Below are 57,671 nucleotides of genomic sequence, written 5' to 3' on the forward strand. Positions count from 1 at the left end.
GTGGTGATGAGCGAGGTGCGAGATAATACGCTTAAAGTGTTGGAAAACAAGTCTTTAAAAGACGTTCTGCGAGAGCATTAAAAAAATTTTGCTCATTAGTCTATTAAAATGGTAGGGAATATATACTTTTGTATCCTCAATGTTTCAACAAAAGCGAACCACTATGTTTTTAGACTCAGTTGTAAAAGGAAGAATCGAGAAAGAAGAACAACGTGATAGCAATCTTAAAAGCATTTTAAAAACTATCAGTTGGCGAATCGTTGGCACGGTGGATACCATAATGATTTCTTATTTCATTACTGGAGAGGCTGGTCTGGCCCTTTCAATCGGTTCGGTTGAAGTGTTTAGCAAAATAGTACTCTACTATTTCCATGAACGAGTTTGGTCTTCTGTTAAACTCAAAAAGTAGCGAGATGAAAGACAAGATAGAAGAATATAATAGCCGATTTTCCGGCCTTTCAATAGGAGAGGTAATTGACTCGCTCACACAAGAATTTCCCGCTCAGGTTAAATTTTCAAGTGCCTTTGGGCAAGAAGACCAAGTCATTGCCGACATCATATTTCGTAAGCAGTTGGCGGTAGAGGTTTTTACTCTGGATACGGGCCGGTTGTTTCCTGAGACCTATGACTTAATGGAAAAAACAAGGGAGCGTTATAAGCAGGAAATAACAACCTACTTCCCAAAGTCAGAAGATGTTGAGTCACTAGTGAGTGAGAAAGGTTTTTTCAGCTTTTACGAGTCGATTGAAAATAGAAAAGAATGCTGCTACATAAGAAAGGTAGCACCCTTAAAGCGGGCATTGAGAAATACCAAAGTTTGGATTACAGGCTTGAGAGCTGCTCAGTCAGACAATCGCCAAAATTTAGAATTGTTTGAGTGGGATGAAGGCAATCAGGTGATAAAATATAACCCTATTTTAAATTGGAGTTATGAAGCCATATTGACCTATTTGGAGGAGTATCAAGTACCCTATAACACGCTACACAATAAAGGTTTTGTAAGCATTGGTTGCCAGCCATGCACTCGGGCAATAAGCCCTGAGGAGCCTGCAAGAGCTGGCCGATGGTGGTGGGAGAATTCTCAAAAAGAGTGTGGTTTACATGCAGTTACAATCAAGAAATAAATACTGATATGAATGTTTTTGACGGGCAATTTCCACGCGAGTTGGAAGATGAGTCCATTTACATAATGAGAGAAGTAGCAGCTCAGTTTGAGCGTCCTGTTTTATTGTTTTCTGGAGGAAAGGATTCTATCACCTTAGTGCGATTGGCTGAAAAGGCTTTTTACCCTGGTAAAATTCCATTTCCGCTATTGCATGTAGATACTGGTCATAATTTCCCAGAGACCATTGCTTTTCGCGATGCATTGGTAGAAGAGCTTGGGCTCGAATTGCATGTGCGCTATGTACAAGATTCCATTGATAAGAAAATAGCTGTGGAGGAGTCAGGAAAATATGCTAGCAGAAACGCACTTCAAACTGTAACATTATTGGCGGCTATTGAAGAGTTTAAGTTCGATGCGTGTATAGGAGGGGCCAGAAGAGATGAAGAAAAGGCAAGAGCCAAAGAACGCGTTTTTTCGGTACGAGATGATTTCGGTCAATGGGATGCTAAAAAGCAACGACCTGAGCTTTTCGATATGCTGAATGGAAGAATAAATGTGGGCGAAAACGTTCGAGTTTTTCCTATCTCTAATTGGACAGAGATTGATGTATGGAATTATATCAGAGAAGAAAACCTCGAAATCCCCTCCATTTATTATGCTCATCAGCGTGAGGTTTTTCAACGAGATGGTATGATTTGGCCAAATTCACCCTTTATCAATAAAGATGAAAGCGAAATAATTGAAACCCGCACAGTACGCTTTAGAACTGTTGGCGATATGACCTGTACGGCCGCAGTAGAATCTGACGCAGATCGAATTGAAAGAGTGATAGAAGAAATTTTAAGCGCCACTATTTCCGAACGAGGCGCTAGAATTGATGATAAACGTTCGGAAGCAGCCATGGAAAAGAGAAAGCAGTATGGATATTTCTAACAAACAAGTTTTACGCATAGCTACAGCAGGAAGCGTAGATGATGGCAAAAGCACATTGATTGGAAGGTTACTCTTCGATACCAAATCCATTACTTCTGATAAGCTGCAGGCCATTGAAGAAAGTAGCCGTAGAAAAGGGCTTGATTATACTGACCTTTCCTTGCTGACAGATGGTTTGGTGGCAGAAAGAGAGCAGGGAATTACCATTGATGTGGCGCATATTTATTTCGCTACCAAAACCAGAAAGTATATCATTGCTGATACTCCCGGACATATTGAATATACCCGAAACATGGTGACAGGAGCAAGTAACGCTGATGTTTCCTTGATTTTGATAGATGCAAGAAATGGTTTGGTGGAACAGACCAGAAGGCACCTTTACATTGCTCATCTTTTGCGAGTGCCTAAAGTAGTGGTCTGTGTCAATAAAATGGATTTGGTTGATTACGACCAAGCACTTTTTGAAAGTATAGTGAATGAAGTGAAAGCCTTGGTAGATAAAGCATCATTAACTGGTTTCGATATTTCGTTCCTTCCAATCAGTTCACTTTACGGTGAAAACATAATTACAGATAGTGAGCACATGTCTTGGTATTTAGGCGATTCATTGATTGAGGCACTAGAATCAGTTGAGGTAAAATCTCATCAAACAGATTTACCAACTAGATTTCCTATTCAGTATGTAATTAGACCCAAAACAAATGAACATCATGATTATAGAGGCTATGCTGGTAAAATAGCGAGTGGTACGTTAAAAGTAGGAGATAAGGTAACGGTTTTGCCATCTGGGGCAGTGTCAGAAATTAAATCTATTCAAAAGTATAAAACAGAACTGAAAGAGGCCGTAGCTGGTGAGTCAGTGAGTGTTTTATTGAAAGACGATGTTGGTGCCAGCCGTGGCGACATGTTGGTAAAAGAAGGCGACTTTAATTTTGGGAATGAAGTTGTTTCTGAGATTTGCTGGATGGATAATACCCCATTGGTTGTAGGTAAAACCTATAAGATACAACATGGAGTAAGTGAATCAAGAGTAAAGATTTTGGGGCTAAATCATAAGGTAAAGACAGACAGTTTGTTGGTGGAAACAAATATTTCTGATTTTCTATTAAATGATATTGGAGAAGTAGTTCTTAGATCTTCTAAACCGATTTTAGCGGATTCATATAAAGACAATCGTAATAATGGCGCCTTTATTTTAATTGATGAATTTACCAATAATACGGTAGGAGTAGGGTTTGTGGCTTAATTAGTTATGGTTTCTTTGATTAGATCAAAATAATACATGAGCCAGAACTGAACTAATTATTATTAGTTTTTCAGAGTAAAGGAAACTTTAGTTTTGGTGGCCCTAGGTCTTTGTCTGACTCGCAATTTTGGAGAGTTCACTGCTAAATACACGTCTAAAATTAGTAGTGAACTCTGTATGTAATTCTAAACTTAAACATAAGATAAAAGCTAGTTACTTTAGCTTTTCTTTAATATTGAGGTCTACAATATCAATAGCAATATTGTTTGCTTCTTCTAAGAGTCGGTTCAGTTCGATTTCGTTTTCGATCAGGTTAAGAATTAAATTTTTAAACTCTATACTTTTAATTCGTTCATAGTTCACCACTTTCTGTAAACCAAAATCAACATCCTTAATAAGAAAGTCATTGTAGTATTTCTCCTTCATACTTGTATGGTATTGGGCAACTTCTTTTAAGGCTACATATTTATTTTTCAGGGTGAGTAAACTGTTTTTAAGGTCAGAATTAGAAGTGGTGTAATTGGTGTTGATATAATAATTGAGGCCCTCAAACTGGAGGTTGGGTTTATATGTTTTGTTAATTGCGAAAAGGTATTTTGAAATTTCTTGATTTTCTAAGTCGTCCTCAGCATAGAGGTATCCACCTGAATAAAGAATTTGAGCCAACTGATTTTCATTTTCAATTAACTCTAGTCGCTCATCTATTAACTTATCAAATTCAGTAATATTCAGTTCCAACTCTGTACGTACCTTTTCAATAGCAGCTTTCTCAAGTTTTAAGTCTTTTGAATCTTCATAGAGTACATTTAGTTGGTAGGCTACAGTAATTCCAAAAATTACAATGAAAATTTCAATGGTATAGGTAATTACATCAGCTTTTTTGATTTTCGCAAGCCTGCGAGAAGTCCCAAATTTCATTCTGTTACGTAGTTTGACATTGAATATAAAGCAATTGACAAAGAAAGTAGTCTTAGAATACTTAAGAAATCATACTTTCTAAAATTACCCCAACATAATAAGCGAGAATAGCTGCTGAACCGCCTAAGAAAAGCGTTTCTAACACACCTCGTATTCGGCTGGTAGAAGTAACATAGCTTTTTGCGTAGCCAATGGCACCAAATGCTACAAAGGTGAGAATGGAAGAATAAAGAAATAAATCGGCATCGAGACCCCTTGTGTAGTCAATTACATACACAATGAGCGGAATAAAGCCCATTAGTAAAAATGAAATAAAAGTGACCAACCCCATCTGAAAAGGCGATTTGGTCTCTTCCATCATCTCAAGCTCCTCTTTCATCATTACATCTACCCAGCGGTCTTTATCTTCGGTGATTTTGTCAACCACTTGTTCTAAAAGTTCGCCTTCAAAGCCTTTGGCTTGATAGATTTCCCTGATTTCTTCGCGTTCTTTTTCTGGCAAGTGATCCACCTCCCAGTATTCAATGGCTTTATGTTTATCGTAATTCTGTTTTTCAGATTTGGTCGAAAGATAGCTACCAACAGACATGGCAAAGCCATCGGCAAAGAGGTTTGCAAAACCTAAAATGATTACTACAGCGCTATCTAGATTGGCACCGGCAGCACCTGCCACAACAGCAAAGGTGGTTACGCTTCCGTCAATTCCTCCATAGATGAATTCACCAATGTATTCTTGGAATTTTGAGAAGAAGGATGTTTTTCCGTGTAAATGGGCTTCGTGATGTTTCTTGCTCATGCTGCTTGAGTTATAGGTTTTAACCTGAATATTTACTCAATATAACACGATTGCTTTTTTTAAACCCTATTGTCTTTGAATCTTAGCGCCTAAAGCGTTTAATCTTTCATCAATATGTTGGTAGCCTCTGTCTATTTGTTCAACATTGTCAATTACACTGGTGCCTTCGGCAGAAAGTGCTGCAATAAGCAAAGCTTGCCCCGCACGAATATCAGGAGAAGTCATTCTAATTCCTTTGAGTTTTTGCTGGCGGTTTAAGCCAATAACAGTGGCCCTGTGCGGGTCGCAAAGAATAATTTGAGCCCCCATATCAATCAGTTTATCGACAAAGAACAAGCGGCTTTCAAACATTTTTTGGTGTACCAAAACTGTTCCTTTGGCTTGCGTAGCCATCACTAAAATAATGCTCAAAAGGTCGGGAGTTAATCCTGGCCAAATGGCATCGGCAATGGTCATGATAGAGCCATCAATAAAGGTTTCAATTTCATAATGGTCTTGCCCCGGAATAAAGATATCGTCACCTCTAAACTCCATTTGAACACCCATTTTTCTGAAAGTGTCTGGAATTAAACCAAGCTGATCAATTCGGCAATCTTTAATAGTGATTTCGGATTGTGTCATGGCAGCCATACCGATAAAACTGCCAATTTCAATCATATCAGGCAGCATCGTATGCTCTGTACCTCCAAGCGAATCAACGCCTTCGATATGCAATAGATTAGAGCCTACACCTGTGATTTTAGCCCCCATTCTATTTAGCATGGCACAAAGCTGCTGCAAGTAAGGCTCGCAGGCCGCATTGTAAATGGTGGTTTTTCCATTGGCCATTACGGCTGCCATTAAGATGTTGGCCGTACCTGTAACCGAAGCTTCCTCTAAAAGCATGTAAGCGCCTTTTAGTTGCGAAGCATCAATGTGGTACATACCCGTTTCGGCTTCGTAAAGAAAGCGTGCGCCTAATTTTTGAAAACCAATAAAGTGAGTATCGAGTCTTCTGCGACCAATTTTATCTCCTCCTGGTTTCGAAATTTTTGCCTTACCAAAACGCGCCAACAGAGGCCCTAAAATCATTACCGAACCACGGAGCGATGATGCTTTGGTTCGGAACTCTTCAGTTTCTAAATAATCGATGTTTACATTTTTTGCACAAAAGCGGTAACTCTCTCCCCCTAAGAATTGCACTTCTACACCCATGGCGCCAAGCAATTCGATTAGTTTGTTTACATCACGAATATCAGGGACTTTGTGAAGTGTAACGGGTTCTGGAGTGATTAAAACAGCACACAAAATTTGTAATGCTTCGTTTTTAGCACCCTGTGGAGTGATTTCTCCACTCAATTTGGTACCGCCTTCAATTACAAAAGATGCCATTAATTATGCACGTCTACGTTTTGTGTAATTCTTTTTTCTGTTTTGGTTAGACGAACCTGAGGATGGTCTTCTTTCTCTAACACTGGTATTGAATAAACCTTCTTCTTTGATTTTTTCAATATTTACTTTCAATTGCCCCTTCGACATTCTGTGAATGTGTTGAGCAATTACTTCGTCTTCAATATTGTCTTTGTTCCAGTTAGAAAAGAAGCTTTTCATTAAGCGGCCAATGTGAATTATCGCATTTTCACGAGATTCTTCATCTTCCATTTCCACTGCCAACTTCACCATTGTTTCTAAGTTTCTACCATAATGGCGAAACTTAATTTCATCGGTTTTGTATTCCATACGCTGAGGCTTTTTTCCAATTGATTCTTTCTCAGGCATTGGAAAAGGAGATTCAACGTCTAAATCAAAACGTGACATGATGTATAAATCATCCCATACTTTTTGATCGTATTCGGCATTTTCGCGAAGCAAATTAGGGTTAATCTGACGCATAAGGTCAGTGAGCGTTTGCGCATATTGATTGCGCTTTTCTTTGTCTTCTACGGTTTTGATATATTCAACCAGTTTCTGTACGTTTCTGCCGTACTCCTTCTGGATTACATCTTCTCTTTGGGTATTATATTCTAAACTCATGTTTTCAGTTTTCACTACGAAATTAACAATTATTCTGGAAGAAGAAGGTCTATTTAATGCTAGACATGAATCGGTTTGAGTGCCGTTTTATAAACTTGATCCTTCTTTCGGACTAATATATTTTCAACGCGTATAGCGCTGGCTTGTTATGGCTGTAAGTTAATTCTTTTTTATTCTACAATCCTAAGCTTCGCGAAGCTCAATAACAGGGTTTTTTCACCGAAGTTTTCAAATATCACCCTAGCTTTTTTATTCGAACCTTCGATATCCATTTTATGTACTTTTCCGAAACCGAATTTAGGATGCTCCACTTTCATTCCTTCTTTCAGGTTTGAAATATCACTTGGGGTGAAATTATCTGAAGGTTTATGGTAGGTTAAAGGTTTTTTAGGCGCGGTATTTCTATTTGCAATTAAGTTTCGGGCGTAGTTTGAACCCACCTGTGGTGCGTTTCTATTAGGGTTAGGGTTAAAACTTGAAGGTTTCTGTTCGCGACTTCCGTATTTGGTGTTAACCTTGATGTAACTCGGGTCTACTTCTTCAATAAATCGGCTAGGCTCGCAATTGAGCAGACGGCCATAACGATAGCGTGATAGCGCATAGGAGAAATAGAGGTTTTCTTTTGCTCGAGTAATGGCCACGTAGAATAGACGTCTTTCTTCTTCTAAATCGGCCCTGCTGCTCATCATCATTTGGGAAGGAAAAAGGTCTTCCTCCATGCCCACGATGAACACATTCTTAAACTCGAGCCCCTTGGCAGAGTGTATAGTCATTAAAGTTACTACATCGGTCTCTTGATTTTCCTTGTCATTGTCAGTTAACAAGGCGATGTCTTGCATGAAATTATTCAGCGATTTATCCTCAACTTCTGGCGTATCGACAAACTCTTTGATGGCATTCAGTAATTCCTGAACGTTTTCATAGCGGTTCAAGCCCTCTATGGTTTTGTCCTCATAAAGTTCTTTTAACAGGCCAGAATTTTTGGCAATATGACTGGCCGTTTCAAAGGCATCTTTGGTTTCAACATAAATCATAAAACTCTTGATGAGCGTTACAAAGTCGTTGATGGCATTGGCAGCTCGGCCCGGTAAAAAAGAATTTATATTGGTGAGTACTTCCCAAAGTGGAATATCATGCTCGAAAGCCGCTACTACAATCTTTTCTACAGAAGTTGGCCCAATACCTCGTTTTGGTAAATTGATGATTCTTCGGAAAGATTGTTCATCGTTAGGGTTGATGGCAAACCTTAAATAGCCCATCAAATCCTTAATTTCCTTTCTTTGATAGAAGGAAAGCCCACCATAAATGCGATAGGCAATACCTGATTTCCTCAGTGCTTCTTCAATGGAGCGTGATTGGCTATTGGTTCGGTACAGAATAGCGAAATCCGCGTTTTTGTAGTTTCTGTTAGCTTTTTGTTCGAAAATCTCTGAGGCTACAAATCGTCCTTCCTCATTGTCTGAAACCGATTTGATTAATTCAATTTGGTTACCATCGTTATTGGCCGTCCAGACGGTCTTTTTCAATTGGCTTTTATTTCTTCCAATTACTGAATTTGCCGCGTTTACAATGTTTTGAGTAGAACGGTAATTTTGTTCTAGTTTAATCACCTTCAGGTCCGGAAAATCTTTCTCGAAATTCAGAATATTTTCGATGTCAGCTCCGCGAAAGGCATAGATACTTTGTGCATCGTCTCCCACCACAGCAATATTTCTATTTACCGCTGAAAGCTTCTTTGTAATCAAATATTGAGAAACGTTTGTGTCTTGAAACTCATCTACCAGTACATATTGAAATCTATGTTGGTATTTGTTCAATACATCTAAATGATCTCGAAACAATACGTTGGTGTTAAAAAGCAGGTCGTCAAAGTCCATAGCATCTGCTTTTTTACAGCGCAAACTATAGGCTTTGTACAGTCGGCCCATTTCTGGTTTCATGGCCGAATCGTCATCGGCTTTGTAGATGGGGTTTGTGGTGTATTCCTGCCAAGAGATTAACCTGTTTTTGGCGCTTGAAATTCTACTGAGTACCGTGTTGGGCTTATAAACTTTATCGTCTAACCCGTATTCTTTAACAATATTTTTAATGAGCGATTTAGAATCGTCAGTATCGTAAATGGTGAAATTACTTGGGTAGCCTAACTTACCAGCTTCAGCCCTTAGAATTCTAGCAAACACCGAGTGAAAAGTGCCCATCCATAGATTTCTGGCATTTGAGCCTACTACGCTCTCAATCCTTTCACGCATTTCTTTTGCGGCCTTATTAGTAAAAGTGAGGGAAAGGATATTGAAAGGGTCGATGCCTTTTTCCTGCATTAGGTACGCAATTCGGTAGGTAAGCACCCTTGTTTTTCCGGAACCCGCACCAGCTATAATCATGGTAGGGCCTTCCGTGTTCACTACTCCTTCGTATTGGGGTTCATTAAGGGAAGAGAGGTAATCCATTCTGCACAGTTTTCAACCTGCAATTTAAGCTTTGATTCTAGTTTTTCGACACTAAACCGTAGAAGTATTCCTCATAATTCAGAATTGTATTTTCCATGCTGAAAGTCTGGAAGGCAGTGGTTAATCCGTTTTCTATGAACTTGTCTCTAGTTGGTTGATCGGAGAGAAGCTGCTTTATTTTAGATGATAGTTCAGTAATGTTTCCGTTTTCGAAGAGAAAACCGTTGTAATCGTTTTGAACTACATCGGCTATGCCACCAAAATTGGTGGCAATTACTGGGCATTTCATGGCCATGGCTTCAATCAACACCAAACCGAAGCCGTCCATGGTGGAAGCAAGAATGTTAATATCGAACAAACGGTATAGGTTGAGTACTTCTTTTCCAGAAACATCACCCAAGCAAATCACTTCATTCTTTAGGCCAAATTGGTCTATATAGGGTTCTAGTTGACTTTGCTCTATACCTGCAAAAACGAGTTTGATATTGGGATCATTGAGTTGAGCAACGGCTTCAATAATTTGAGGCTGCTCTTTAAAGCGAGAAACACAACCGATTACTTTTTCTCCAGCTTTGAGCTTAAGCTGCTGCCTGAATTTCTCTACGGTTTCATCATTCCATTGCGTTAATCGCTCTGCGGGAATGCCGTTATGAATTACTTTTAAATGATTTTCGGGATAACCTTTCTCCACAAAAATGGATTTTAGTCCTTCGCTAATCACCACAATTCCAGCAGTGTTTTTTACGTAAAACCATTTCTGTAACCAACCGCCAGCGCTCAATGGGTTTTGTCTTCGGGTATGAACAATTTCTACCTTAAGCTTATACCTGAGTTTGGCAAAAATGGCCGTGTAGCGGTCGTAGCTCGATTGGGCATTAATTACTTGAATGCGATGCTTTTTCACTGCATCCCGAATCTGCCGCCAGTTTTCAATGTCGAATTTTCCTTGGAAAGTCATTGGGATTCGCTGCGCTTTACTGCCTTCTAGCAAATCCCAAATGAGCATGTCTTGCCTGCAGCCCACAAAAACATCATGCCCCTTTTCAGCCAGCCCTTTCGCTAAATAGGCAATAGAGTTGGTAGAACCTGCCAAACCACCTTGGTAGGTAATAAAAAGAAGCCTGAGTTTGTGTTTCGGCATGTTTTAGATTAGTGCTTTGCGGATTAACCTTTCCAGTTGGCTGGGTCTTGTCTCCACTTTTCTAAAGAAGCCAAGTCATCTTGGTTTACATAACCAAGTTCTTTCGCCTTTTCTAGCATTACAGAATAGTTACTCAAACAGTGAAGCTTGATGCCCGCTTTTGCAAAATTTTCGTCAGCTAAAGGGAAACCATAAGTGAAAATGGCCACCATTCCAAGTACTTCATAGCCAGCAGCTTTTAGTGCTTCGGCAGCTTTTAAAGAACTTCCTCCGGTAGAAACAAGGTCTTCTACAATCACCACTTTTTGGCCTGGTGCCACTTTACCTTCAATAAGATTTTCCATGCCATGTCCTTTTGGGGAAGAACGAACATAGATGAAGGGAAGGTCCAGTTCGTCTGCAAGTAAAGCGCCTTGAGGAATACCAGCAGTAGCTACACCTGCAATAGATTGTGCTTCTGGGTAGAGTGATTTACATGCTTCGGCCAGTGCCTTTTTAATATAAGTTCTTGTGGCTGGAAAAGAAAGCGACATGCGGTTATCGCAGTAAATTGGAGATTTCCATCCTGAGCTCCAGGTAAACGGTTGAGACTTATTAAGTTGAATTGCTTTTATTTCTAATAAGTCGGAAGCAACTCTTAGTGCTGTATCTTTAGGGGTGCCTGATTTTTCCATGGCACGAATTTAAGGGATTTTTTTTCTGAAATTTATAAACCCAACAGAGGTATTGTTCTTAAAAAATATTTCATATTAGCAAAAAATAGTGCTCACAATAGATGAGAATATACATCAAAGATAAGCCCCTTCGAATCAAACGTCCGGAGGAAGTTAAGGATCATTCTAAGTTCGACCTTGTAATCAATGTGGATGATATTATTCTGAATGAGAAAGCATTCAGGGGTAATATGTTGATTACGAATGCTTCACAGGGAATGATCAAATCATTACTTTTTATTTTGCACCATAGCAAATTAAAGGGGTTTAAGTCTGTAACCCTTATTACTGCAGAATATGAGGAGACTGTTAGTTTGATCAAAGGAAAGTTTAAGATCATTAAAGCGGCAGGTGGGGTAGTAGAGAAGGAAAATAAAGTGCTGATGATTCACCGTCTTGGCATGTGGGATTTTCCAAAAGGTAAAATTGAAGGGAAGGAAAGCGTTCAAGAAGGTGCGAAGAGAGAAGTAGAGGAAGAGTGTAACGTTAAGGTGCAAGTGAAGGAGCAGATTTGTGTTACTTGGCATACTTACGTTCGTGGCGGAAAAGATATTCTAAAGAAAACCAGTTGGTTTTTGATGGATAACCTTGACGACTCTAAAATGAAACCTCAAGCAGATGAGGATATTGATGAAGTGAAATGGATGAACTCTAACGAGGTAAACGTGGCACTTTACCATACCTATCGTTCAATCCAACACGTTTATAAAAAGTATAAGAAAAAGAGAAAGAAGAAAGCCGTTTAAAGCTCGTAAGGCAGGAATTCTTGAACATCGCCTCCATAACGATGAACCTCTCTGATAATAGTAGAACTGACTGATGATAGCTCGGGTGAAGTAATTAAAAATACCGTTTCGAGTTCTTTGTTCAAATGCCTATTTACCTGAGAAATACTGTTTTCGTACTCAAAGTCTGTTGTATTTCGTAACCCTCTGATCAAGTATTTAGCCCCCATTTTATTTGCGAGGGTGGCTGTAAGCTCATTATACACAACTACTTTTACCCTTGGAACATTGACAAACGTGGTTTCAATTTTTTTCACCATAAAATCAATGTCGAAATATCGATTTTGCTTGGCTGTATTATAGCCAATCGCAATAACCACTTCGTCAAAAAGCCCTAACGACCTCATTACAATATCATGATGTCCTTTTGTGAAAGGATCGAATGAACCTGGGAAAATAGCGATGCGCTTCATAGCAGCGGGTATTGGTTATGAATTGGTGTCTGAGAAGCTTCCGAATATTTCTATGTGTTCGTAAAGCTCAATTTCATCAAACTGATGACTCATTTTAAATTGAGTAGATCTTTTACCCAAGCTAAGGTTTTTAAAGTATTTTTTCAGCAGCGGTTCTAAGCTTTTTATTCTGTCTTTAACACCCCAAAGCATTATTGGAGTACCTTGGCCTTCTTGACTAAATTGCTGAATTGACATCAAAATTAACTTAGGCAGCTGCTTTAGGTCACCAATTTTGAATTGGTTATAAATCATCAACTTTTGGCCATTAAAACCAGCTAGCATTAAGCTGTCCGAATTACAATTGAGGTATAAGGCTGGTTTAGCAACCTTAAGCAAATGCTTATCTACACTCTTTAAAAAGGTAGAACCTTCATGAAAAACATGGATACTAGCCTTTTTGTATTTAGAGAAGAACCAGTCTTGAATGGCTGCAGGGTAACCAAAAACATATGTAGCGGCCAATGACTTGTGTTGCTGTATAGCGTAATTGTCTAAATCAGGGTTACTGTCAGTATTAAGCCTTATATAGTTATATGCCGAATCTTCATCGAATAGGAAGCTAGGCACCATGCAGAACTGATTATTCCTGATATGAATATGTATAGTAGGCCAAAAACCAGCGGGTACTAACTCATGCTGATCGTGTAGCTTCTCGAGAAAATCAATCGGGGAAGATGAGATAAGGTGATTTTCGAAAAGCAGAAGCTTTTGCTTTTGCTCGTCAAATACTGTGATTTGACAGTCGTGCTCACCAATAAAAAACGAAAGACGACATTGATCAATATGATCAATGTCCATGCTTTCGTCTTTGATTTTTATGAGTTGTTGGTTTTTAACAGTACTCACTATAATGATTTACTACCAGTTACCTGAAGTGGTAATTTCTGTTCTAGAACCGAAACGTAAAGGTCTTCTGTTTTTGATTTCGTTATCCTCTGTTCTGGTTCTGTCGAAAGGATAAGTGTCAACTACCTCAATGTAATCTACATTAACACCAGAACGAACCGAATCTTTGGCATAAAGCGAAAAGAATTTGTCCGGTGCATGTGGTAACCTTGGTAGGTTCATTGGGTTGAAATTTGGTATTTTAAACAATGAATCTCTCACTGTTCTAAAACCTAGCGTGTCATAAGTAAAGGTTGAAATTTCTTCTCCGTAGGCTTGAGGAGTAATAGTTTCAGTTCTTTGGATCAACCAAATTTTACCACTGTCTACATAAGAAATTAGTTTTTCCCATGTATCGGCATAATCACCATAAGTGCTTTGGTAAGCAATCTGGGCATCACGAATGAGTTCAAGTTTGGCTTTCACCGAATTTTCTACTCTTTCAATGTCTTTTGCTCTCTCAATAGTTGAGTTAATACTGTCATAAAGGAAGTAGCCAAATGTGAGGGCTCCAATGAATATGACTACAGTAAGGATTTTAGTTAGGCTCATTTTTTAAGGTTGATCTTTTTGCGAAAATAACTATTTTATTAGGTAACTGAAAATAAATCGAACTGCTATTTTATGCAATTCTAATGAAATTTGAAATAGCCAGTCTGTTTAAAAAGGCTTTCGAAACTAGTAATATTTTGAATAACATAGTGCAACCGATGGTTAGGGATTTGTTTTATTTTTTCAAAGGGTTTAAAATCGGTTTAAATGATGACTTGAAAATCGGTCTCTAATTAAGTTTTAGGGTCTTTTCTAGCTTCTCATATATGATTAACCATCAGAATGTTTTTTTCAATTTAAATGGGCACCCCCATATTTGGTTTGTAAATTGAGGTTGATTGAATTTTTAAGACAAAACTGATGAATTAAACTGCTAGTTTTAATTGCTTGAAGCATTGAGCGCCTTCATCAACTGTGTTTTTAGAAGTTCCGATTCACTTGGTCTTGGAGCATCCTTATTTACCAAACGTCCATTGGTATCGTAAATCATGTAGCGCGGAATAAATTGAATTTCTAAATCGTCCATTTGCAATGAATTATCCGCATTCATAATTCGATAGTTGGTGCTTCCTTCTAACTCTAATTTTTTTAATGCCTTTTGCCATGGTTCTTCTGTGCGGTCGGTAGAAAGGTATAGGTAGACGATATTCTCGTTGTTCATTTCTTGCTGGAATTTCTTAGAACTAGGCATTTCAGCAATACAAGGGGCGCACCAGCTGGCCCAGTAATCCACATAAATTACTTTTCCTTTGTTGGCTGAAATGAATTCATTCAGTGTTCCAGTCTTTCCACTGTTGTCTACCAATTGAACATCATCATCAATTTCAAATTTGACATTATACTTTTTTACGAAGTCGTTAAATAGCACAGTGTCTTGGTAGTCATTTTTGAATTTAGTAAGATACTTAAGCCTTGTTTCAATGTTAAAATGTGAAGTCTCAGAAAGAGTTTTGTCCAAGTTTTTATACTGAAGAAGCTTCCGCTCCGTTGGACTGAATTCGGTGGACGCCTGTATTGAGTCGTATGAGGATGGGTAATTCCATGTACGACTTCCGCTTTCTCTCCCTTTAATCTCGAGCATCTCTACAGGATGGAGTCGTTTGGCTTTAGTTTCTATGAAACTTTGGTAAATACCTGAAACGAGAAGAGAGTCATTTCTAACGGCAAGTGCGGGGTGATCTCTTTCTAAGTCTTTTAAAATTTGACGTAAATACTCGAAGTTTTCTTCCTCAGGGACATACCTTAATTCGGTCACTTTATTGGTTAGCTTCCAATACAAGTCACTTAGCATGGCATTATGATGTTGTTCAGTGATAAGACCTTTTTCTCTGAATGAGTTGATTCGTTTAATGTCTTCCGTTAATTCTTGATTCAATACTTGCCCCATCTTGATTCTGTAGTTTTTCACAAACTCTTGAGCGCTAATGGTCTTGTCTTCACCTCTGGAATATAGTCTAAAACCCAGTAGAGAGTGATTAAATATAATCATGGCAGGTAAGTCGTCTTGGTATACAGAGTCTCGTTGGTTTAGGCTAAAGTTTGTAACCTCTGTATTTTCATTTCGGTTAATGATTTCTGCAATTGGTTTTGTGCCCTCATAATTAAAGATAACCGTATCTCCTTTCCTAAAATAATAGGTGAGTTCATCTATGGCTTTGTAAGTGAGTTTAACTTCAAGTAAATTACGCTTCGTGCTTATGGTCACTGTGTCTGAAGGAGAGTTGACTTCAAAACGATAGCGGGTGGGTATTAAAGCATCATTGATAGTTTGGATTTGGTAACCATTACCTGAAGCAAGATTCCCAACAGGTTGATCATAAAATGAAGGAAAAGTGTATCTAGCATGCGATTGAGGATTCTTGAAAATTAGAACCACCTGATCTGGCAATTGGGGCTGATCTACTGGTTTGTCTTTGTGATCACTACAGGCCAAAGTGGATATTAAGATCAGTAAAACGAGGTGCTTATTCATAACATGTGGTTTATTCTATAAATATATAGAAATATCACATTTATAAACTAATTATTTAGTTATTTGTTTTTCGAATAGCCCGTTCTACTTAAAAGACTATCGAAACTCGTCATGTTTTGAATCACATAATGCAGATGTGCTTTTGGGAGCTGTTGTATCCTTTCAAAGGATTTAAATTCAACTTGAGTAATGATTTGTGCATTGGCCTCCATTTCAGGATCAGTGCCTTTTTTGAGTTCCCCGCCCCGTATTTTCACTTTAAAAAATAATTCGATGCCGTGGAGCGGTGGGTCGAGGTATTCATGCACAAAAAGGAATCTCTCCACTTCAATGTCTAAATGGGTTTCTTCCATAAATTCACGCTTCAAAGCTTCATGTGCACTTTCTCCATATTCCATACCTCCGCCCGGTGGCGCCCATAAAGAGCCACCTTTTCCCAAAGCGGTATGGTGAACCATCAAAAGACCTTCATCGGTAATGCAGATGCCACAGACCCGAACCCGAAGTTTTTCGCCATAATTAGATTTGATTTTGGATTCCAGTGAGTCCATAAGTAGGAGATACGATATATTTGTCCAAAATTGAAAAGATGATAAAGGTATTGAATCCCAACTTTAAATCAAGAATAGAGAAATTCCTCGAAAGGCAATATTTCATGAAACTGGTAGGCTTTGATTTGAATGTAATTGAAGCGGGTACTACGGAAGGTTGGTTGACTTTAAAACAAGAGCATCAGCAGCAAACAGGTTTGGTACACGGAGGCGTTACGGCTACGGTAGCCGATATTGTTGCAGGCTTTGCGGCTTATACGGTGGTGCCTGAAGATCACCACGTAGTGACGGGAGAGATTAAAATCTCCTATTTTTCTAAAGGTAAAGGAGACCGACTTCATGCTATTGGTAAAGTAATTAAGCAGGGTAGAAAACTGAACTTCTGCGAGGCCGAAGTATGGTGTTTAGATGGTGAGAAAAGAACATTGATTGCAAAAGCCACAACCACAATGGCTACTATTTTTCCTGAAGACATTTCACGCGCTAAAAATTAAGCATTGGCAAAACCTTCTGAAATATTATTGAGCAAATTCCCTTTTGAGCCCACTTCTGGTCAAAAGGAGCTTTTCCGTATGTTGGATACATTTCTACTGGACAAAGATTTAGTAAAGCCTACCCTAACCATTCGGGGTTATGCTGGAACTGGGAAAACCACAGTCATTGGTGCGGTGGTAAATATGCTTCCCTTTTTCAATATGAAGTATGTTTTGATGGCGCCCACAGGCCGTGCAGCCAAAGTGATGTCTTCTTATTCCAAACGCACGGCTTTTACGATCCACAAAAAGATCTTTCAGCAAACAGAAGAGCCTGGGGGAAGTCTACGGTTTTCGCGTCAGAAGAATTACCACACGAATACACTCTTTATTGTGGATGAAGCTTCAATGCTTTCCGACCAATCGGATTATGGCACAAAAGGGCTGTTGACTGAGTTGATGGATTATGTTTTTGAAAAGGAGGGGAATAGACTTTTGCTGATTGGTGATGTGGCGCAGCTTCCGCCTGTAGGCAGTGCCGAAAGCCCAGCTTTGGAAGCCTCATACCTGAAACACAATTTCAAAACCGACAATTTCTCCATTGAACTAACCGAAGTAATGCGTCAGGAGGAATCTTCTGGTATTCTTTATAATGCCACGCAACTCAGGAAAGAACTCAGTAAAGAGAAGTTCGACATAAAATTTACCACAGGTCAGTTTAAAGATATTTTTAAAATGACGGGTGAAAGGTTGGAAGATGGTCTCCGCTATGCCTACGATAAGTATGGAACCGAGAATACGGTAATTGTTTGTCGGTCGAACAAAAATGCGGTGCAGTACAATCAATACATCCGCAGGGCGATTCAATATAGAGAAGACGAATTGGAGGCGGGTGATATATTAATGATTGTTCGGAACAACTATCATTATTTGCCAGAAAATACGCCCGGTGGCTTTTTGGCCAATGGAGATTTTGTAGAGGTGATGAAAATAGTTCGGTTTGAAGATGTTTACGGATTGCGTTTTGCCACCCTCAACCTGCGTTTGCTAGACTACCCTGACCATGAGCCTTTCGAAGCCAAAGTAATTTTGGATACTCTTTATACGCCAGAAGCTTCATTGCCAAGTGCAGATCAAAAGAAGCTTTACGAGCAAGTGGTAGAAGATTATGCGGATGTGGAATCGAAAGGCGAACGGATAAAATTGATTAAGAAAGATCCTTATTTGAATGCTTTGCAAGTGAAATTCGCTTATGCGCTTACCTGCCATAAATCTCAAGGTGGGCAATGGGAGGCGGTTTTCGTAGACCAAGGTTACCTCAATGAAGAAATGATCGATCAGGATTATTTGCGTTGGCTATATACAGCCGTTACCCGTGCCTCAAAAGAGCTTTTCCTTGTTAATTTTCATCAGAAATTCTTCTGATTACTTCTTTAACCGCAATACTTATTTAGTTTTTTTGGTGAATCAATTCACCGATAGTTATGACTTTTGGTGAATCAATTCACCAAAAGTTAAGTTTATGCTGCTCTTAAAGACTATTCTTAACCCCCAAAATCAAAAACAACCAACCCATAATAAAGCCCAAACCTCCAATTGGAGTGATGGCGCCCAACCAAGTGACATTGGTCAATGATAGAGTGTAGAGTGAACCACTAAAAATGAATATGCCCGCTACAAAGCAAATGGCAGCATAGCCAAAGTAATTGTTTTGGTAGTTGATCATGAGCATGCCTAAAAGAAAGAGTGCTAAAGTGTGGTAAAACTGATATTTCACGCCAGTTTCAAAAGTATCCATTCGGTTGTTGGCGGTTAATGTACTTTCCAAGCCATGCGCACCAAAAGCGCCAATGGCTACGGATAACATTCCAAATATTCCAGCTAAAATTAAAACAGTTTTTGCGCTCATTATTGATTGTAGTTTCGTCCTCCAAAAATAGCAGACCCAATCCTTACCATGGTGCTGTCTGCTTCGCAAGCCACTTGGTAATCATTAGTCATGCCCATTGATAATTCCTTCATTTCTAAATTTTCAGAATGAATTTCATTTTTGATTTGATCAAAAAGTGCTTTCAGGCCAGTAAATTCATTCTTCACCCTTTGCATGTCATCAGTATTGGTGGCCATACCCATTAGCCCAACAACTTTGATTTGCTTTAACTCTTGAAAAGCTTCAGATTTTAAGAAGTCAAGTAATTCTTCTTCTGAAAAACCAAATTTACTTTCTTCCTTAGCAATAAATACTTGCAGTAAACAAGGAATTACTCGGTCATTTTTTGCGGCTTGCTTATCTATTTCCTTTAAAAGTCTCTCGCTGTCTACCGCATGAATAAGGTGAACAAAAGGCGCGATGTACTTTACTTTATTTCGCTGTAAGTGGCCAATCATGTGCCATTGAATATCTTTCGGCAGCGCATCGGCTTTTTCTGTAAGTTCCTGAACCTTATTTTCACCAAATGCCCGTTGACCTATTTCATAAGCTTGTAACAAATCCTCTTTGGGTTTAGTCTTACTTACGGCAATCAATTGAGCACCGAATGGTTTTAGAATTTCGCGGTATTTTTTTATGTTGTTTTCTACACTCATTTGAGTTGCCTTAATTTCAGTAGTACTTTTGTTTATATTTGAAACGCTCAGTAAGTTCCAAAGTTAGAATAAATTCGCTTTGAAAGGGGCTTACCGACCACACGAAAATTGATTGAATGGCCATATTAGGGACTATACTTAAAAAAGGAATAAAGCTTAGGGAAACGCTTGAACAAGATTATACATCGCCCTACGAACTTCAAAAAAAGGAATTGTCGAAACTGCTTATCAGCGCAAGAAACACGCAATTTGGTAGAGAATATGATTTTGTAAGTGTGTTGGAGTCTTTCAGAAATCATGGAGGGCACGATTTTCTAGAAAAATTTAAAGCCAATGTTCCCGTTTGCGATTATGAAAAAATGAATGCCGACTGGTGGCATAAAATAAGGGAAGGAGAAGAGGATGTTTGCTGGCCAGGAAAAACCAAGTTTTTCGCTTTAAGTTCTGGAACATCAGGTGCAGCTTCAAAATATATTCCTGTTACAAAGGATATGATCCGTCAAATTAGAAGAACGGGAACAAGGCATATCTATACACTTTCTAAGTATGATTTACCCGATAAATTCTTCCAGTCAGGAATGCTCATGTTGGGAGGGAGTACCTCGCTCAATTTCTCAGGAAACTATTATTATGGTGACTTGAGCGGTATCACTACAGGCCAATTACCACTTTGGGTACAAGGCTTTTCGCGCCCCACACCTAAGATTAAAAAGAACAAAGATTGGGCAGCTAAACTCGATGAAATCGTAGAATCGGCTCCCAAGTGGAATATCGGCATGATCGTGGGCGTGCCCGCATGGATGCAAATTCTTTTAGAGAGAATTATTGAAAGGTACCATGTAAAGGATATTCATGAAATTTGGCCGAATCTCCAAGCTTTTGTTCATGGTGGTGTATCGTTTGAGCCTTACAAAAAGGGGTTTGAAAAGCTATTGGGTAAGCCTGTTCATTATATAGAAACTTATTTGGCTTCTGAGGGATTCTTAGCCTTTCAGTCTGAACCCAATAAAAAATCAATGAGACTGGTGCTCAATAATGGTATTTTCTATGAATTTGTGCCTTTTAACGATAAGAACTTTAGCCCTGATGGAGTGCTTGTAGATAATCCAGAAACCGTAATGATTGATGGAGTAGAAGAGGGGAAAGATTATGCTTTGTTAATTTCTACATGTGCAGGCGCTTGGCGATACCAAATTGGCGATACTGTTAAAATTGTAGACAAAAGGAACTCTGAAATTATCATTACAGGTCGAACAAAACACTTCTTAAGTCTTTGTGGCGAACATCTTTCCGTAGATAATATGAATCATGCCATTGAAGTGGCTGCAGAAGAAATGAATATTAGTGTTAAGGAATTTACCGTTACGGGTGTTCCTGATGGCACATTATTCTCTCATAAATGGTATGTAGGTACCGATGATGAAGTAGATAGCACCGCGCTCTGCGAACGAATCGATGCGCAGCTAAAAGTGGTCAATGACGACTATGCCGTAGAACGAAAGCATGCACTAAAGAACGTAACCTTGGAAATTCTTCCAACATCTGTTTTTTATGATTGGATGCGCTCAGAAGGTAAAGAAGGTGGGCAATCTAAATTTCCGAGAGTACTTAAAGGAAAACATCTTAGTAGTTGGATAGATTTTCTTAGTAAACAACCTAAGAAGTTCTGATGCATCCTGTTCTCAATGGTTTACTATTTGGTTTATTGCTCTGTGTACTTATTGGTCCGGTGTTCTTCGCCCTTATTCAAAATAGTATAGAAAAAGGGTTTTGGTCTGGGTTCTTCATGGCCATAGGTGTAGCCCTTAGCGATATCTTTTATATTGTCATCACCTACTTCGGGGTTTCTCAACTTGTAGAAAGTGAAAACTTTAAAATGTGGCTGGGAGGAGTAGGAGGAGTCATTATGCTGGTGTTTGGACTTTTCTATTTGTTTAAATCAGTACCTAAAACCACTGTTATGAAGAATACCAATGGCAGTAAAGATGGTTTCAAACAAATATTAAAGGGCTTCTTTTTGAATGGTGTGAATCCTTTCGTGCTCTTCTTTTGGATCGGGATTATGAGTAAAGTATCAATCGATTTTGAATACACTTCAAATCAAGCCTTTGGTTTTTTTGCTGCCTTAGTGGGTACAGTGTTTATTGTAGATGTATTAAAATCGCATTTCGCTACTAAGCTTAGAGAAATTGTAACGGCTCGTTTTATGAGAATAATGAACCGTACTGTAGGCGTAGCTTTAATTCTTTTTGCCCTTCGTTTGCTTAATTTCTTGCTCGAAGGTTTTGGAATAGAACTCTTTGCGTAGCCATGAAAAAATCACTCATTCTTACCTTGTTCTTAGTTTTTATCACCTTTCAGGCGCTTGGTCAGTCATCTGACCTTACAGCCTTCAATACCGACCGATTGGAATTGAATAAAGTAGGGATGATTGTTTTGGGAAGTTGGGCTGTTGGGAATTTTGCTACCAATGCGGCTTTACTAAGAAACCCAAGCTCTAAAGAACAAGGCCATTTTTATAGAATGAACATCTATTGGAATGTAGTGAATTTAGCGTTGGCCGTTCCTGGCTTACGCAACTCCCTAATTACCGACCCAAGTTCAATTAGTCTAACGGAATCCATTGGCGATTATCACCAAATGGGTAAAGTGCTTTTGATTAATGCTGGACTAGATGTAGCCTATATTACGGGTGGTTTCTTAATGAAAGAAATGGCCAAAACACGACCGAACAGACAAGACTTGTTGAAAGGCTATGGTAAGTCTTTAATCCTGCAAGGTGGATTTCTCTTCGCTTTTGATGTAGTGATGTATGGCTTATTACAATCTAAGAGTGAAAGCCTAAATAAAATATTAGAAACAGTAACCGTAAATGCAGACGGCTTGAGTCTGGTTTTTAGGTTTTAAGAAAAGGTTAATCCTCCAACACGTTACTCACAAAAGTACTTTTAGAGAGCATAAATAGAATAAAGAAAACCAGGCCCCATTTGGCATAAATAGGGTAGAAGTCCGTAGTATTCTTGTAACGGGTTTCTTTGATTTCAGCTTTCTCGTATTGGTCAATTAAGCTGAAAACGTTTGAAAGTGCTTCGTTATCAGAAGCGCGATAGAACTGACCATCACCAATTTCTGCAATCTTTCTAAGCGTGGTTTCATCCAGCGTATTTTCGATATAGTTGGGTCTGCCAAAGAAGTCTTTTCCGTAAGGCACTTTTCCGTCCTTACCAATACCAATGGTGTAGATTTTAATGCCGTAAGCAGCGGCCAATTCAGCGGCAGTAATTGGGTCAATATTTCCGGCAGTGTTATCTCCATCACTCAATAAAATCATCACCTTAGAAGCCGCAGATGATTCCGTCATTCGGTTGGTTCCTGTTGCAATGGCACTACCAATGGCCGTTCCTCTGTTCTCGATTTTACCAAAGTCTACTTCGGTATCGATAAAACTACCCAGTAATTCATAATCAGTAGTCAATGGAGAAAGTGAATAGGCATCACCCGAAAAAATCACCAGTCCAATTCTGTCCTGAAACCTGCCATTGATAAAATCACGTGCGGTTTGCTTAGCAGCCTCAAGTCGGTTGGGCTTAAAATCTTCAATCTGCATTGATTCAGACGTATCAATGATCAATACGATATCAATCCCTTCTGTCCATTGCTCTACTTGTTCGTTTGTTCGTTGTGGGCGGGCAAGGGCTACGATTAACATGGCCAAAGCCAGTGCGGTAAATAGGTTAGGAATTACCCTTAAATAGCTTGTCCAGCTACGTTCTATGTCTTGTTTAGGAAGGGCAACAGGGAGTTTCTGCTTTATTTTAGTTCCGATTAACCATTTAAGAAGAAAAAGAATGAGCACTAATGGTAGGGCATAAAGAAAAATCGGAAATGCCCAATCAAAGGATTTGAAACCCTCAGGAGTAAACCACTCCAGAGAAAGCCAGCTATATTTCGATTCGTCAAGCATTTTTAATTACTTCTGAAATGTGATTGTATCGGTCTTGAGTATAGTCTTTTAAAAACTCAAAATCATTTTGTAAAGCAGAAACGGTAGCCTTACTGTATATGTTTTTATCAATAGATTTGAGCGTTTCATCCAAGCTAGAACTTTGCATTAGTAATACAATTTCTTTGGTAGTTAGCTTAGTAAAAGGCAGGTTTTCTAAACCTTCCATGTAGCTCTTCCAGTATTTTAGTGTTTTCTCTATGTTGGCTTTGGTAGTGTCATTGCTCAACGCATCAATCTGTTGATCGAAACCAGCATTGAATTTTTCAAGGCCTTTTTTCAACCTATAAAGCTTAATCTTTTTCCTAATGTCTTTGCCCCAAACTACTAACACAATGATGGCCAAAACACCTAGCACCACTAAAGCGATAATAAAATAAGGGTAGTTGAATTGCAGAGAAACGGGTCTGTAATAAGAGTTTTCTTCCATATTCACACTGTCGGGCATTTGCGTAACTACCTGATCGAGAATGATGGAATCCATTAAACTAAAATTCGGAATACTATCGCTTTCTGTAATTAAGAAAACAGGAAGGGAAAGCCTTTGAACTGTGTCGATTTCAAAAGTAGTGAGGTAATAAACCGCACTATCAATACTATTAATGTCGTCAGATTGGGTGTTGAAATACTCTTTACTTACCAGCTCAAACGGAGCAAAGTTGTAGAGCGAATCAGGAAATATAACAGACCTGTTTTTCTTGTCTTTATAACTGAAAATAAAAGGAACCGGCTCACCGATTTTCACACTGTCTTTCAAGAAAAAACCAACCGGTTTTGTTTCCTGAGCGTGAATTGCCTGACTTCCAGAAAAAAATAAGGCGACTAGAATGGTAAGTTTAACGATCTTAATCACGTTTCATTGATTTATTTCGCAGTTTGAAAAGTTTGATGAGTTGTGGGATATAATAATCCTTGGTATTGATTTCTACATAATTGATTTGGTGCTTTCTGCAAAATAACTGTAAGTCATCTTTATTGGTAGAGTATCGTTTTTCTAGTTTATTTCTAAAGTCTTTTGACGAAGTATTTACCCACACAGTTTTTCGACTCTCTTTGTCGTAAACAGGAATTATCCCCAAGTTAGGCAAATTAGTTTCTCGGTCGTCTTTTAAGTGAATCACCACAAGGTCGTGTTTGTTGGCCAAAGTCCTCAGGTTCTTTTCGTAATCGGTATCAATAAAATCCGAAATCAAAATCACCACACTTTTTTTGTTGATGGCTTCAAGCGCTAAACCAATCGCTTTACTGATATTCGTTTTTCCAGATTTTGGTTTTAGGTTATAGAGTTCATGAATAATAGCATAACCGTGTTTGCTGCCTTTTCCTGACTTTACAAATTTTTCTTTTTGATCTGAAAAACAAATAAGCCCCACTCGATTTTGTTCTTTAATAGCCGAAAGCGTTAAAACCGAAGCAATTTCTTTTCCTACATCAACTTTTTGCGCACCTGGGTTTCCTATTTCTTGCGAACCACTTACATCTAGCAAGAAGAAAACTGTCTGTTCTTTTTCTTCTTTAAATGTTTTCACAAAGGTTCCGTGTCCCTTAGCCGAACTGTTCCAGTCGATGTTTCTTACATCATCACCATAATGGTATTCGCGCACTCCATCAAACTCCAATCCCGATCCTTTAAAAATGGAATGGAAGTCTCCTTGCATCCGAGAATTGATGGCTTTTCTGATTTGTATTTCGTACTTCCTAAGCTTGGAAATTATGTGCTCCATATCTAAAAGGCCAAAAATAGAATTAAATCGGTTTTATTCAGTGTCAACTATCTTAAATTTGGTTAAGAAGCATTCCGCTACCGTGCAGAATACGTTACCTTTGACAAATTCGTTTGAAAATCGAAGTTGAAAATAAAATTGAGAATTGAGTGTGAAAAAGCTTTTTTTGTTGGCGGTTTGTTGCTTGTTTTTTACCTGCGGTAGTAAAGAGGAGTTGCCAGAAGGATTATTGTCTGAATCTGAGATGATCGACATCATGGTAGATATTAGAGTAGCTGAAGGTAAAGTGACTCACTTGTTGCTTCCGGCAGACTCCGCAAAAAAGGTATTTAAGATATTGGAAAAGAGGATTTTCGAAGAACACGATGTAGATACAGTAGCCTACAAAAAAAGCTATCAGTACTATTTACTTCATCCAGAAAAGGCTTCTGTCATCTTCTCTACCACACTAGATAGCCTCAGTGTTATGAAAGAAAGAGATACAAACCTGAGATAAGAATAAGCCCCATTTACCGAATGCTTTACCCACAAAATTTAGAAGAAAAGTTAGGTTTTGATAAAATCAGAGCCGTTTTGCTCGAAAAGTGCGAGAGCAATTTAGGCGCCCAATTCGTTTCAAAAATAAAATACGCCACAGATCGCAATTCCATAGATAAGTGGTTAGAACAAACCCACGAGTTTACGAGAATCATTCAAAGTGGAGAACTTTTTCCAAACGCTAATTATATAGATGTTTCTTCACACCTTAAAAAGGTGCAGATGGAAAACTCATTTCTTTTAGAGGAAGAGTTTTTCGATTTATTGCTGGTGTTTAAAACTGCCGACCAATGTTTGAGCTTTTTTAGCCAAAAGCGAGAAGATTACCCTGAGTTGGTTCAGCTTACTCATCCTTTGCTTTGGAACGATGAATTGCTCTGGTCGATCGACCGAAAGTTTGACGAACGCGGCAGATTAAAAGATAATGCTTCGGCTTTATTGGCCGACATTCGAAAGGGAATTAATGCCGAACAGCAAAGGCTTAGAAAAGTACTTGATGGAATTTTAAGAAGAGCGCAAAAGGATGGCTTTACACCTGATGACGTCTCTATTACCATACGCGAGGGTAGAATGGTGATTCCGGTTTTAGCGGAATACAAAAGAAGAGTGCGAGGCTTTGTGCATGGCGAATCTGCTACAGGACAAACGGTTTATCTAGAACCTAGCGAAGTGCTCGAAATCAACAATGAAGTACGTGAATTGCAGTACGCAGAAAAGCGCGAAGTCATTCGAATTTTAACGGCTCTCACCGATGAGGTTCGTCCAGAATTGGAAAACCTTTCAGGAATAATGAAGTTCTTGGGCATCATCGATTTTATTAGAGCCAAAGCCCGTTTTGCAATAGATATTGATGCCATAAAACCACTTTGGAACGAAACGAAGGGCTTTTCTTGGCAAGAAGCGAGACATCCGTCACTTTACCTTTCCTTTAAAAAGTTAGGAAAGAAAGTAGTGCCGCTCAATATTTCGCTCGATGCTGAAAAGCGAATTTTGGTAATTTCTGGACCAAATGCAGGAGGAAAAAGTGTTTGCCTGAAAACCGTGGGTTTATTGCAGTACATGTTCCAATGTGGCTTACTAGTTTCGGTGTATGAAACTTCACGCTTTACCATTTACAGAGATCTCTTTATTGATATTGGCGATGAACAGTCCATCGAAAATGATTTAAGTACATACAGTTCGCATTTGGTGAACATGAAAAACCTTTTGGGTCATGTAAACAAAGGCAGCTTGTTTTTGATTGATGAATTTGGAACTGGTACCGAACCGCAGTTTGGTGGCGCCATTGCTGAAGCCATTTTGGATGAACTTCGCAGTTCGAAGGGCATGGGTGTAATTACTACGCACTATGGCAACCTAAAGGAATATGCCGATAAGCAACAGGGTTTGGTAAATGGGGCAATGAAGTATGACCTGAAGAATCTTCAACCCATTTATCAACTAGAAATTGGGAAACCCGGAAGTTCTTTCGCCTTAGAAATTGCCCGAAAAATTGGCCTTTCAAATCAAACCATAGAATACGCCAAATCTAAAGTAGGGGTAAAACAGGTTTCTGTAGATCAGCTTTTAGGTCAGCTAGAAAGTCAGCAATACGAAGTTGAAAAGGCTGAAAAAAGAGTGAAGGCCAAAGAGAAGGAATTGGATGAGCTAACGACTCAATATGCCGAGTTAAAATCTCATTTGGAAAACCAAGAGAAGAAAATTCTAAACAATGCGAAGCGCGAAGCCAAAGTGCTATTAGATAGTGCTAATAAGGAAGTAGAGCGTGTAATTCGCGAAATCAAAGAAGCTCAAGCTGATAAAGAAAGGGTAAAGCAAGCCCGCGAAAGTTTAGAGGCAGCCAAGAAGAAAACTAAAATTACTTCGCAAGAAAAAGAAGTAGTTCAAACAGAATCTGGCGCCATTGAAGTGGGGAGTTATGTCCGTATTAAGGGGCAAGAAACCACTGGTAAAGTAACTTCTATCAAAGGTAAGGATGTAGAGTTGAGCATAGGGGCATTAACCTCTATGGTGAAACTGAATCGTTTAGAGAAAATTACCCGCAAAGAAACCCGTGAAAAAGCCAATTCACTTTCAGTGAAGGGCGGTGTTTCCCTCAACGATAAAATGGCCAATTTCTCTCAGAAGTTAGATATCCGTGGCTATCGTGCCGAAGAAGTAATTCCCAAACTTGAGCAATATATGGACGAAGCCATATTGCTGGGCTTTAACGAACTCCATATTCTACATGGAAAAGGTAATGGAGTTTTAAGGCAAATCGTACGAACTCACCTTTCATCCTACAAAGAAATTGCTCAAATGAAAGATGAACACGTAGACCGTGGTGGCGCAGGAATTACTGTGGTTACTATGCGTTAGTCATTGGTTGAATGGTCATTAGTCATTGGGGGTAGTCCCATAAACTCAATTCATCGATATTGCGAGAAATAGACTTTGCGGTAGCGAAAGGCTTTGACGAAGCAATCTTACTTTTAAAATTACAGAACCTGCCACCTAGAGACTGCTTCGTTACAGTCCATTGCTATCGCATGGCTTTCGTCTGCGCCAACGCTGAAGCTAAGGCGTAAGCGTTCGCAGTGACGATTCTAATTTATGCTTTGCGTTTCTTCGCGTCCTTTGCGGTTAGATCAAAGCAATTTCAACATCGCATCATAATCAATTGACATGTGCGAACTATGGTGAACAGCTTTTCCATTTTTGATAACAATGGCTTGTGGGGATTCATGTTGTACACCAAATTGTTCGGCCACAGCATTAGAAACTTCTCTAAACCGAATTAGGTCTAAATAATAGATTTTCAGCTGATTACCTTCTTCTGTCCAGTTGCGCTCCAAACGGTTTAGCGCCATGCTGCTAATGCTGCAACGGGTGCTGTGCTTGTAAATCACAACCGTTTGGTTTTTGCTCTCCTCAATGATTTCAGAAAGTTGATCTAAACGCTCCAATCTATTCCATGGCACTTCAACAGTGTCTTCTTTCTTCTTATTCCAAAACATAAAACTTAGTAATTTATCAAGTCATTCAACTTCTCTACAAGTCTTTGTTTGGGTAAAAAGTTCTCTTCTAAGTGTTTTCCGAAAGGAACAGGGGTGTCAAGACTACCAACTCTAGCTACAGGAGCATCTAAATATTGGAAACAGTTCTCACCAATCCAAGCGGCTATTTCGGCACCAATTCCGCCTGTAAGCGTGTCTTCGTGCAGTACAATTACTTTATTGGTTTTCTCCACGGTAGCTTCCACTGCTTCTTTATCCCAGGGCAATAAAGTTCTTAAGTCTAAAATTTCAATTGAAGCCTCCGAAGTGGCAGCCAGTTCTTTCGCCCAGTGCACGCCCATGCCGTAAGTAATGATGGAAATATCATCACCTTCTTTGGCAATGCTTGCTTTCCCCACTTCAACCGTGTAATAATCGTCTGGAATATTCTCGATTACCGAACGGTACATGGCTTTGTGCTCGAAGAATAAATAAGGATTCGGATCTTCAATGGCTGCTGCCAAAAGTCCTTTCGCATCTTTTGGGTTAGAAGGGTAAACGATTTTTAAACCAGGCGTGTGAAAGAACCAAGCCTCGTTGGATTGCGAGTGAAATGGCCCAGCGCCAACGCCAGCTCCCGTAGGCATACGCACTACAACATCGGCATTTTGCCCCCAGCGGTAATGGCTTTTTGCCAAGTTGTTTACAATTTGGTTGAAACCGCAAGTAACGAAATCGGCAAACTGCATTTCAACCATAGCCTTATAACCATTAATACAAAGCCCGAGCCCAGTACCAATAATGGCCGACTCGCACAAAGGTGTATTACGCACCCTTCCGCTTCCGAATTTCTCTAAAAAACCGTCAGTAATTTTGAAAACGCCACCATACTCAGCAATGTCTTGTCCCATCAACACAAGGTTGTCGAAACGTTCCATGCTTTGCTTTAAACCATCCGAAATCGCATCTACAAATCGTTTTTCTGAGGTTGCATCTGTTTTTGGTTCAATCACTTCCTGAACAAATGGCGCGTGCATATCGTCAATTTCCATTTGAGTGGCAGGTGGTAATTCTTCTGCATAAGCCAACTCTAAACCTTCATCAATGTCGGCTTTGATTTTGGCCCTGATCTCTTTTTCCGCTTTTGCGGTCAGTATTTTTTCCTTCTTTAAAAAGGACTCATAATTTTCAACAGGGTCTTTCTTCGCCCATTCTTCCATCAAAGCTTTCGGAACGTATTTAGTACCGCTGGCTTCTTCGTGGCCACGCATTCTGAATGTCATGCATTCCACAATCACTGGCTTAGGGTCTTTTCTAATTTTTTCTGCCAATTGCTTTATGGTAGAATGTACTTCAAGCAAATTGTTGCCATCTACTTTTACGGCTTTAATACCGTAGCCCGGGCCTTTGTCTATAAAATTTTTGAATCTGAATTGCTGTTCGCTAGGGGTTGAAAGGCCATAGCCGTTGTTTTCAATCACAAAGATTACTGGCAAGTCCCAAACTGCTGCTACGTTAAGTGCTTCGTGGAAATCTCCTTCCGAACTTGCACCGTCTCCTGTAAAGACCAAAGTAGCTTTCTTGCTTTCTTTAAGCTTGTCGGCTAAGGCAATTCCATCTGCCAAGGCCATTTGTGGGCCTAAATGTGAGATCATTCCCACAATATTAAATTCCTTTGTTCCGAAGTGAAAAGAGCGATCTCTTCCTTTTGTGAAGCCACTTAATTTGCCTTGAAACTGTGCGAAAAGGCGACTGTACGGAATGTTTCTGCCTGTAAAAACGCCAAGATTTCGATGCATAGGAAGTATATATTCTTCTTGGTCGATGGCATTCACGGCCCCAACAGAAACCGCCTCTTGTCCAATTCCAGAAAACCACTTGGTGATTCTTCCTTGTCGAAGTAGAATGAGCATTTTTTCTTCGATCATGCGTGGTCTAAGAATTTGCTCGTAGAGGTGTAAAAGTTCTTGCTTGGAGTAACCTTCTCGTTTAAAAATCATAGTTGTTTTGAGTGCAGTGCGAAGCAAAATTAAAGTAAACCCTCAATTGCCGAAATTAATGTGCATTATTTTTATTTTTGCCAGCCTACCCAATTGTATATGATCCAATTTGAACAATTTGAACTAAAAAACGGCCTTCAGGTCATTTTTCACCAAGACCTTACTTCACCTATGGTGGTGGTAAATGTACTTTACAATGTGGGGTCGAGAGATGAAGATGAAAAGCGCACCGGATTTGCTCATCTTTTTGAGCATTTAATGTTTGGTGGCTCACTAAACGTACCCAATTATGACGAGCCATTACAGAAAGTTGGGGGCGAGAACAATGCGTTCACAAGCCCAGACATTACAAACTACTACATAACGCTTCCGGCCGAAAACATGGAAACTGCATTTTGGTTGGAATCGGACAGAATGCTAAGCCTTTCTTTCGACCCAAAAGTATTGGAAGTACAGCGTTCTGTGGTGATCGAAGAATTTAAGCAACGGTACTTGAATCAACCTTATGGCGATGCTTGGTTGAAATTGAGACCGTTGGTGTATAAAGAACATCCTTACAAATGGGCGACCATTGGGAAGGAAATTGAGCACATTGAAAAGGCCACCATGGATGATGTGAAGGATTTTTTCCATCGTTTCTACAAACCCAATAATGCAGTTTTAGTGGTGGCTGGAAATACTACTTTGGATGAAGTAAAACGACTGAGCGAAAAGTGGTTTGGTGAAATTCCAAAAGGTGAAACCAATGTACGAAATTTACCTCAAGAGCCTGTTCAAACTGAATATAGAGAGTTAGAAGTAGAAGCGCCTGTGCCGGCAGACTCTCTGTATATGGCTTTTCATATGGAAGGGCGAGCGGATGGAAAATATTACGCTACTGATTTATTGAGCGATATTTTAGGGCGCGGTAAGTCGTCATTATTGCACGATCAATTGGTAGAGAAACAAAGGTTGTTCAGTTCGATTGGGGCTTATGTAATGGGTTCTAGTGACCCTGGCTTACTCGTGATCAATGGGCAATTGAGTGCTGGTGTTTCGCTGGCTGAGGCTGAAAAAGCAGTGTGGGATTTGATTGAAGATTTTAAAAACACTTCGATTGAAGCCGCTACTTTGCAGAAGGTGAAAAACAAAGCAGAGTCGACCATTGTTTTTGGCGAAGTTGAATTACTGAACCGAGCCATGAATTTGGCGCATGCTTGGACTTTAGGCGATCCCGACATGGTAAACCATGAAGGTGAGAAAATTCAGGCCGTTACGGTAGAAGATATTAAGGAGCAGGCCAATAAAATATTGGTGAAAACAAACGCTTCGGTATTAAGGTATAAAGCAAAAAAAGAAATATGAAAATCAGAGTAGGTTTTGGATACGATGTACATCGATTAGAAGAGGGGAAAGACTTTTGGTTGGGCGGAATCAAGGTGCCTCATACGCACGGGGCTGTGGGTCATTCAGATGCAGATGTACTGATTCATGTGATTTGCGATGCGCTTTTAGGAGCAGCTAATCTGCGAGATATAGGTTTTCATTTTTCGGACAAAGATCCAAAATTCAAGGGGATTGACAGTAAAATTTTACTGAAGGAAGTAGTAGCGCTTCTAGAGGCTAAAGGCTTTTCTATTGGTAATATTGACAGCACTATTTGTTTAGAATTGCCGAAAGTAAACCCTCATATTCCTGAAATGAAAAAATGCCTTTCAGAAGTAATGGGAATTGAGGAAGAAGATATTTCTATCAAAGCTACTACCACTGAAAGGCTTGGTTTTGTAGGCAAGGCTGAAGGTGTGGCAGCTTATGCTACCGTGCTGATTCAAAAGTAAATGGCTGAAGTAAAAATTATAGTTACCGAAGATGGTTCGCATTCGCTGTACCATGCTGAACTGAACGAAACCTATCATTCTTTTCACGGAGCGGTGCAAGAGTCGCGTTATGTGTTTCTTAAAGAAGGGCTCGATTTTCTTCGTACTAGTTTCGCTTTAGATAAAATTCGAGTGCTTGAAGTTGGCTTTGGTACTGGGCTCAACGCTATTCTTACCTCTGAATGGGCGGTGGCAAATAAGGTGAGAGTTGAATACACCACGTTAGAGCCTTTCCCCTTAAAAAGTGAAGTGTATGAAGCGTTGAACTACCACGAATTTTTTGAGGATAAAACCGTGAAGGAACGGTTTTTAGCGCTTCATAATGCCGCTTGGGAAACAAAATTCCAACAAAACGAATTTTTCAACATACTAAAATCAGAAGCCAAACTTCAAGACTTTAACAGCGATTCACTATTCGATATCATCTTTTTCGATGCCTTCGCACCAAGCAAACAATCCGAAATGTGGGATTTAGAGGTGATCGAAAAAACGGCTGAATTGCTCGACTCAAATGGTGTTTTTGTTACCTATTGCGCCAAAGGTCAACTGAAAAGGGATTTAAAAGCAGTTGGACTAGCCGTTGAAACCCTTCCTGGCCCTCCGGGTAAAAAGGAAATGGTAAGAGGTGTAAAACGCTAAGGCTAAAGTAGCTTTAAATTTGTACCCAAGTTCCTATTGCATTTTGATAAATCGTATATTGAAGCAGTTTTTAATTCTTGATGATGAAAGCAAACCAATACAAACTACTCAGTTATAATCTTTTTGTTGTTCTATTTTTCTTGGCTAGTTGCAAATCAGCCGAAAAGAAAAACACTCCTGAGTTTACAGTGAAAAATGCTCGTGAATTTTCTCTGAATACTGAAGGGGTAAAGGAAGTGGCGCCTTCTAATATGATCAAAGATGCTATTAGGTTAAAAGGTGAGATTGAGTCAGTTAAAAGTACTTCCGATCGGGGAAATACTTATGTTTTCAAAGTTGAGGAAATTGTAAAATACGGAGCAACTTTCGCTACTGTTGCTCCAGCAGTGGGTGAAAAAATAAGTCTCGAAACCCCAGCCGATGTTCAATTTAGCAAAGGCGATAAAGTGTTGATAGACGTGTTAACTCCAATTACCAAAACAAAAGAAATGCTTAGTGCCACAATGGTTCAAAATTAAGAAACCATGAAAAACTTCTGGAAAGCCGGACTCCTAGTAGTTGTATTGTCTGTAGTTGCCTTCTTTTTTTTTAAGAATGATGATCAATGGTATACTGCAGAGTACCGCCAATCATTGGTGTTTGAGTCAATCCCAGATTCGCTTCAAGTGGAGGATGAAGAAGCTGAGTTCGAGAATCCAATCAAAAGGCTTGAATTTGAATATGAAATGCTTGCCAATCCTATCACCGGCAAAATACCTTCAGGCATAAGAGAAAAGGAGCTAAGTTTTGCCAAAACACAAAAACGTTTCTTGGATTTAAATATTCGGATGCAAGCAAGTGGTACCAGCCAAAGTCAGGCAACTCCATTTGTGAGTAGAGGGCCATTTAATATAGGTGGTAGAACTCGCGCACTGGGAATAGATATTTCAAATGAAAATGTGATTTTGGCAGGTGGAGTTTCGGGTGGTTTGTGGCGATCGGCAGATGCAGGCCAAACATGGAACAGAACTTCAACCGTAATGCAACTACCGGCAGTTTCGGCTTTGGTTCAAGATCAACGTTCAGGAAACACCGATACTTGGTTTTACTCTGCAGGGGAGTTTTTCGGAAATTCGGCTTCCATTACGGGAGCTTTTTATTTGGGCGATGGCATTTTCAAATCCACAGATGGTGGGTTGTCATGGACGGTAATTCCTTCTACAACTCAAAACGACAACACCAACCTCGGTGATTTCGGTTTGATAGGAGAAATAATAATAGATAATTCTAATACAGCAGTTCGTGAAATGTACGCGGCTCGATTGGGTAATATAGTGAGAACTACTGATGATTTTGCCACTTATACCACGGTATTAGGCGCTAATAATACTGGCTTTTCTTATACTGACGTAGCTATTTCTACCACAGGAATGCTCATAGCAACCATTGCCAATAATGTGAATAATGGCCCAAATGCGCAAGAAGGAATTTATAAATCTGAAGACGGACTAACTTGGATTAATATCAATCCGCCATCTGGTTTGCCGAGTTCATACGAAAGAATCGAAATAGCTTTCGATCCGCAAAATGAAGATGTTTTTTATGCTGTAGGTACTAGCTTCTTACTTAAACACACTATTAGCACCGGAGAGTGGGTGAACCTGACGGGTAATTTGGGAGTTTCAACAGATTCAGGGCAAGGACACAATACCCAAGGCGGTTATAACCTGATAATGAAAGTTCATCCTTCAAGCTCAGATACGATTTTTATTGGCGGAACAAATCTTTTACGTAGTGCTTCTGGTTTTAAATTGAGTTCTGATAGAGTGAATATTGGTGGTTATCGTGAAGATAACAATGCGAACAGCTTCCCGAAGTACAATAACCATCATCCAGATATTCACTCATTAGTATTTTACCCTTCAGACCCTAATAAAATGCTTTCTGGTTCAGATGGTGGAGTTCACCTTACACTGAATAATAGTGCGGCAGGTACTAGTAGTCCAGTAACATGGCAGTCTTTAAACAATGGCTACCTCACTACACAAATTTATGCCATTGACTCATATAAGTTTAATAGAGGAGAAGAGCTACTGATTGCAGGAATGCAGGATAACGGTACTTGGGGAGCAAATGAAAGCCTATCAAACACTAATTGGGTTGAGATTTTTGGTGGCGATGGTTCATATAATGGTATTACTTATAATTCATTATATGTTTCTGCTCAACAAGGTCAGCTAAGGAGGTTCGAACTAAACTCTGAAAGCAATAGCTATGAATTTAAAGGAGATATTTCTCCAACCACTAGTGAAGATGACTTTTTATTTATCAACCCCTTCATTTATGACCCTGTAAATCAGGATAGAATGTATGTGGGGGCGAAGGGTAGGGTGTTCTACACCAACGATATACGCCAAAATCCCGGAGATGGTGATTGGATAGAAATATCAATGGGGGTATCTAGAGTGAATGACTTTGTTTCGGCACTAGCCGCTTCTATCGAACCTGAAGGAGTGCTTTATTTCGGTACTAGAAATGGAAAGATATTTAAAGTGGCTGATGTAAATACTGATTTGACAGCGGTAGAAATTACTAGATCAAATTTACCAAATGGAGTAATTACAAGTCTAGCTGTAGATCCAGCTGATGCAAATAAAGTATTTGCCACTTTCGGAAATTACGGGATTATCAGTGTTTGGATGAGTAATGATGGGGGGCAAACATGGAGTTCAATTTCTGGAAATTTAGAAGAAAATGCCAATGGTTCAGGTAGCGGCCCTTCAGTACGCTACATCGATATTTTGCCAAATGGAGCTTCACCGATTTATTTTGTAGGAACATCCTTAGGACTTTATAAAACATCTGTTTTAGACGGTGACAACACTGTTTGGACACAAGAGGGCACAGACGTTATTGGTAACTCAATTGTAAGTATGATTAAAGTTAGCCCATTAGATGGGCGTGTATTAGCAGCTACTCACGGCAATGGTGTTTTTCAAGCCAGTTACGATGTGGCCTTTTCTCCAAATATTAACTATTCAATCGATTACTCAACTCAAGAAGCAATACTCAGAGGGCCTGTTTCATATACCACCGGAGCGGGGTTTGCTTATCAATGGATTAAGGATGATCAGGACATTTCTGGGGCAACAAGTTCTGAGTTACAGGTAACAACTTCTGGGGTTTATAAACTTAGGGTGAGTGATCAGTTGGGGCCTGTTGCTGTGTCGAATGCGATAAATATTAGCTTAGATAAAACAGCACCAGTGGTAAACTCCATTCTTAGACTAAACCCAGTACAGGAGCAGATAGAAACTACAGAAGTGAGTTTTCAAATCACTTTCGATGAACCAGTGCAAGGGCTGTCAACTTCATCATTTGAATTGGCAGGAACAGCATCGGCCAGCATCGCATCTGTTACTTCAGTGTCTGCTAAAGTTTATAATATTCAGGTAGACAATATCAGTGGAACAGGGCTTTTGGATTTGAATATCAAATCAGAATCTGGAATTACCGATTTGTTTCAAAATGCGTTTGCAGGTTCAATTTTAAGTGAAGAGACTTATACTATTCTTGATTTAACAGAACCTAGAGCAAGCATAGCAAGATCGCAACCTACGTCTGAAGAAACCAACAGAACAGAGGTTGTATTTGCAGTAGACTTCAATGAACCTGTGAAGAATGTAGGAGCAGAAGATTTTGAGTTGTCCTCTAGTTCTATTTCTGCAAATATCGATCGCGTTACATCCAGTTCTTCTTCCAACTATTTGGTGTTTGTAAATGGTTATTCTGACAATGGACTGATAAACCTAGATTTCAAAGCAACTACTGATATTCAAGATGAAGCCGATAATGCTTTAGATGCAAACCTTATTTCTGAAGAGACTTATACGATCAACTCCGCATTGGCACCAACCGCTACAATTAAGCGCAATGCACCAACAGTAGGGGCAATCAATCGTCCAGATGTGGTCTTCGTGGTCGAATTCTCAGAAGATGTAAGCAATGTTGATATTACTGATTTTGAATTGAGTTCTACAAGTATTCAAGCCACCATAGCAGAAATAACAGAAGATTCACCGAGCAAATATTTTGTTAAGGTAAATCAGTTTTTAACAGAAGGTTTGATAGACCTCGATTTTATTAGCGCTACAGGAATTGAAAATAATGGAGGAAACATATTTGCCGGAGGTATTACAGAAGAAGAAACTTATACAGTCGATTTTTCAGTGGGACCAAGCGCAAGTATTACAAGAAAATCTCCTTTGTTAGAAACTACTAATCTGGCAGAGGTAACCTTTGAAATTACTTTTTCTGAAGGAGTAACGAATGTTGATTTAAGCGACTTCGAACTGTCATCAACATCGGTAACAGCAGTAATTCAAGGTGTGTTTTCAAGCGTTTCGAATACCAGTTACTTAGTTGTAATTGAACAAATTGAATCTGACGGCTTAGTGGATTTAGATATTAAATCTTCGCACAATATTGAAAATGCTGATGGCAACCGATTTAATGGGAGTTTTGCGCTAGATGAAACCTACACCATCGAAAATATTATTACCGGAATTGACGATGCGCTAATAAATGATTTGAACATTACAGTACAGGAGAACCCCTCTTCAGGTGTTTTTAGAATTAAGTTGAATGCAGATATTCCTTTAGGCTTCAGTTATTCTATTACAGACAGCCAAGGATCTGAGATTTTGGAAGGGAAAAGAGAGAGCTACTTCATGGATGAAGTGATGATGTTGGATCTGAGCACTGTGTCAAACGGTATATACATGTTAAGAGTGGAAACTAAATATGGATTTATTAGTGCAAAACTCTTGAAACAACAGCGATAAAATATATCTTTAGTATTCATCAGAAAAACCGTTTTTCGGAATTACTTCTATTTGGAAGTGTGATAATCCACTAGGGGTTCAAAAAACGTAGATCAAAACAGAAATACCTTAAACTACACTTATATGAAAAAGACTAGATTGCGAAACTTGGCCGTTGTGGGGGCGATCGTAGTGCTGTTTTTAATGTACTTCGAGTATCAATCATTTAGGTCTTTCAAAGTAAATACCGAGCCTCAATTTACCATTGCTCAGAACGAAGGTTTAAATGAGGAGGCCGAAGCTGAATCAGAAAATCCTCAGAAAAGATTGGCTTACGAAATGGATATGCTCAAAGATCCATCAACAGGCAAAATACCTTTCGATATACGTCATAAAGAATTATCCTATGTTCGAGAGTTGAATCAAATTGAAAGAAATAATATCAGGTCTTCTGCTGCAGGCATTTCTCAAACTAATGCATCTCCATTTGTTAATTATGGGCCATTCAATATTGGAGGAAGAACCAGAGCTTTAGCCATTGATGTTACTGACGAAGATATTCTTATTGCGGGAGGAATTTCTGGTGGTGTTTGGAGAAGTACGGATCAAGGTACTACATGGACTCGTACTACAAATTTCGACCAAATCCCTTCCGTTACTACTATTGTTCAAGATAAAAGAACAGGCAAAACTACAAACTGGTACTATGCTACGGGTGAGAATATTGGAAACTCAGTTTCAGAAACTGGGGCATTTTACTTAGGAGATGGTATTTATAAATCTACCAACGGAGGAGTTTCATGGAGTTTACTTGCAGGTACAGCCACAAATTCTGTTACTACCTTAGGTAAGTTTAGCTTAGTAAATAAAATCGCTATTGATTACTCAAACCAATCAGAAACAGAAATTTATGTAGCTGGCCTTAGTAAAATTTACAGAACGGTAGACGATTTTCAAACAGTAACAACCGTTCTTGGCATTCCTAATACAGGATTTAACTCTGCTGATATAGCCATAGCAACTGATGGAACCATCGTTGCTAGTATTCCTAATAAGTCGAGCAATGGAACAAATCCAGAAGAAGGGATTTTCATCTCTCCAGATGGTATTACTTGGACATCCATAACTCTGCCTGCAGGCTGGCCATCTAGTTTCAGAAGAGTAGAACTAGCTTTTGATCCGCATGATGAAAATTTCTTTTATGCCCTAGGCGAAACTTTTCTTTACAAATACGATAGAAGCACTTCGACTTGGACTACCCTAACAGATAATATTAATGTAAATGAGGAGTCAGTTCAAGGTTTTGACGCACAAGGCGGATATAACCTTGAAGTAGCTGTTCACCCAGGAAATCAAAATACAGTTTATGTAGGCGGAACAAACCTGTTAAGGTCTCCCAATGGTTTTACTACAGCAACTGATAGGAAGCATATTGGTGGGTATACAGGCACTGGAACTGCTGGCCCCTACGCAAATCATCACCCAGATATTCATACACTTTCATTTTTACCTTCTGACGCTAAAAAAATGTTTACCGGATCAGACGGTGGAATACATAAAACGAATGATAATACTGCAAGCACAGTGGTTTGGAGTTCGCTTAATAATGGTTACGTCACTTCTCAGTTTTATACGGTAGATCTTTATCGCGGTGATCGTGGTGATAATCAAATTATAGGAGGTATGCAGGATAACGGAACTTGGGCGCTTTTTCAAAATGATCCTACAAGTTCATGGATACAAGCGTATGGCGGTGATGGAGCTTTTTCTGCAATAAGCTATAATGCTTTGTATGCTTCTGCTCAAGAAGGACAAATGGGAAGATTTGAGCTTGTAGATAATACTTATCAAGCATCAGAAGATATTTCCCCAAGTGATGACGATGAAGAGTTTCTATTCATTAATCCATTTATTGTTGATAGGGTTAATCAAGATCGTATGTATGTAGCGGCAAAGGGCAAAATTTATTACACCTATGATATTAGAGAAAACCCTGGAAAAGGAGAATGGGAAGAGATTAACGGTACAGGTATTACTAGCCAACCAGTTTCTGCTTTAGCTACTTCAGTACAACCTGAAGGTGTGCTTTATTTCGGAACAACTACCGGAAGGCTTCAGAAAATTTCCAATACAAAAGAAATTACAACTGTCGAGAATATCTCAGCGAGTAATTTACCTCAGAACGCTTCGATTACTAGTATAGCCGTAGATCCGAGAGATGCAAATCGAGTGTTTGTTACATTTGGAAATTACGGAATAATAAGTGTTTGGATGTCAGAAGACGGAGGCCAAACTTGGTCTTCTATTTCTGGAAATTTGGAAGAAAACGCTAACGGCAGTGGAAATGGTTCATCTGTTCGTTCAATCGAAATTTTGCCAAATGGCGCTTCTGGAGAAAAGGTGTTTGTGGGTACTTCTACCGGCTTGTATATGACTAGTAGTTTAAATGGAGCAAGCACGGTATGGACGCAGCAAGCTCCTAATATTATAGGAAACAGCATTGTAATCATGGTGAAAGTAAGACCGATAGACGGCAAGGTAATCGCAGCAACACATGGTAGCGGAGTGTTTGTGGGGTATTATGATACCGGTTTTAATCCTGAAATCAATTATTCTATTGAAGGAGAAAGTAGAGCGGTAATCAGAGCGAATCAGTCCTTTAATCAGGGCCAAGGATTTGCATTTAAGTGGTTTAAAGATGGTGTAGAGATTACGGGCCAAACGGGTGCTGAACTAGTAGTAACTGCCACAGGTACATATAAATGTCAAGTTACAGATCAATTAGGGCCAGTAGCTTTTACAAATGAGGTATCTTTTGATTTTGATGTAGTAGCGGGTATTGATGATGAGCCTTTCAATGAGAATGTTCAGGTGAGTCCAAATCCATCAAACAGTATATTTAATATTAACTTAGATGTGGCCTACGCCACTGGCTTCAATTATTCTATTTATAATAGTAATGGAATTCAGGTAGTTACAGGTAAAAAAGAATTTTATAATACAGAAGAGAGATTCCAAGTAAACTTGGGTTCAATGCCCGATGGTTTGTATATCTTAAATGTAGATAATGATAAGCGTAGAGATGTAATTAAGTTATTAAAGCAATCGAACTAATTAAAGCTAAAATAAACATTGAAACGGCTGTGATTGAGAAATTACAGCCGTTTTTTGTTTTAGAACGAATATATTTTGTGATGCGAAATGCAATAATCTAACGGAATATCATGCGGTTCTGAATAAGGAATATGATCCAAAGGAGGACTGATTGCCAAGCCGACCTTGACCAGTTTTTCACTCGCTTGCGCGAAGAATTTATCATAAAAACCACCACCATAACCAATTCTAAAGCCCTTTCGGTCAAAGCTAATTAAGGGTACGAATACTACATCAAGGTCAGTTATATCAAAGTGATTTTCGCCATCAGGTTCAGTCACCCCAAAACTCCCTTTAAGCAGTTTGGTGGAGGTGGTGAATGCAAGGTGCTCTAATTGCTTCGTTTTTCTATTTACCCTTGGTAGTACAACTTGATACTCAGGCTGGCCAATGAGTTTTTCGAAAAGTGGAAAGGTGTTGACTTCACGCTGCTTTATAAGCGGAAGGAAAAGGTGGATGTTTTTGAACTGCTGTTCTGAAATGAGTTTCAATGCTTGTTCACAAACCAGTGCCGATCGGAGTGCATGTTCTTCTTGCGTAAGTGTTTTACGCTTGGCTAAGAACATTTCTCTGAGCACTTGTTTAGTCATGAGCAGCCATCAAGTGAAACTGGTAATCGAAGGCATCTAGGCTGTCTAAACAATTCTGAATAAATGCAGGGTCGCTAAGGTAGAAATTGAGGAAGTTGTCCTTCCGTTCTTGTGGGCTTCCGCCAGGGAACAAACTTTCCTTAATGGCCGAAATACGATTTACTAAAACCTCCTGATTTCGCTTTTCTGCTTTCAGCAGTTTCTTCTCAATTTTTTGAATAGAATTCTCTGCCCTTTTTTGCTCAGCTGCCACTAATTTTTCTAGCGTGATATCAATGGGCTTGGCAACACTTAAAACCTCTGCAAAAATAGATTTCAGCTGCTCTAACTCTTGATTTAAACTCAGTTGATTCGTTGTATTCTCCTTTACTTTTTCTTGAATCAAAGCCTCTTCTGGTTTGAAAATGTCTTCAAAACTCAGTTTCGACTTTTCAATTTTTCGCTGAATGTTAGGGGTAACCACACCAGCAAAATTTCGCGGCATTAGCATCGGGAAAGGCGTTTCGTAATGCGTGAAAACTTCTTTCAATTGAAGCCAATAGACTAATTCAGAAGGGCCACCGACATAAGCTAAATTCGGCAAAATCATTTCCTGATAAAGCGGTCTTAAAACCACATTCGGACTGAAACGTTCTGGATGCTTCTCTATCTCTGCTCGTAATTCGCTTTCTGTAAACTGGATATCTGTATCAAGTACATGAAATTCTCCACCTTCTTTTACTATGCGTGAACGTATGTTTCCTTTTAGGTAAAAGAAGTTGATCTCTCTTGGGAATACTTGCGTTTTATAACCTGCTTTATCTAGCTGTGCCGAAGTTTCGGTAACACAGTCATTCGCAGAATGCTTGAAGATATCATCAAACATTACAGGTTTCAGTATATTTTTAAGTTCAGCATTGTCTGCGTCTACTACGACTAAGCCCTCGTTGCCAAAAAGTGCATTTACATAATGTCTTCCTGCTTCGGCAAGAGTACTTCTTTTTAAATAAGCTTCTTTGAAAAAATCAGGGAGACTAATGATCTCATCAAAAATCGGCTTGAGCGATTTTGGGTCAAAGCGTCCAACCGCTCCTGTTTGATCAGTTTTCCAACTGAACTTCTTGCCATTAAAACGGAAGTAGCTAATTTCTTCAAAGTCATGATCTTCCGAAGCCATCCAATAAACAGGTGCGAAATCGTAGGTCGGGTATTGCTTCTTCAATGCTTTACAAGCATTGATTACGGTTACTATTTTATAGATGAAATAAAGTGGGCCCGTGAAAATATTCAGCTGATGACCTGTAGTGACAGTAAAAGTGGTTCCAGCTTTTAGAAGCTCGATGTTTTGTGCTGTTGCTTGGCTTAACTCAAAACCATCGTATTGCTTTTTCAGTACTTCCGACAGAACCACTCGGTTTTCATTACTGAAGTGTTTTTCTTCAATCTGAAGCTTGAAATTTTCAATGCTGGGTAAACGATTATAGAAGCTGGTTAAGGCTTCTTTTCCTTCTATATAATCCAAAAATGACTTTGAAAAGCTGTTCGTTTTATTGAAAGGTATTTTGCTTAATAGCACTTGCGATAGTTCCGAAACAGCCATAGTCGTTTGTTACAAAGGGTTTTGATTGTTAGATCAGCCTCGACAGCAATTCAATCTAATGCAGCATAAACATGAAAAGTGCTTAAACTGGTTCACCATAAAGATCGAATTCTGTAGCATCTGTGATTTTAATATTCGCGAAATCGCCAATTCTTAAGTGATGTTTTTTCGCATCGATGATTACTTCGTTATCTACTTCTGGCGAGTCATGTTCTGTTCTTCCATAGTAGTTTCCGCTTTCTTTCCTATCAATTAGCGTTTTGAAAGTCTTGCCAATTTTCTCTTGGTTAATTTCGTTGGAAATTTCTTCCTGTATGCCCATTACGATATTGGCCCTTTCTTGTTTCACTTCGTCAGGAACATCGTCAACATAAGAATAGGCGTGTGTGTTTTCTTCATGCGAATAGTTGAAAATACCCAATCTATCGAAACGCATTTTCTTCACAAAGTCGACCATGTCATTGAAGTCTTCTTCTGTTTCGCCTGGGTGACCCGCAATTAAAGTAGTTCGAATCGCTATACCTGGAACTTTAGCCCTGATTTCTTCGATTAGCGCTTCAGTTTTTTCACGAGTGGTACCTCTACGCATCAATTTCAGCATTTTGGTAGAACCGTGTTGAAGCGGAATATCTATATAATTACAAATGTTATCGCGCTCCGCCATTACTTTTAACGCACCCATTGGGAAGCCAGTAGGGAAGGCGTAGTGCAAACGAATCCATTCAATGCCTTCCACGTCAGAAAGACGCTCAAGCAATTCTGCAAGGTTTCGTTTTTTGTAGATATCTAATCCATAGTAAGTGGAATCCTGAGCAATAAGAAGCAATTCTTTGGTGCCGTTTCTGGCTAAGTTTTTTGCTTCTAAAACCAACTCTTCAATTGGACGTGATTTATGTCCACCGCGCATCAAAGGAATGGCGCAGAAGGAGCAGGGTCTGTCGCAGCCTTCCGATATTTTTAAATAAGCATAGTGATTAGAGGTGGTGATAATACGCTCTCCTACCAATTCGTGCTTATAATCTGCTTTGAATTTCTTGAGTAGGGCAGGAAGCTCCATGGTGCCGAAGAAGGCGTCTACTTGAGGGATTTCAGTTTCTAGATCATCTTTGTAGCGCTGAGAAAGGCAGCCTGTTACGTAAAGCTTATCAATTTCACCATCGTCTTTGGCATCAGCATAACGTAAAATGGTATCGATGGACTCTTGCTTGGCGTTGTCTATAAACCCACAAGTATTTACGATAACAATATTAGCGTTGTCTTTTTTAGACTCGTGAGTTGTTTTGATTCCGTTGCCTCTCAATTGAGTAAGCATCACTTCTGAATCCACTAAGTTTTTTGAGCAACCTAGTGTTACAATGTTCACCTTGTCCTTCTTCAGTCCCTTCGTTTTCATTCCTTATTGTATTAATGCGCAAAGGTAATGAATTCTAAAGGCTTGGTAATTTATTTTCTCTTCTTCCTAAAGGTAATTGGAACAACTTCGTCCGTTGGCATTCCTATTTGGTAAAGCTCCCAGTCAGGATCATATTTACCTAATATCTGACGAATGCAGTCTACTCGATCTTCACTTGGGTTTTCGCAGTCGGCCCAGTGGAACACTTCGACTCTGTAATTGTAGGATTTTTTCTCACCGTTGATTCTTACTTCTACTTCAATGTCTTGCTCTCCAGTGATTTGAGGAATGTTAATGGCTATAGCTCCCATAATCTATGTACGTTAATGAACAAATGTTTTCTATCCGCTAATAGTTTTACAAGGGTAGTGCCAAGAAGTTAAATGTTTACAAATCAATTAGTTAAAAATGAAATCCTATTGTAAGTGCTCGAAATAGTTCAGTTGAACGTTCGTGAACGTTCATATTTTGGCTCTACTCAAAAAACAGATGAAGCGATCCCTTTTCCTTGTTATTGTAGATAACGGGTTCTAGATGAAATGCTTTTTTGATATTTTTTGTATTCAGTACTTCGTGTTTGGTGCCGCTTGCTATGAGTTTTCCATCCTGAATTAAGTGAATAACATCACCGAATTGGGCTGCTAAATTGAGGTCATGCACCACGCCCACCACTACCAAGTCTTTTTCCTTCAATAGCTCTCTTAGTTTGTGCATAAACTGAAACTGATAATGAATATCCAGAAAGGTGAGAGGCTCGTCCAAGAGCAAATACCGCCCTTGGTTGGGGATTGGGTTCCAAATTTGAGTAAGCACCCGTGCGAAATGTACCCGCTGACGTTCGCCACCGCTTAGTGTGAGGTAATCTCGTTCGGCCATGTACATTACATCAAAAAACTCCAAAGCAGCTTCGCACGCATCTCTGTCTATTTGTCGAGGAGCATCAGTAAAATGAGGGTAGCGTCCCATCATGACCACTTCCCACACTTTCAAGGGGAAGGCCAAGTCGATATTTTGAGAAAGTACCGCCCTCATTTGCGCCAACTTTTTATCGCTGAGCGCTTTACTGTCAACTTGGTTATAGCTAACGGTCCCTTGGTAATCTATGAGCTGCCGACTGATTACCTTCATCAAAGTGGATTTTCCAGCACCATTTGGCCCTATGATTAGATTGAGTTTTCCAGCTTCAAACTGAACCGATGCATTGTCGAGCAATACTTTCTCTCCAATTTTAAATGTGATTTCTTTGGCTTCGAGCATAATCAGAAATAGTATTGTTTTTTTCTAAGGAGCATGATGAATACGGGTACACCTACCAGTGAGGTGACAATTCCGATTGGGAGTTCTGCCGGAGCTAATAACAAGCGAGAGGCTAAATCGGCCAGGCTGAGAAGAATTCCACCCATTAATGCACTTCCCAATAAGAGAAATCGGTTGTCGGAGCCTTTCATTAAACGAAGGAGGTGAGGCACCACCAAACCCACAAAGCCAATTGCCCCCGTAAACGAAGTGGCTACAGCTACCAAAAGTACATTCAAGGCAATTACTCCAATCTGTAATTTCTTCAAATTGACACCAAGGAAAATGGCTTCATCTTCGCCCATCATTAAAGCATTCAGTTGCTTTGCATACCTCAAGGCAAAGAATAGGCAAACGATCATAATTGTGCCCACAATGGAAACAGAAACCCAGTTAGCGCCTGAAAGTGTCCCGAGGTTCCAAAAAATAATGGATCGGGCTTGCGGGTCGCGGGCCAAGTAGGAAAGGAAGCCCACTCCGCTCAAAAACAGTGCGTTAATCGCAATTCCTGTAAGCAATAAAGCCACTACCGAACTTTTACCTGTCGACCGGTTTTGTGACAAAAAGAAAACCGCCACAGTAGAAAGTGTTCCTCCAATACAAGCCGCAAGGGGCAAAGTCCATTCACCAGCATGAATTTTAATTACTGACCCTAAAACGAAGTATAATGAAGCGCCAAAAGCGGCTCCACTCGAAGTGCCGATTAAGCCCGGCTCCACAATGGGGTTTCGGAACAAGGCCTGCATCAACACTCCCGCTATTGCTAGGCTTGCACCCACAAAAACTCCCATCAGCGCACGTGGTAATCTGATTTGCATGAAGATCCTTTCATTGAGATTCATGGCTTCCCCACTCAATAGTTTTGAAAATGAAGCTTGAATTTCACTCCATGAAATATTAATGGCACCCAATTTCATCGAAAAGAAAAAGGTAACCAGAAGCACGATCCCTAAAATAGGAAACCAAGCTTTGTATTGATTATTGAACTTGGTCATTCCTATGAATTAGTTCTTGAAGTTTGAGAATCACTTCGCCTGTACGTGGCCCAAAGTACACCATGTCATGCTCTTCAACTCGATAAATACGGTTATTCTTGGCCGCATTGGTTGTGCTTACACCGGGGAGAGATTTTAATTGTTCTTCGGTGCCTAATCGATCATAACCGAAGTCGGTGAGTAGAATGACATCTGGGTTTGATTTGGCAATCACTTCAGCAGAAAGCTGCATCATTCCTCGGTCTCCTTCAATGGGAATTGTACCGCCCGCTATTTCAATTAAATTGGCCGTAGTACTATTTTCCGTCATGGTGAGGTACACGTTACTAGCACGACCGTAGTGAATTACAACCACTTTTGGTTTGGTTGTATATTTGGTTAATGCTTTTTCGGCTGTGAGCAAATCCTTGTCGAGTTTGGTGTTGAGCGAATCGGCTTCTTTTTCTCTGCCAAAGTATTTGCCCATTTCTGTTATCAGTGCTTTGGATCCTGGAATGTCATCCCCTTTGGTTTTAAAAACCATCATCGGGATTTTGAGCTTTTCCATTTGCTGCATTACTTGTTCTGGACCCACATTGTTGTCATGAATGATCATGGTTGGTTCCATCGAAAGAATGCCTTCCGTACTTAATGCCCTGTGATAACCGACAGTAGGTAGCTCTTTAATTTCTGGAGGATAGGTGCTCGATAAGTCTACAGCCACTAGGTTTTGTTGTGCACCTAATTCGAAAATGATTTCGTTGTATTGTTTTGAAAGGCATACAATTCTTTCTGAATTCGATTGCTTTTCATCTTTGTTGGAAAACCTACCGCAGCCAGTAAGCACCAAAGCCGTGAGCAATAATGTATATAGTTTTTTCATCGTATTTAATGTTGAAGAAAAGAGGCTGAAGGTTAGGTCATACCGAACTTGTTTCGGTATCCCTTAATTAAAACTACACGAGTTTAAATGACAGCCCCTGAAACAAGTTCAGGGTGACCTTCAGCCCTTTTCAATGGTTAAAAGATGTATTTCAGTTGAATTCCACCAAAGTAGTTGGCCTTTTTAGGGGCTGGAATGTAGGCGTCAGCCAACTGGTTAACAAATACCATGTAGTAATACTTCTCGCCAAGGATGTTGTTCACCCCAAAGTACAGGTCCATATCGAAGTGACTTGAAAGCTGACTGTGGTAACCTACTTTGGTGTTCCATAACCTATAACCCGCTGATGGGTTAGCTCCATCAGATGTAATTGGCATGCCGTCTCTGTACTGGAAGTTTAAGTTTCCATACAAACCATTTTGAGCATAGGCATCAATGCCCAAATTGGCGACCACTGGCGCAACACCAGCTACATCGTTGCCATCATACACAGCAGTTGTAGGTACACCACCACTTAATGATTCATAACTGAAGTTTTTATAAGTGAAGTCGGAATAAGTAAGGTTGGCAAACGAACCAACTTTGCTGAAGAAGCCAGTACTTGACTTATAAAGCTCATAGTTGGCAGCTATTTCCAAGCCTTTGTTGATTTGGCCACCACCATTGGCAATGTAGGTATAGGCAGTAGTATTGGCATCTAAAGGCACAGCCACAGAAGTCATTTTATTTTTAAATTCTGTGCTGAATAATACTAGTTGGTAATTGAATCGGCTATCAAGCAGCGAACCTTTTGTTCCAATTTCGAACTGATCACCTTCTTCTGGTTTTAAACCAGTGTTCAATTCACCTGTTGTCGAAATCACAATATTTCCACTTACAGGTGCCTTATAGCCTTTACTATATGAAGCATAAGCAGAAAGCTGACTGTTGAACACTTTGTTGATGGCGAAATGAGGAGAGGCCATGTTTTTATAAGTCACTTGATATCTCTCACCTGCTTTGTCGTTACCAGCATCATAGGTTCGGTTCATTAAATCGATGTCCATTGTGCTAAAGCCCAAGCCTGCAGTAAATGAAATGTCACTAGGAAGTGAAAGTGTCCATTCGGTGAAATAGGAACCAGTGCTGGTAGTCGTTGCTTGATTACTTCTCATTGCACCAATGACATTGTAACCATTAGGATCGTCTTGATTGGTGACCATTCCATAACCAAGACTAAGTGCTTGTTGACGTTGTGCTTCAATACCTGAAATACCGCTCAAAGTAGCTCCGTTCAAATCGAAATTCATATTCAATGTAGACCTGAAACCGTAATTGAAAGGACTTTTGTCGGTCCAGCCTCCTGCAGAACTTGCGTTATTGGTTAGTCCAGAACCAAAAACTGTAGTGGTGTTCTTTACTTGATTTGAGAATTTGTAGGTGTGACTTACACCTGCTCTAAAGCCTATAACTTCTGAATGTGCGTCATTTTTGATGTAGCGGGCATTTCCTGAATAATCTCCAGTTTCAAACTGACTGATGGTAAGTTCACCAGCTCTTTGGTCGTAACTATTGGTATAGGCCAAGTAGGTTGAAATCTTTTGCTTTTCGTTAGGTGTGAAATCTCCAATAAAGTTGAAGAAGTTCTTGTCCGACTCGTTATGTGGCATGAATCCATCAGAATGTTGGCGACCATAATTAACTAAAACTGAAGATCGATCGGCACCTAATTGCACTTGGGTAGTAAAGCGGCTCAATCCGTAATTTCCTATCAAAGCACTTTGGCTAATAGAATTCTGACCACTTTCAGCCTTCTTGGTTTCAAGGTTTACTGCTCCAGCAATGGCCAAACCATAAAGTGAGCCTGCTGGGCCTTTGATTACTTCTACATTTCCGATAGAACCAAAGTCGATATCATCCATTACTGTTATGCCTTCCGCATCGGTTACAGGAATTCCATTGAGGTAAACTTTATAACCTTGACCATCGAAGTTATTATTGGCGCCACGGAAACCAACACCGCTTCCGTATCCACGAATGTTAAATTGTTGGCCAGAAGATACTGCTCTTCTTGTCATGTAAACTCCCGGTACGTTGGCATTGATGGCATCATCCATAAACAAACCCGTGCCTCTTTGCATCTCAAGTCCGCCTAACTTGGTGATGGCGGTTGGAAGATATAATAGTGAGCGGTTAGGGTTTGAAGTAGTGGTAATTTCTACTTCATCAAGCAATTGATTGGTAGGTGTGAGTTTAATCGTTAAGTCTTGATCACAATTTTCAATTCTGGCGGTGTAGCTTCTATAGCCTACATAGGTCACAGTGATTTCTGTTGAACCATTGCACGGAATTGAAAACGCTCCGTTGCTATCTGTTGAAGTTCCGCTGCTACCAGTAATTCTAATATTTGCACCAGTAAGTGGTTGATTGTCTGAAGCATCAATGACTCTTCCTACTATTCGACCCGACTGAGCCATTATAGAGAAGCCAATAAGAAGCCCCAAAAAAGTATAGTATATCTTTTTCATTTCTTTTTATTAAAGTTTGAGCACAATGAAACAGGCTGGAAATAGACCCTATGAAATTAAATAGGCCTGTTTTTCAGTACAGCATTGTGTATAAAATTGGAATGGTATAAATCACCCTACATGCATTTATGCATAGGGTGGATAAGAATGGATCTTATCTTAGATAAAGAAATGTTGCGTATCGGGAGGAGGAGATTCGACCTCAGAATAGACTTTAGGAATAGCTAATTTTTTTTCAAAACCGCGAATAGTCGAAGCTATTTGAAGTGCTGTTTTGGTGAACGAGAGTTCCGATGGGAAGTATTTATCTACCGATCGAGCTGGCCGTCTTTTTTTTGAGGGAGACCTTGATTTTTCTTTCTGTTTAGAAGAAGGAATCGCCTTTGCCAGCCAACTGTCTACTTCATCGTGTTTGCAAATAATGGTATAGCCAGCGTTGGTTTTTTTGATGGAAGAGACATCGTACATTTTTCCATCTAGTTTGAACTCTCGACCTTTTTCAGTCCAGTCTAAAAATTCGAATTCTTTTTCGCTTAAGTGTAGGGTAGTACCGTTTTCGTAATTGCCTTGACGAACCCTCAGTTGAAAAGAAGCGCGGTGGAATAGCGCATAGTAGGGAGCAAGATTACCTAAAGTGGCAAGTCCATAGAGTGGTAAAAGAAATATTAAGGTAAGGCGCTTTAGCAAATTATAGGTGCTTAATCCTATGCATTATGAGCCTAAATCAGTTAACAGTCAAATGAAAACACACTTCGAGTAATAAAGAGTGAAGGACGGTGTTTTGACGTGTTAAGGGAATTGGAAGAGCAACCTTCTTGGAAAGAATGGAGTGGATTATTGATTACTTCTTGAAAAGAGAATCTACAAACTCAGCTTTATTGAATACCTGGAGATCTCCTACTTTTTCGCCAACACCAATGTATTTCACTGGAATTTTGAATTGGTCAGAAATGCCGATTACTACTCCGCCCTTGGCTGTGCCATCAAGCTTCGTAATGGCCAACGCTGTGACTTCGGTAGCTTTGGTAAATTCTTTGGCCTGCATAAATGCGTTTTGACCCGTTGAACCATCAAGTACCAATAGGATTTCATGCGGAGCTTCTGGAATGAATTTCTGCATTACCCGTTTGATCTTGGTAAGCTCATTCATCAAATTCACTTTGGTGTGTAGTCTACCAGCGGTATCTACAATAACCAAATCAGCACCCATTTCAACTCCTTTTTTTACGGCATCGAAAGCTACCGCAGAAGGATCGGTATTCATGCCATGAGCAATTACGGGTACATCAATGCGTTGACCCCAAAGCTTCAGTTGATCTACAGCAGCAGCCCTAAAAGTATCGGCAGCGCCTAAAACTACAGATTTACCTTGTTTTTTAAATTGCGCTGCTAGTTTTCCAATGGTAGTTGTTTTCCCTACGCCATTTACACCCACTACAAGGATAATGTGTGGTTTATGATTGGATGGAATGGTGAACTCGGTGAGGTCTTCAGAGTTGTTTTCAGAAAGAAGCTCTGCAATTTCTTCTCGAAGTATTCTGTCGAGTTCAGTTGTGTTGAGGTATTTGTCTTTAGCAACACGCTCCTCAATGCGTTGAATAATTTTTATGGTGGTTTCAACACCAACATCAGATGTAATTAGAATTTCTTCTAATTCATCCAGTATTTCATCATCAACTTTTGATTTACCAGCTACAGCACGACTTAGCTTGGAAAAGAAACCGTCTTTGGTTTTTTCAAGCCCTTTATCGAGCGATTCTTTTTTTTCTTTCGAGAAGATTCCAAATAAGCCCATAACTGTACGTAAAATTAACAATAAAAAAGTCCCTCTTGAGGGACTTTGATATATTTATTAAAAGTGCAATTTCTTACTTGTCAGCAAGCACTGTTTTTACCATATCCTCAGTAACAATCTCTTCTTTAAAGGTGTATGCACCTGTTTTTGGAGATTTTACTGCTTTAATTACTTTGGCGTATTTTACACCACCTTGTACTTTCAGGGTTGCAACTACTTTCTTAGCCATTATTACTTAATTTCTTTGTGAATAGTGTATTTCTTCAAAATTGGGTTGTATTTCTTCAACTCCAATCTCTCAGTGGTGTTTTTTCTGTTCTTAGTAGTGATGTATCTAGACGTACCGTGCATTCCACTTGTCTTATGCTCAGTGCATTCCATGATCACTTGAACTCTATTGCCTTTCTTAGCCATTTCTTTATGCTTCTAAAATTCGGACTGCAAATATAGCTAACTGTTTTTTATAATAAAACCCATGGTGCCGAAATATTTTAAGTGTTTTCTGGGGCTCTGAAGAGGAGTGCGTTTTTTGATATTAGCAACTGAATTAAAGTTGGTTAGTGAAAGATAGGATAGAATGTACACCTTTAGTGTTTAATAATTTAGTAAAGAGAATAAGTCTGTCCGTACTAAGGTGTCACCGTTATAGTAGAAATAAGTAAACAGACTAAAGCTAGTGTCTTTTGAAATTATATAGTCCCAAGATGGGGTCGAAACGTATACCGTATCCTTCTTGATATTTCTAACAGGGATATTTAAAGAGTCCATTTTTGTACGAAGCTCAGAATCGTACCAACTGAAATCTTGAGCAGCTTCATAGAAATCATCTTCACCCTGCAGTTTTTTTAAGTTTTCAATTTCTTCCGAGTCCATTAGAATGACAAGAATCGTTGACTCAGCAAGTTTGATTTTTTCATGATTCAACTCTTTATTGTTGGGATTTAACTTTTCATAAGAAGGCTGATTTGTTGAAGGGAGTATTTTTGCAGGTTGATTAAGAACTCCTCCTTTATCTGAATTTTGACCACATGAAACCAAGATTGAGGATAAGATTAAGGGTAACATTTTTTTCATCATCGCTTCAGTTCTATACGGGGTATTATAACATTTTTGATCTCACAAAATTAGTGATTGTTCCATCCCAGTTACATTTCTGGCAACGCCCACTTTTAAATTCATGGGTGCAGTTTGGATAACCATATAGAAAATGCGCACAATTAGGGCAAAGGGAAGCCATTTTCGATTGTTCATGTAAATATTGACTTCCGCATTCGTCACATTTTTGATTAGATGTGCTCATTTCTGTAGGTTAGTTTTGATCAAGAGTGGGGAAGAATAAGGCCAGCATAGCTGGCCTTTATTACAAAAACTAATACTTTTTACTTATTGCCTTTTAAGTCTGGCAAAGTGAATTGCGCCAATGGGCTGCTTTGTTTCATTAAAGCTTCAATGTCTTCTGATTTTCTTGGTGCATAGCCAGAAAGTAATTCAGAACCATCTTTGGTAATAAGAATATCGTCCTCAATTCTAACTGCAATGCCCCACCATTTTGGGTCGCATTTACTGCCGTCAGGAATGTAAATACCCGGCTCTACTGTAATCACCATGTTTTCTTGTAGCGGACCTCTTGGACCTTTGTCGTGAACATCTAGGCCAATGTGGTGAGAAAGTCCGTGTGGAAAATATCTGTGTGGAGTATTTTCATTTTCGATGATGCCTAGTTTGGCTAAGCCTTTATTGATTATGTCCTTAGCCAAAGCTCCCATCTCAGCCATTGAAACTCCTGGTTTAGCCATTTGAATGGCTTGCTCTTGTGCTTCGTACACCAAGTCATAAATGGCTTTTTCTTCTTTCGAGAACTTACCGTCAATTGGAATGGTTCGGGTAACGTCAGCAGTATAGCCATGATATTCCGCACCTAAATCCATTAAAATCATCTGATCACTTTGGATGTCTATTTCTGTATTTTCAATGTAATGAAGAATGCAGCCATTATTTCCCGCGCCTACAATCGAAGGGTAGCCCTCGTATTCAGAACCGTATTTTTTAAACACAAACTCATGGATACCCTGTACTTCGGCTTCGGTCATTCCTGGGTGCATGGCTTTCATTACTTCTGCTTGACCCACGGCCGATATAAATACTGCCTTTCGTAATAGGTCTAGCTCATCTTTGGTTTTAATACCACGCAGCTCACCCATAATGGTGTTGAGGCTCCTCAAATCTAAGTTGTTCTTTTTAGGCTCGGCCCCAAGATTGTTGGTTTCTACACCATAACCTACTTTACTTTTGAATTGCTGAATCAGGCTAAATAAATCACTCTCGTCACGAGCATTGTCTCGTACATCGTTCTGAAATTCGTAGAATAGAATTTTATCGAATTTCTCGAAGTCTACATCGTAAGCCTTAAATTCTGTATTATTAAAGGAGTTTAATATCCCCAGCTTTTCTTGGGCGCCTGCAGAACCAAGCCTTCGGCCTGTCCACTGTTCGGCTTGTGCATTTCTGGTTTGAACAAAGAAAATTTCATTGTAGTGATTTCCGGTTTTATCAGTTTGCATGTTTTTGAAAACCAATAAAACAGCATGAGGCTCTTTGTATCCTGTTAAATAGTATAAGTCTGGATCTTGATGATAGATGAAGTCTACATCATTCGCGCGGTTGCGCACCGGGTTTGCAAAGAAAACTGCTACAGAGTTGTCGGGCAGTTTTGCTCGTAATGCATCTCTTCTTCCTTTGTGGAAGTCAGCGCTTAAATAGTCTTTTCTTACATTCTCTTGAGCCTGTAAAAAGAAAAATCCTGAGAACATAAACGTCATCAGGATTGCTAAAGTCTTAATAGAAAACTTCATAGTAGTATAATAACGTTTTAGAACGCTATTATACTAAAACGTTACCGTTTTCTCTTGCTTTTTTTAGTACAGCGGTAATGCCATTTTTATTAATGGTTCTTAAAGCTGATGTAGATACTTTTAAAGTAACCCATTTGTCTTCTTCAGGAAGGTAGAATCTCTTTTTCTGAAGATTCGGGTAGAATTTTCTCTTTGTTTTATTGTTAGCGTGAGAAACGTTGTTTCCTGTACGTGCTCTCTTTCCGGTGATGTCACAAACTCTTGCCATGGGTAAATATAATTTAGTCGCTTTTGAAAACGGAATGCAAATATCGTAATTATTTGGAAAGACACCAACCTGAGTTAATATATTTTACTTAAAAGTTTAGTGAGGTAGGCTGTATAGGTAGTTAGAGAATTCTAGTCGAGGTGTTTACTTACTGCTCTTTATTCTGTCGAACGCTAATGACTTGTATTTCAGCCAAAATTTTATCGGCCTTCTTTTGTAGTTCCTCTCCTCCATCTATTCTAATAACTTTGCAATCGAGTAATTCAATCCAATTATTGTGAATTTTTAGAGAGCGTCCATTAAAATTTGGGTTTTCATATTGTTTTGCCCATTCTAAAAAAGCTCGAGAGTCCTCTTGTGTTTTTTTGTCTGTTAATAGCTTCATGCCGTAGCGCTCAACCTCTCTTTTTTGTAGTCGCTCCATTCTTGTTTTGGGATTAATCTGAACAAAGACAACTAAGTTGAATAATGTTTGCCATTCTTTTCCCCAACTAACCACTGAACCACTGATGATGACGTTTTTGTGTCTTTCGAAATCTGTTTTTAGCTTATCATTTCTTTTAGGTAAGGCTATTTTTTCCTGAAATGGAGGGTCTGTCTTTTTCCAGTAATAGTCGTCAACGTCTAGGTGGGTAAAACCAGCGATCTTCTCAATTTCTTTTCCTAGTGTAGTTGTACCTGAGCCTGAGGCACCAAATATCAGAATCTTCATTTTATAATAATTATTCTTTTTAGTGCTGGAGAAAGAGTAAACCCTTAATAAGTAGTGTAACGATCCTTTTTCTCGCCATAAATGTCAGAAACAGTGACAAGTATACCTGTTTCTTCCACGCTACCGAAATCAGGGTTTTCGGCTGTTCCGAACGATTTCATGGAAGGAGATAAAGACATGTAGTTTTTAATTAGTGGCGGAACTCGCTCGCCTCTGGCTTTGGTATAAGAGTTTAAAGCAATCATTCCGCTCTTAAAATCTTTTCCCTCAAATAGTTCTTCCAATTTACTAATGTCCGTAGCTGGTAGAAGTCGGTTTTTAGGAGTTACCAATCCATCTTTGTCTGGAAAAAAACGCTCCATAAAATACAGCACAGCGTCTCGCGCTTCTATATTATAGTTCGGATACATGGTAACTTTTCCAAAAAAGTATTTCATGTTGGGGTGGCTCAGAATTATGGCACCAAGGCCATCCCAAAGGTTATCGAGGGCGAAAATTCCTTTTCTAGGATCTACGTTTGGCTGATGTTTTGGCTGAATCCATGATCGGCCAAGCTCTATGGCATAAGGCAGGTAGTCTTTTACGAATTGGTCGGAGAAAGAAAAGTAGTGTGCCGTTGAAATAGCAATGTGGTTTGGGTCTGAAAGATCTAAAGTGCTACAATCTATAAAGCGGTATCCTCCAATGATTTCTTCCTCTTCTGGTGAGTATACAATTAGTTGTTGGTAACAATTTTCACAGAGGTCATATTGATCAATATCTACCTCTTTACCAGTTCCCCCTCCAGCGCTAGCAAAGGATATTTCTCGCAAACGACCTATTTCACGCATTGTGTTGGGTGCGTTGTGGGCGTTAACAAAGTAAATCTCATTGCCCCCTTTTTGGGTGTTGCGTATAAAACGCTCTGCAGTGAGTTCTGACTTCAAAAGTTTTCTATCAACTGAGTCAATAACGTAGTCTAAATTCTTGTCCAAATTGAGTGAGTTTCAGTTATTGGAGTTTATACACTTTTTCTTTCATCCATTCTGCCCAGTCTTGATCTGACTTTGATCGATCAAAAGTTGTAGGGTCAATGGGTTTTCCAAAAACAATATTAAAAGTACTATTCTTTTGTTTCATCATCTCATCAACTAAATAAAACATTTCTAAATTGGCCTTAATACCTAAGCCTTTCCGGAAGTTAGAAAGATTATAAAAAAAGTTAGACAGCTGAGTTCCACCAGTATATACTGGAACTACTTGGCTTTTAAATCGCTTTGCTCGGGTAATAAAAGTTTTTTTCCATTGTAGGTCTTTTACCACCCCTTTAGTTCTTCTACTTACTAATCCGGCAGGATAAATAAAAACTGCATGCCCCGACCCAAAAAGCTCATTCATTTGCTTAACGGAGTCTGCGGGGGTTGCCCCATGTTTATTTATACCCACAAATAGTTGATTGAGATTTTTTAAGTTAAGCAAAATATCATTCACCAAAAATTTAATATCTGGCCTTATGGGTTGAATGGCTTTTACATGGGCAAGAGCTTCGATACCCCCGAAAGGATGGTTTCCGGCAAAAACAA

General features: G+C 39.4%; 56 protein-coding genes (2 of these 56 cut by a window edge). 19 read left to right on the forward strand and 37 right to left on the reverse strand.

Features of this window, described 5'->3' with window-relative positions; all coding sequences use genetic code 11:
* From AWW67_RS03340 to AWW67_RS03360, 5 genes are all read left to right on the forward strand, one after another.
* Window positions 1-81: the final stretch of an RrF2 family transcriptional regulator gene (locus AWW67_RS03340; protein ID WP_062300249.1), read on the forward strand. 333 nt of this gene lie to the left of the window's left edge; 81 of the gene's 414 nt are visible here — the last part of the coding sequence; its start codon lies beyond the left edge, outside the window; it ends in the stop codon at window positions 79-81.
* Between the two features lie 82 nt (window positions 82-163).
* Window positions 164-409: a DUF2061 domain-containing protein gene (locus tag AWW67_RS03345; protein ID WP_053224722.1), complete on the forward strand. Its 246-nt coding sequence runs from the start codon at window positions 164-166 to the stop codon at window positions 407-409.
* A 4-nt stretch (window positions 410-413) separates the two neighbouring features.
* A complete protein-coding gene (locus AWW67_RS03350; RefSeq protein ID WP_062300251.1) occupies window positions 414-1,124 on the forward strand; it encodes a phosphoadenylyl-sulfate reductase in 711 nt (236 codons plus the stop codon).
* A gap of 8 nt (window positions 1,125-1,132) precedes the next feature.
* Window positions 1,133-2,038, forward strand: a complete 906-nt coding sequence (gene cysD, locus AWW67_RS03355; protein ID WP_062300252.1) for a sulfate adenylyltransferase subunit CysD — start codon at window positions 1,133-1,135, stop codon at window positions 2,036-2,038.
* Window positions 2,025-3,284, forward strand: coding sequence for a sulfate adenylyltransferase subunit 1 (locus tag AWW67_RS03360; RefSeq protein ID WP_062300255.1), 1,260 nt, complete (start codon window positions 2,025-2,027; stop codon window positions 3,282-3,284). Before cysD ends, AWW67_RS03360 begins: the two co-directional genes overlap by 14 nt.
* Before the next feature lie 213 nt (window positions 3,285-3,497).
* Here the strand turns inward: AWW67_RS03360 and AWW67_RS03365 are convergent, their stop codons facing one another.
* From AWW67_RS03365 to pyrE, 7 genes are all read right to left on the reverse strand, one after another.
* Complete coding sequence (locus AWW67_RS03365) at window positions 3,498-4,202, reverse strand: hypothetical protein (protein ID WP_053224726.1); 705 nt, start codon at window positions 4,200-4,202, stop codon at window positions 3,498-3,500.
* A gap of 61 nt (window positions 4,203-4,263) precedes the next feature.
* Window positions 4,264-4,998, reverse strand: a complete 735-nt coding sequence (locus AWW67_RS03370) for a VIT1/CCC1 transporter family protein (protein ID WP_053224727.1) — start codon at window positions 4,996-4,998, stop codon at window positions 4,264-4,266.
* Window positions 4,999-5,064: 66 nt separating this feature from the next.
* Window positions 5,065-6,369, reverse strand: a complete 1,305-nt coding sequence (gene murA / locus AWW67_RS03375) for a UDP-N-acetylglucosamine 1-carboxyvinyltransferase (RefSeq protein WP_062300257.1) — start codon at window positions 6,367-6,369, stop codon at window positions 5,065-5,067.
* A 3-nt stretch (window positions 6,370-6,372) separates the two neighbouring features.
* Window positions 6,373-7,011 (reverse strand): DUF4290 domain-containing protein, encoded by a 639-nt coding sequence (locus tag AWW67_RS03380; RefSeq protein WP_071387043.1) that lies wholly within the window; start codon window positions 7,009-7,011, stop codon window positions 6,373-6,375.
* A gap of 170 nt (window positions 7,012-7,181) precedes the next feature.
* The gene (locus AWW67_RS03385) at window positions 7,182-9,458 is read right to left on the reverse strand and encodes an ATP-dependent helicase (RefSeq protein WP_062300259.1); all 2,277 of its coding nucleotides are present in this window, start codon (window positions 9,456-9,458) and stop codon (window positions 7,182-7,184) included.
* A gap of 37 nt (window positions 9,459-9,495) precedes the next feature.
* A complete protein-coding gene (locus AWW67_RS03390) occupies window positions 9,496-10,599 on the reverse strand; it encodes a glycosyltransferase family 4 protein (RefSeq protein ID WP_062300261.1) in 1,104 nt (367 codons plus the stop codon).
* 23 nt (window positions 10,600-10,622) lie between these two features.
* Window positions 10,623-11,273 carry an orotate phosphoribosyltransferase gene (pyrE, locus tag AWW67_RS03395; protein ID WP_053224732.1) on the reverse strand — a complete coding sequence of 217 codons (651 nt, stop codon included), beginning with the start codon at window positions 11,271-11,273 and terminating at the stop codon, window positions 10,623-10,625.
* Window positions 11,274-11,374: 101 nt separating this feature from the next.
* Between pyrE and AWW67_RS03400 the strand changes: the two genes are divergently transcribed.
* Window positions 11,375-12,058 carry an NUDIX hydrolase gene (locus AWW67_RS03400; RefSeq protein WP_062300262.1) on the forward strand — a complete coding sequence of 228 codons (684 nt, stop codon included), beginning with the start codon at window positions 11,375-11,377 and terminating at the stop codon, window positions 12,056-12,058.
* On the opposite strand, the gene coaD is transcribed toward AWW67_RS03400, so the two are convergent.
* From coaD to AWW67_RS03425, 5 genes are all read right to left on the reverse strand, one after another.
* A complete protein-coding gene (coaD, locus tag AWW67_RS03405; protein ID WP_062300263.1) occupies window positions 12,055-12,510 on the reverse strand; it encodes a pantetheine-phosphate adenylyltransferase in 456 nt (151 codons plus the stop codon). The two genes, AWW67_RS03400 and coaD, sit on opposite strands and share 4 nt — an antisense overlap.
* Before the next feature lie 15 nt (window positions 12,511-12,525).
* Window positions 12,526-13,398 (reverse strand): DUF3822 family protein, encoded by an 873-nt coding sequence (locus tag AWW67_RS03410; protein ID WP_062300265.1) that lies wholly within the window; start codon window positions 13,396-13,398, stop codon window positions 12,526-12,528.
* Between the two features lie 12 nt (window positions 13,399-13,410).
* Window positions 13,411-13,989 (reverse strand): hypothetical protein, encoded by a 579-nt coding sequence (locus tag AWW67_RS03415; RefSeq protein ID WP_062300266.1) that lies wholly within the window; start codon window positions 13,987-13,989, stop codon window positions 13,411-13,413.
* A gap of 379 nt (window positions 13,990-14,368) precedes the next feature.
* Window positions 14,369-15,961, reverse strand: coding sequence for a TlpA family protein disulfide reductase (locus tag AWW67_RS03420; RefSeq protein WP_062300267.1), 1,593 nt, complete (start codon window positions 15,959-15,961; stop codon window positions 14,369-14,371).
* A gap of 59 nt (window positions 15,962-16,020) precedes the next feature.
* Window positions 16,021-16,512 carry an NUDIX domain-containing protein gene (locus AWW67_RS03425; RefSeq protein ID WP_062300269.1) on the reverse strand — a complete coding sequence of 164 codons (492 nt, stop codon included), beginning with the start codon at window positions 16,510-16,512 and terminating at the stop codon, window positions 16,021-16,023.
* A gap of 38 nt (window positions 16,513-16,550) precedes the next feature.
* On the opposite strand from AWW67_RS03425, the gene AWW67_RS03430 reads away from it, so the two are divergent.
* The gene (locus tag AWW67_RS03430) at window positions 16,551-17,006 is read left to right on the forward strand and encodes a PaaI family thioesterase (RefSeq protein ID WP_062300270.1); all 456 of its coding nucleotides are present in this window, start codon (window positions 16,551-16,553) and stop codon (window positions 17,004-17,006) included.
* A 3-nt stretch (window positions 17,007-17,009) separates the two neighbouring features.
* Window positions 17,010-18,410 (forward strand): ATP-dependent DNA helicase, encoded by a 1,401-nt coding sequence (locus AWW67_RS03435; protein ID WP_062300272.1) that lies wholly within the window; start codon window positions 17,010-17,012, stop codon window positions 18,408-18,410.
* 106 nt (window positions 18,411-18,516) lie between these two features.
* On the opposite strand, the gene AWW67_RS03440 is transcribed toward AWW67_RS03435, so the two are convergent.
* Together AWW67_RS03440 and AWW67_RS03445 are read right to left on the reverse strand one after the other, a co-directional pair.
* A complete protein-coding gene (locus tag AWW67_RS03440) occupies window positions 18,517-18,894 on the reverse strand; it encodes a DUF423 domain-containing protein (protein WP_062300274.1) in 378 nt (125 codons plus the stop codon).
* Window positions 18,894-19,571, reverse strand: a complete 678-nt coding sequence (locus AWW67_RS03445; RefSeq protein WP_062300276.1) for a YggS family pyridoxal phosphate-dependent enzyme — start codon at window positions 19,569-19,571, stop codon at window positions 18,894-18,896. The genes AWW67_RS03440 and AWW67_RS03445 overlap by 1 nt, the downstream gene beginning before the upstream one ends.
* Window positions 19,572-19,687: 116 nt before the next feature.
* On the opposite strand from AWW67_RS03445, the gene AWW67_RS03450 reads away from it, so the two are divergent.
* From AWW67_RS03450 to AWW67_RS03460, 3 genes are read left to right on the forward strand one after another with little or no spacing between them, the layout of a single operon-like run.
* Window positions 19,688-21,241, forward strand: coding sequence for a GH3 family acyl-acid amido synthetase (locus AWW67_RS03450; protein WP_053224744.1), 1,554 nt, complete (start codon window positions 19,688-19,690; stop codon window positions 21,239-21,241).
* Window positions 21,241-21,879: a LysE family translocator gene (locus AWW67_RS03455; protein ID WP_053224745.1), complete on the forward strand. Its 639-nt coding sequence runs from the start codon at window positions 21,241-21,243 to the stop codon at window positions 21,877-21,879. The genes AWW67_RS03450 and AWW67_RS03455 overlap by 1 nt, the downstream gene beginning before the upstream one ends.
* A 2-nt stretch (window positions 21,880-21,881) precedes the next feature.
* On the forward strand, window positions 21,882-22,478 hold the full coding sequence (locus AWW67_RS03460; RefSeq protein ID WP_062300278.1) for a DUF6992 family protein: 597 nt from the start codon (window positions 21,882-21,884) through the stop codon (window positions 22,476-22,478).
* A gap of 7 nt (window positions 22,479-22,485) precedes the next feature.
* Here the strand turns inward: AWW67_RS03460 and AWW67_RS03465 are convergent, their stop codons facing one another.
* Genes AWW67_RS03465 through AWW67_RS03475 form a run of 3 tightly spaced genes read right to left on the reverse strand, consistent with a single transcriptional unit; the run spans window position 22,486 to window position 25,298 of the window.
* A complete protein-coding gene (locus AWW67_RS03465) occupies window positions 22,486-23,535 on the reverse strand; it encodes a vWA domain-containing protein (protein ID WP_053224747.1) in 1,050 nt (349 codons plus the stop codon).
* On the reverse strand, window positions 23,528-24,427 hold the full coding sequence (locus tag AWW67_RS03470) for a hypothetical protein (RefSeq protein ID WP_053224748.1): 900 nt from the start codon (window positions 24,425-24,427) through the stop codon (window positions 23,528-23,530). Before AWW67_RS03470 ends, AWW67_RS03465 begins: the two co-directional genes overlap by 8 nt.
* Window positions 24,420-25,298, reverse strand: coding sequence for a DUF58 domain-containing protein (locus AWW67_RS03475; RefSeq protein ID WP_053224749.1), 879 nt, complete (start codon window positions 25,296-25,298; stop codon window positions 24,420-24,422). Before AWW67_RS03475 ends, AWW67_RS03470 begins: the two co-directional genes overlap by 8 nt.
* Before the next feature lie 151 nt (window positions 25,299-25,449).
* Here AWW67_RS03475 and AWW67_RS03485 point away from each other — a divergent pair, with 151 nt between their 5' ends.
* On the forward strand, window positions 25,450-25,794 hold the full coding sequence (locus tag AWW67_RS03485) for a DUF4296 domain-containing protein (protein WP_071387044.1): 345 nt from the start codon (window positions 25,450-25,452) through the stop codon (window positions 25,792-25,794).
* 20 nt (window positions 25,795-25,814) lie between these two features.
* Entirely contained in the window at window positions 25,815-28,193 is a 2,379-nt protein-coding gene (locus AWW67_RS03490; protein ID WP_062300283.1) for an endonuclease MutS2, read from the forward strand.
* 269 nt (window positions 28,194-28,462) lie between these two features.
* Here AWW67_RS03490 and ytxJ read toward each other — a convergent pair whose 3' ends face one another.
* Window positions 28,463-28,831, reverse strand: a complete 369-nt coding sequence (gene ytxJ / locus AWW67_RS03495) for a bacillithiol system redox-active protein YtxJ (RefSeq protein WP_260311297.1) — start codon at window positions 28,829-28,831, stop codon at window positions 28,463-28,465.
* A gap of 5 nt (window positions 28,832-28,836) precedes the next feature.
* The gene (locus AWW67_RS03500; protein WP_062300286.1) at window positions 28,837-30,810 is read right to left on the reverse strand and encodes an alpha-ketoacid dehydrogenase subunit alpha/beta; all 1,974 of its coding nucleotides are present in this window, start codon (window positions 30,808-30,810) and stop codon (window positions 28,837-28,839) included.
* Between the two features lie 99 nt (window positions 30,811-30,909).
* On the opposite strand from AWW67_RS03500, the gene AWW67_RS03505 reads away from it, so the two are divergent.
* From AWW67_RS03505 to AWW67_RS03530, 6 genes are all read left to right on the forward strand, one after another.
* Window positions 30,910-32,154 (forward strand): M16 family metallopeptidase, encoded by a 1,245-nt coding sequence (locus tag AWW67_RS03505; protein WP_062300287.1) that lies wholly within the window; start codon window positions 30,910-30,912, stop codon window positions 32,152-32,154.
* Entirely contained in the window at window positions 32,151-32,627 is a 477-nt protein-coding gene (ispF, locus tag AWW67_RS03510) for a 2-C-methyl-D-erythritol 2,4-cyclodiphosphate synthase (protein ID WP_062300289.1), read from the forward strand. The genes AWW67_RS03505 and ispF overlap by 4 nt, the downstream gene beginning before the upstream one ends.
* Window positions 32,628-33,305 carry a tRNA (5-methylaminomethyl-2-thiouridine)(34)-methyltransferase MnmC2 gene (gene mnmC2, locus AWW67_RS03515; RefSeq protein WP_062300291.1) on the forward strand — a complete coding sequence of 226 codons (678 nt, stop codon included), beginning with the start codon at window positions 32,628-32,630 and terminating at the stop codon, window positions 33,303-33,305. It begins immediately after the preceding gene.
* An 80-nt stretch (window positions 33,306-33,385) separates the two neighbouring features.
* Entirely contained in the window at window positions 33,386-33,823 is a 438-nt protein-coding gene (locus tag AWW67_RS03520) for a hypothetical protein (RefSeq protein ID WP_053224756.1), read from the forward strand.
* Between the two features lie 6 nt (window positions 33,824-33,829).
* Window positions 33,830-38,128 (forward strand): T9SS type A sorting domain-containing protein, encoded by a 4,299-nt coding sequence (locus AWW67_RS03525; protein ID WP_062300292.1) that lies wholly within the window; start codon window positions 33,830-33,832, stop codon window positions 38,126-38,128.
* A gap of 123 nt (window positions 38,129-38,251) precedes the next feature.
* Complete coding sequence (locus tag AWW67_RS03530; RefSeq protein ID WP_082793964.1) at window positions 38,252-41,221, forward strand: T9SS type A sorting domain-containing protein; 2,970 nt, start codon at window positions 38,252-38,254, stop codon at window positions 41,219-41,221.
* Window positions 41,222-41,280: 59 nt separating this feature from the next.
* On the opposite strand, the gene AWW67_RS03535 is transcribed toward AWW67_RS03530, so the two are convergent.
* The 18 genes from AWW67_RS03535 to glsA form a co-directional block, all read right to left on the reverse strand.
* Window positions 41,281-41,850 carry a 5-formyltetrahydrofolate cyclo-ligase gene (locus tag AWW67_RS03535; RefSeq protein ID WP_062300297.1) on the reverse strand — a complete coding sequence of 190 codons (570 nt, stop codon included), beginning with the start codon at window positions 41,848-41,850 and terminating at the stop codon, window positions 41,281-41,283.
* Entirely contained in the window at window positions 41,843-43,429 is a 1,587-nt protein-coding gene (bshC, locus tag AWW67_RS03540; RefSeq protein WP_082793965.1) for a bacillithiol biosynthesis cysteine-adding enzyme BshC, read from the reverse strand. The genes AWW67_RS03535 and bshC overlap by 8 nt, the downstream gene beginning before the upstream one ends.
* Before the next feature lie 82 nt (window positions 43,430-43,511).
* Window positions 43,512-44,822 (reverse strand): 30S ribosomal protein S12 methylthiotransferase RimO, encoded by a 1,311-nt coding sequence (gene rimO / locus AWW67_RS03545; RefSeq protein ID WP_062300300.1) that lies wholly within the window; start codon window positions 44,820-44,822, stop codon window positions 43,512-43,514.
* 50 nt (window positions 44,823-44,872) lie between these two features.
* On the reverse strand, window positions 44,873-45,133 hold the full coding sequence (locus tag AWW67_RS03550; protein WP_062300302.1) for a hypothetical protein: 261 nt from the start codon (window positions 45,131-45,133) through the stop codon (window positions 44,873-44,875).
* 163 nt (window positions 45,134-45,296) lie between these two features.
* Entirely contained in the window at window positions 45,297-46,079 is a 783-nt protein-coding gene (locus tag AWW67_RS03555) for a heme ABC transporter ATP-binding protein (RefSeq protein ID WP_062300304.1), read from the reverse strand.
* 2 nt (window positions 46,080-46,081) lie between these two features.
* Entirely contained in the window at window positions 46,082-47,113 is a 1,032-nt protein-coding gene (locus AWW67_RS03560) for a FecCD family ABC transporter permease (protein ID WP_062300306.1), read from the reverse strand.
* Window positions 47,097-47,975 (reverse strand): heme/hemin ABC transporter substrate-binding protein, encoded by an 879-nt coding sequence (locus AWW67_RS03565; RefSeq protein WP_062300308.1) that lies wholly within the window; start codon window positions 47,973-47,975, stop codon window positions 47,097-47,099. The genes AWW67_RS03560 and AWW67_RS03565 overlap by 17 nt, the downstream gene beginning before the upstream one ends.
* Window positions 47,976-48,112: 137 nt before the next feature.
* Window positions 48,113-50,482 carry a TonB-dependent receptor gene (locus AWW67_RS03570; protein ID WP_062300310.1) on the reverse strand — a complete coding sequence of 790 codons (2,370 nt, stop codon included), beginning with the start codon at window positions 50,480-50,482 and terminating at the stop codon, window positions 48,113-48,115.
* A 159-nt stretch (window positions 50,483-50,641) separates the two neighbouring features.
* Window positions 50,642-51,169, reverse strand: coding sequence for a hypothetical protein (locus AWW67_RS03575; RefSeq protein ID WP_062300312.1), 528 nt, complete (start codon window positions 51,167-51,169; stop codon window positions 50,642-50,644).
* 154 nt (window positions 51,170-51,323) lie between these two features.
* Window positions 51,324-52,277, reverse strand: a complete 954-nt coding sequence (gene ftsY / locus AWW67_RS03580; protein ID WP_062300314.1) for a signal recognition particle-docking protein FtsY — start codon at window positions 52,275-52,277, stop codon at window positions 51,324-51,326.
* 73 nt (window positions 52,278-52,350) lie between these two features.
* Window positions 52,351-52,506, reverse strand: a complete 156-nt coding sequence (locus AWW67_RS18665) for a DUF4295 domain-containing protein (RefSeq protein WP_082338205.1) — start codon at window positions 52,504-52,506, stop codon at window positions 52,351-52,353.
* Between the two features lie 2 nt (window positions 52,507-52,508).
* Window positions 52,509-52,691, reverse strand: coding sequence for a 50S ribosomal protein L33 (gene rpmG, locus AWW67_RS03585; RefSeq protein WP_053224769.1), 183 nt, complete (start codon window positions 52,689-52,691; stop codon window positions 52,509-52,511).
* Window positions 52,692-52,871: 180 nt separating this feature from the next.
* Window positions 52,872-53,354 (reverse strand): hypothetical protein, encoded by a 483-nt coding sequence (locus AWW67_RS03590; protein ID WP_062300315.1) that lies wholly within the window; start codon window positions 53,352-53,354, stop codon window positions 52,872-52,874.
* Between the two features lie 302 nt (window positions 53,355-53,656).
* A complete protein-coding gene (locus tag AWW67_RS03595) occupies window positions 53,657-55,129 on the reverse strand; it encodes an aminopeptidase P N-terminal domain-containing protein (RefSeq protein ID WP_062300317.1) in 1,473 nt (490 codons plus the stop codon).
* A 28-nt stretch (window positions 55,130-55,157) separates the two neighbouring features.
* Window positions 55,158-55,397, reverse strand: coding sequence for a 50S ribosomal protein L28 (gene rpmB / locus AWW67_RS03600; RefSeq protein ID WP_053224772.1), 240 nt, complete (start codon window positions 55,395-55,397; stop codon window positions 55,158-55,160).
* A 148-nt stretch (window positions 55,398-55,545) separates the two neighbouring features.
* Window positions 55,546-56,109 carry an AAA family ATPase gene (locus AWW67_RS03605; protein WP_062300319.1) on the reverse strand — a complete coding sequence of 188 codons (564 nt, stop codon included), beginning with the start codon at window positions 56,107-56,109 and terminating at the stop codon, window positions 55,546-55,548.
* A 44-nt stretch (window positions 56,110-56,153) separates the two neighbouring features.
* A complete protein-coding gene (gene glsB, locus AWW67_RS03610; RefSeq protein WP_062300320.1) occupies window positions 56,154-57,083 on the reverse strand; it encodes a glycine N(alpha)-acyltransferase GlsB in 930 nt (309 codons plus the stop codon).
* Window positions 57,084-57,099: 16 nt separating this feature from the next.
* On the reverse strand, window positions 57,100-57,671 hold the 3' portion of the coding sequence (gene glsA / locus AWW67_RS03615) for a 1-acyl-sn-glycerol-3-phosphate acyltransferase (RefSeq protein WP_053224775.1). Its footprint extends 241 nt past the window's final position; only the last 572 of its 813 coding nucleotides appear in the window; the start codon falls outside the window, past its right edge; the stop codon is at window positions 57,100-57,102.

The organism is Roseivirga seohaensis (assembly GCF_001592945.1).
Taxonomy (GTDB): Bacteria; Bacteroidota; Bacteroidia; order Cytophagales; family Cyclobacteriaceae; genus Roseivirga; species Roseivirga seohaensis.

Coding starts and splice junctions, on each gene's coding strand:
- AWW67_RS03345 (WP_053224722.1), top strand. CDS start 164: ATGTTTTTAGACTCAGTTGTAAAAGGAAGAATCGAGAAAGAAGAACAA.
- AWW67_RS03350 (WP_062300251.1), top strand. CDS start 414: ATGAAAGACAAGATAGAAGAATATAATAGCCGATTTTCCGGCCTTTCA.
- cysD (WP_062300252.1), top strand. CDS start 1,133: ATGAATGTTTTTGACGGGCAATTTCCACGCGAGTTGGAAGATGAGTCC.
- AWW67_RS03360 (WP_062300255.1), top strand. CDS start 2,025: ATGGATATTTCTAACAAACAAGTTTTACGCATAGCTACAGCAGGAAGC.
- AWW67_RS03365 (WP_053224726.1), bottom strand. CDS start 4,202: ATGAAATTTGGGACTTCTCGCAGGCTTGCGAAAATCAAAAAAGCTGAT.
- AWW67_RS03370 (WP_053224727.1), bottom strand. CDS start 4,998: ATGAGCAAGAAACATCACGAAGCCCATTTACACGGAAAAACATCCTTC.
- murA (WP_062300257.1), bottom strand. CDS start 6,369: ATGGCATCTTTTGTAATTGAAGGCGGTACCAAATTGAGTGGAGAAATC.
- AWW67_RS03380 (WP_071387043.1), bottom strand. CDS start 7,011: ATGAGTTTAGAATATAATACCCAAAGAGAAGATGTAATCCAGAAGGAG.
- AWW67_RS03385 (WP_062300259.1), bottom strand. CDS start 9,458: ATGGATTACCTCTCTTCCCTTAATGAACCCCAATACGAAGGAGTAGTG.
- AWW67_RS03390 (WP_062300261.1), bottom strand. CDS start 10,599: ATGCCGAAACACAAACTCAGGCTTCTTTTTATTACCTACCAAGGTGGT.
- pyrE (WP_053224732.1), bottom strand. CDS start 11,273: ATGGAAAAATCAGGCACCCCTAAAGATACAGCACTAAGAGTTGCTTCC.
- AWW67_RS03400 (WP_062300262.1), top strand. CDS start 11,375: ATGAGAATATACATCAAAGATAAGCCCCTTCGAATCAAACGTCCGGAG.
- coaD (WP_062300263.1), bottom strand. CDS start 12,510: ATGAAGCGCATCGCTATTTTCCCAGGTTCATTCGATCCTTTCACAAAA.
- AWW67_RS03415 (WP_062300266.1), bottom strand. CDS start 13,989: ATGAGCCTAACTAAAATCCTTACTGTAGTCATATTCATTGGAGCCCTC.
- AWW67_RS03420 (WP_062300267.1), bottom strand. CDS start 15,961: ATGAATAAGCACCTCGTTTTACTGATCTTAATATCCACTTTGGCCTGT.
- AWW67_RS03425 (WP_062300269.1), bottom strand. CDS start 16,512: ATGGACTCACTGGAATCCAAAATCAAATCTAATTATGGCGAAAAACTT.
- AWW67_RS03430 (WP_062300270.1), top strand. CDS start 16,551: ATGATAAAGGTATTGAATCCCAACTTTAAATCAAGAATAGAGAAATTC.
- AWW67_RS03440 (WP_062300274.1), bottom strand. CDS start 18,894: ATGAGCGCAAAAACTGTTTTAATTTTAGCTGGAATATTTGGAATGTTA.
- AWW67_RS03445 (WP_062300276.1), bottom strand. CDS start 19,571: ATGAGTGTAGAAAACAACATAAAAAAATACCGCGAAATTCTAAAACCA.
- AWW67_RS03450 (WP_053224744.1), top strand. CDS start 19,688: ATGGCCATATTAGGGACTATACTTAAAAAAGGAATAAAGCTTAGGGAA.
- AWW67_RS03455 (WP_053224745.1), top strand. CDS start 21,241: ATGCATCCTGTTCTCAATGGTTTACTATTTGGTTTATTGCTCTGTGTA.
- AWW67_RS03460 (WP_062300278.1), top strand. CDS start 21,882: ATGAAAAAATCACTCATTCTTACCTTGTTCTTAGTTTTTATCACCTTT.
- AWW67_RS03465 (WP_053224747.1), bottom strand. CDS start 23,535: ATGCTTGACGAATCGAAATATAGCTGGCTTTCTCTGGAGTGGTTTACT.
- AWW67_RS03475 (WP_053224749.1), bottom strand. CDS start 25,298: ATGGAGCACATAATTTCCAAGCTTAGGAAGTACGAAATACAAATCAGA.
- AWW67_RS03490 (WP_062300283.1), top strand. CDS start 25,815: ATGCTTTACCCACAAAATTTAGAAGAAAAGTTAGGTTTTGATAAAATC.
- ytxJ (WP_260311297.1), bottom strand. CDS start 28,831: ATGTTTTGGAATAAGAAGAAAGAAGACACTGTTGAAGTGCCATGGAAT.
- AWW67_RS03500 (WP_062300286.1), bottom strand. CDS start 30,810: ATGATTTTTAAACGAGAAGGTTACTCCAAGCAAGAACTTTTACACCTC.
- AWW67_RS03505 (WP_062300287.1), top strand. CDS start 30,910: ATGATCCAATTTGAACAATTTGAACTAAAAAACGGCCTTCAGGTCATT.
- ispF (WP_062300289.1), top strand. CDS start 32,151: ATGAAAATCAGAGTAGGTTTTGGATACGATGTACATCGATTAGAAGAG.
- mnmC2 (WP_062300291.1), top strand. CDS start 32,628: ATGGCTGAAGTAAAAATTATAGTTACCGAAGATGGTTCGCATTCGCTG.
- AWW67_RS03520 (WP_053224756.1), top strand. CDS start 33,386: ATGATGAAAGCAAACCAATACAAACTACTCAGTTATAATCTTTTTGTT.
- AWW67_RS03525 (WP_062300292.1), top strand. CDS start 33,830: ATGAAAAACTTCTGGAAAGCCGGACTCCTAGTAGTTGTATTGTCTGTA.
- AWW67_RS03530 (WP_082793964.1), top strand. CDS start 38,252: ATGAAAAAGACTAGATTGCGAAACTTGGCCGTTGTGGGGGCGATCGTA.
- AWW67_RS03535 (WP_062300297.1), bottom strand. CDS start 41,850: ATGACTAAACAAGTGCTCAGAGAAATGTTCTTAGCCAAGCGTAAAACA.
- bshC (WP_082793965.1), bottom strand. CDS start 43,429: ATGGCTGTTTCGGAACTATCGCAAGTGCTATTAAGCAAAATACCTTTC.
- rimO (WP_062300300.1), bottom strand. CDS start 44,822: ATGAAAACGAAGGGACTGAAGAAGGACAAGGTGAACATTGTAACACTA.
- AWW67_RS03550 (WP_062300302.1), bottom strand. CDS start 45,133: ATGGGAGCTATAGCCATTAACATTCCTCAAATCACTGGAGAGCAAGAC.
- AWW67_RS03555 (WP_062300304.1), bottom strand. CDS start 46,079: ATGCTCGAAGCCAAAGAAATCACATTTAAAATTGGAGAGAAAGTATTG.
- AWW67_RS03560 (WP_062300306.1), bottom strand. CDS start 47,113: ATGACCAAGTTCAATAATCAATACAAAGCTTGGTTTCCTATTTTAGGG.
- AWW67_RS03565 (WP_062300308.1), bottom strand. CDS start 47,975: ATGAAAAAACTATATACATTATTGCTCACGGCTTTGGTGCTTACTGGC.
- AWW67_RS03570 (WP_062300310.1), bottom strand. CDS start 50,482: ATGAAAAAGATATACTATACTTTTTTGGGGCTTCTTATTGGCTTCTCT.
- ftsY (WP_062300314.1), bottom strand. CDS start 52,277: ATGGGCTTATTTGGAATCTTCTCGAAAGAAAAAAAAGAATCGCTCGAT.
- AWW67_RS18665 (WP_082338205.1), bottom strand. CDS start 52,506: ATGGCTAAGAAAGTAGTTGCAACCCTGAAAGTACAAGGTGGTGTAAAA.
- rpmG (WP_053224769.1), bottom strand. CDS start 52,691: ATGGCTAAGAAAGGCAATAGAGTTCAAGTGATCATGGAATGCACTGAG.
- AWW67_RS03590 (WP_062300315.1), bottom strand. CDS start 53,354: ATGATGAAAAAAATGTTACCCTTAATCTTATCCTCAATCTTGGTTTCA.
- AWW67_RS03595 (WP_062300317.1), bottom strand. CDS start 55,129: ATGAAGTTTTCTATTAAGACTTTAGCAATCCTGATGACGTTTATGTTC.
- rpmB (WP_053224772.1), bottom strand. CDS start 55,397: ATGGCAAGAGTTTGTGACATCACCGGAAAGAGAGCACGTACAGGAAAC.
- AWW67_RS03605 (WP_062300319.1), bottom strand. CDS start 56,109: ATGAAGATTCTGATATTTGGTGCCTCAGGCTCAGGTACAACTACACTA.